General features: G+C 48.1%; 42 protein-coding genes and 2 tRNA genes (2 of these 44 only partly in view). 27 read left to right on the top strand and 17 right to left on the bottom strand.

The window, feature by feature from the left end; genetic code table 11:
- From yedF to HMPREF3190_RS06625, 4 genes are all read left to right on the top strand, one after another.
- Positions 1 to 69, top strand: the 3' portion of a protein-coding gene (gene yedF, locus HMPREF3190_RS06640; RefSeq protein WP_066781542.1) for a sulfurtransferase-like selenium metabolism protein YedF. The gene continues 363 nt to the left of window position 1, outside the view; 69 of the gene's 432 nt are visible here — the last part of the coding sequence; its start codon lies off the left edge, out of view; its stop codon occupies positions 67 to 69.
- A 131-nt stretch (positions 70 to 200) separates the two neighbouring features.
- Positions 201 to 614 (top strand): DUF3343 domain-containing protein, encoded by a 414-nt coding sequence (locus HMPREF3190_RS06635; RefSeq protein ID WP_066781540.1) that lies wholly within the window; start codon positions 201 to 203, stop codon positions 612 to 614.
- Between the two features lie 487 nt (positions 615 to 1,101).
- A complete protein-coding gene (gene gdhA / locus HMPREF3190_RS06630) occupies positions 1,102 to 2,433 on the top strand; it encodes an NADP-specific glutamate dehydrogenase (RefSeq protein WP_066781538.1) in 1,332 nt (443 codons plus the stop codon).
- 380 nt (positions 2,434 to 2,813) lie between these two features.
- Entirely contained in the window at positions 2,814 to 4,229 is a 1,416-nt protein-coding gene (locus HMPREF3190_RS06625) for a sodium-dependent transporter (protein ID WP_066781536.1), read from the top strand.
- Positions 4,230 to 4,462: 233 nt separating this feature from the next.
- On the opposite strand, the gene HMPREF3190_RS06620 is transcribed toward HMPREF3190_RS06625, so the two are convergent.
- The 3 genes from HMPREF3190_RS06620 to menB all read right to left on the bottom strand — a co-directional run bounded on the left by HMPREF3190_RS06620 (position 4,463) and on the right by menB (position 8,573).
- Positions 4,463 to 5,827 carry an MFS transporter gene (locus HMPREF3190_RS06620; protein WP_449676373.1) on the bottom strand — a complete coding sequence of 455 codons (1,365 nt, stop codon included), beginning with the start codon at positions 5,825 to 5,827 and terminating at the stop codon, positions 4,463 to 4,465.
- Positions 5,828 to 5,881: 54 nt separating this feature from the next.
- The gene (menE, locus tag HMPREF3190_RS06615; RefSeq protein WP_449676371.1) at positions 5,882 to 7,672 is read right to left on the bottom strand and encodes an o-succinylbenzoate--CoA ligase; all 1,791 of its coding nucleotides are present in this window, start codon (positions 7,670 to 7,672) and stop codon (positions 5,882 to 5,884) included.
- Between the two features lie 79 nt (positions 7,673 to 7,751).
- Complete coding sequence (menB, locus tag HMPREF3190_RS06610) at positions 7,752 to 8,573, bottom strand: 1,4-dihydroxy-2-naphthoyl-CoA synthase (protein WP_066781535.1); 822 nt, start codon at positions 8,571 to 8,573, stop codon at positions 7,752 to 7,754.
- Between the two features lie 147 nt (positions 8,574 to 8,720).
- On the opposite strand from menB, the gene HMPREF3190_RS06605 reads away from it, so the two are divergent.
- Entirely contained in the window at positions 8,721 to 9,092 is a 372-nt protein-coding gene (locus tag HMPREF3190_RS06605; RefSeq protein WP_066781534.1) for a PaaI family thioesterase, read from the top strand.
- On the opposite strand, the gene HMPREF3190_RS06600 is transcribed toward HMPREF3190_RS06605, so the two are convergent.
- Complete coding sequence (locus HMPREF3190_RS06600; RefSeq protein ID WP_066781533.1) at positions 9,064 to 9,957, bottom strand: hypothetical protein; 894 nt, start codon at positions 9,955 to 9,957, stop codon at positions 9,064 to 9,066. The two genes, HMPREF3190_RS06605 and HMPREF3190_RS06600, sit on opposite strands and share 29 nt — an antisense overlap.
- 237 nt (positions 9,958 to 10,194) lie before the next feature.
- Between HMPREF3190_RS06600 and HMPREF3190_RS07470 the strand changes: the two genes are divergently transcribed.
- The 5 genes from HMPREF3190_RS07470 to HMPREF3190_RS06575 all read left to right on the top strand — a co-directional run bounded on the left by HMPREF3190_RS07470 (position 10,195) and on the right by HMPREF3190_RS06575 (position 17,394).
- Positions 10,195 to 10,292 (top strand) — tRNA-Sec (locus HMPREF3190_RS07470).
- 225 nt (positions 10,293 to 10,517) lie between these two features.
- Positions 10,518 to 14,195, top strand: coding sequence for a transcription-repair coupling factor (mfd, locus tag HMPREF3190_RS06590; RefSeq protein WP_082715222.1), 3,678 nt, complete (start codon positions 10,518 to 10,520; stop codon positions 14,193 to 14,195).
- Between the two features lie 365 nt (positions 14,196 to 14,560).
- Entirely contained in the window at positions 14,561 to 15,508 is a 948-nt protein-coding gene (locus HMPREF3190_RS06585; protein ID WP_066781530.1) for a dihydrodipicolinate synthase family protein, read from the top strand.
- 35 nt (positions 15,509 to 15,543) lie between these two features.
- On the top strand, positions 15,544 to 16,680 hold the full coding sequence (locus tag HMPREF3190_RS06580) for an ROK family protein (RefSeq protein WP_066781528.1): 1,137 nt from the start codon (positions 15,544 to 15,546) through the stop codon (positions 16,678 to 16,680).
- Between the two features lie 30 nt (positions 16,681 to 16,710).
- On the top strand, positions 16,711 to 17,394 hold the full coding sequence (locus tag HMPREF3190_RS06575; protein ID WP_066781527.1) for an N-acetylmannosamine-6-phosphate 2-epimerase: 684 nt from the start codon (positions 16,711 to 16,713) through the stop codon (positions 17,392 to 17,394).
- Positions 17,395 to 17,727: 333 nt separating this feature from the next.
- Here HMPREF3190_RS06575 and HMPREF3190_RS06570 read toward each other — a convergent pair whose 3' ends face one another.
- The 10 genes from HMPREF3190_RS06570 to HMPREF3190_RS06525 all read right to left on the bottom strand — a co-directional run bounded on the left by HMPREF3190_RS06570 (position 17,728) and on the right by HMPREF3190_RS06525 (position 31,527).
- Positions 17,728 to 18,999 (bottom strand): ATP-binding protein, encoded by a 1,272-nt coding sequence (locus tag HMPREF3190_RS06570; protein ID WP_066781525.1) that lies wholly within the window; start codon positions 18,997 to 18,999, stop codon positions 17,728 to 17,730.
- Between the two features lie 350 nt (positions 19,000 to 19,349).
- The gene (locus tag HMPREF3190_RS06565) at positions 19,350 to 19,811 is read right to left on the bottom strand and encodes a type 1 glutamine amidotransferase (RefSeq protein WP_449676367.1); all 462 of its coding nucleotides are present in this window, start codon (positions 19,809 to 19,811) and stop codon (positions 19,350 to 19,352) included.
- Positions 19,812 to 19,828: 17 nt separating this feature from the next.
- Positions 19,829 to 21,721, bottom strand: coding sequence for an asparagine synthase (glutamine-hydrolyzing) (gene asnB / locus HMPREF3190_RS06560; protein ID WP_066781523.1), 1,893 nt, complete (start codon positions 21,719 to 21,721; stop codon positions 19,829 to 19,831).
- Positions 21,722 to 22,009: 288 nt separating this feature from the next.
- Positions 22,010 to 22,792 (bottom strand): ABC transporter ATP-binding protein, encoded by a 783-nt coding sequence (locus HMPREF3190_RS06555; RefSeq protein ID WP_449676364.1) that lies wholly within the window; start codon positions 22,790 to 22,792, stop codon positions 22,010 to 22,012.
- Positions 22,793 to 22,964: 172 nt separating this feature from the next.
- Positions 22,965 to 24,131 carry a FecCD family ABC transporter permease gene (locus HMPREF3190_RS06550; RefSeq protein ID WP_449676362.1) on the bottom strand — a complete coding sequence of 389 codons (1,167 nt, stop codon included), beginning with the start codon at positions 24,129 to 24,131 and terminating at the stop codon, positions 22,965 to 22,967.
- Entirely contained in the window at positions 24,132 to 25,394 is a 1,263-nt protein-coding gene (locus tag HMPREF3190_RS06545) for an ABC transporter substrate-binding protein (protein ID WP_082715221.1), read from the bottom strand.
- A gap of 521 nt (positions 25,395 to 25,915) precedes the next feature.
- Entirely contained in the window at positions 25,916 to 26,740 is an 825-nt protein-coding gene (locus tag HMPREF3190_RS06540) for an ABC transporter ATP-binding protein (protein WP_066781519.1), read from the bottom strand.
- Between the two features lie 5 nt (positions 26,741 to 26,745).
- A complete protein-coding gene (locus HMPREF3190_RS06535; RefSeq protein WP_449676419.1) occupies positions 26,746 to 28,686 on the bottom strand; it encodes a dipeptide/oligopeptide/nickel ABC transporter permease/ATP-binding protein in 1,941 nt (646 codons plus the stop codon).
- 77 nt (positions 28,687 to 28,763) lie between these two features.
- Positions 28,764 to 29,720: an ABC transporter permease gene (locus HMPREF3190_RS06530; protein WP_066781516.1), complete on the bottom strand. Its 957-nt coding sequence runs from the start codon at positions 29,718 to 29,720 to the stop codon at positions 28,764 to 28,766.
- Positions 29,721 to 29,931: 211 nt separating this feature from the next.
- Positions 29,932 to 31,527, bottom strand: coding sequence for an ABC transporter substrate-binding protein (locus HMPREF3190_RS06525; protein WP_066781513.1), 1,596 nt, complete (start codon positions 31,525 to 31,527; stop codon positions 29,932 to 29,934).
- Between the two features lie 476 nt (positions 31,528 to 32,003).
- Between HMPREF3190_RS06525 and nifJ the strand changes: the two genes are divergently transcribed.
- The 4 genes from nifJ (at position 32,004) to rpmE (ending at position 39,843) form a co-directional block, all read left to right on the top strand.
- Positions 32,004 to 35,735 (top strand): pyruvate:ferredoxin (flavodoxin) oxidoreductase, encoded by a 3,732-nt coding sequence (gene nifJ, locus HMPREF3190_RS06520; protein WP_066781512.1) that lies wholly within the window; start codon positions 32,004 to 32,006, stop codon positions 35,733 to 35,735.
- 139 nt (positions 35,736 to 35,874) lie between these two features.
- Positions 35,875 to 37,020, top strand: coding sequence for a L,D-transpeptidase family protein (locus HMPREF3190_RS07720; protein WP_066781510.1), 1,146 nt, complete (start codon positions 35,875 to 35,877; stop codon positions 37,018 to 37,020).
- A 200-nt stretch (positions 37,021 to 37,220) separates the two neighbouring features.
- Complete coding sequence (locus HMPREF3190_RS07715) at positions 37,221 to 39,167, top strand: SHIRT domain-containing protein (protein WP_449676359.1); 1,947 nt, start codon at positions 37,221 to 37,223, stop codon at positions 39,165 to 39,167.
- 172 nt (positions 39,168 to 39,339) lie between these two features.
- A complete protein-coding gene (gene rpmE, locus HMPREF3190_RS06505; protein WP_066781508.1) occupies positions 39,340 to 39,843 on the top strand; it encodes a 50S ribosomal protein L31 in 504 nt (167 codons plus the stop codon).
- 304 nt (positions 39,844 to 40,147) lie between these two features.
- Here the strand turns inward: rpmE and HMPREF3190_RS06495 are convergent, their stop codons facing one another.
- A complete protein-coding gene (locus HMPREF3190_RS06495; RefSeq protein WP_066781504.1) occupies positions 40,148 to 41,266 on the bottom strand; it encodes a class I SAM-dependent methyltransferase in 1,119 nt (372 codons plus the stop codon).
- Between the two features lie 271 nt (positions 41,267 to 41,537).
- Between HMPREF3190_RS06495 and thyX the strand changes: the two genes are divergently transcribed.
- From thyX to HMPREF3190_RS06435, 12 genes are all read left to right on the top strand, one after another.
- On the top strand, positions 41,538 to 42,158 hold the full coding sequence (thyX, locus tag HMPREF3190_RS06490; RefSeq protein ID WP_156425753.1) for an FAD-dependent thymidylate synthase: 621 nt from the start codon (positions 41,538 to 41,540) through the stop codon (positions 42,156 to 42,158).
- A gap of 125 nt (positions 42,159 to 42,283) precedes the next feature.
- Positions 42,284 to 44,881, top strand: a complete 2,598-nt coding sequence (locus HMPREF3190_RS06485; RefSeq protein WP_066781501.1) for a DNA topoisomerase I — start codon at positions 42,284 to 42,286, stop codon at positions 44,879 to 44,881.
- 2 nt (positions 44,882 to 44,883) lie between these two features.
- Positions 44,884 to 46,047 carry an NAD(P)-dependent malic enzyme gene (locus tag HMPREF3190_RS06480; RefSeq protein ID WP_066781499.1) on the top strand — a complete coding sequence of 388 codons (1,164 nt, stop codon included), beginning with the start codon at positions 44,884 to 44,886 and terminating at the stop codon, positions 46,045 to 46,047.
- A 47-nt stretch (positions 46,048 to 46,094) separates the two neighbouring features.
- Entirely contained in the window at positions 46,095 to 46,976 is an 882-nt protein-coding gene (locus tag HMPREF3190_RS06475) for a fumarate hydratase (protein WP_066781741.1), read from the top strand.
- Entirely contained in the window at positions 46,966 to 47,517 is a 552-nt protein-coding gene (locus HMPREF3190_RS06470) for a fumarate hydratase C-terminal domain-containing protein (protein ID WP_066781497.1), read from the top strand. Before HMPREF3190_RS06475 ends, HMPREF3190_RS06470 begins: the two co-directional genes overlap by 11 nt.
- A 51-nt stretch (positions 47,518 to 47,568) precedes the next feature.
- Positions 47,569 to 48,411 (top strand): dTMP kinase, encoded by an 843-nt coding sequence (gene tmk / locus HMPREF3190_RS06465; protein ID WP_066781495.1) that lies wholly within the window; start codon positions 47,569 to 47,571, stop codon positions 48,409 to 48,411.
- A 2-nt stretch (positions 48,412 to 48,413) separates the two neighbouring features.
- Complete coding sequence (locus tag HMPREF3190_RS06460; RefSeq protein ID WP_066781493.1) at positions 48,414 to 49,709, top strand: DNA polymerase III subunit; 1,296 nt, start codon at positions 48,414 to 48,416, stop codon at positions 49,707 to 49,709.
- A complete protein-coding gene (locus HMPREF3190_RS06455; RefSeq protein WP_066781491.1) occupies positions 49,687 to 51,105 on the top strand; it encodes a PSP1 domain-containing protein in 1,419 nt (472 codons plus the stop codon). Before HMPREF3190_RS06460 ends, HMPREF3190_RS06455 begins: the two co-directional genes overlap by 23 nt.
- Before the next feature lie 70 nt (positions 51,106 to 51,175).
- Positions 51,176 to 52,630: a nicotinate phosphoribosyltransferase gene (locus tag HMPREF3190_RS06450; RefSeq protein WP_066781490.1), complete on the top strand. Its 1,455-nt coding sequence runs from the start codon at positions 51,176 to 51,178 to the stop codon at positions 52,628 to 52,630.
- A gap of 87 nt (positions 52,631 to 52,717) precedes the next feature.
- Entirely contained in the window at positions 52,718 to 53,620 is a 903-nt protein-coding gene (locus HMPREF3190_RS06445; RefSeq protein WP_066781489.1) for a DegV family protein, read from the top strand.
- 75 nt (positions 53,621 to 53,695) lie between these two features.
- Positions 53,696 to 54,631 carry a DegV family protein gene (locus HMPREF3190_RS06440; protein WP_066781488.1) on the top strand — a complete coding sequence of 312 codons (936 nt, stop codon included), beginning with the start codon at positions 53,696 to 53,698 and terminating at the stop codon, positions 54,629 to 54,631.
- Between the two features lie 159 nt (positions 54,632 to 54,790).
- Entirely contained in the window at positions 54,791 to 55,780 is a 990-nt protein-coding gene (locus HMPREF3190_RS06435) for a radical SAM protein (RefSeq protein WP_066781486.1), read from the top strand.
- Between the two features lie 118 nt (positions 55,781 to 55,898).
- On the opposite strand, the gene HMPREF3190_RS06430 is transcribed toward HMPREF3190_RS06435, so the two are convergent.
- Positions 55,899 to 55,973, bottom strand: a tRNA-Thr gene (locus HMPREF3190_RS06430).
- A gap of 314 nt (positions 55,974 to 56,287) precedes the next feature.
- Positions 56,288 to 56,974 (bottom strand): orotate phosphoribosyltransferase, encoded by a 687-nt coding sequence (gene pyrE, locus HMPREF3190_RS06425; protein WP_066781739.1) that lies wholly within the window; start codon positions 56,972 to 56,974, stop codon positions 56,288 to 56,290.
- 251 nt (positions 56,975 to 57,225) lie between these two features.
- On the opposite strand from pyrE, the gene murI reads away from it, so the two are divergent.
- Positions 57,226 to 57,671: the 5' end (the start) of a glutamate racemase gene (gene murI, locus HMPREF3190_RS06420; protein WP_066781484.1), read on the top strand. The gene runs 694 nt beyond the window's last position; only the first 446 of its 1,140 coding nucleotides appear in the window; the start codon lies at positions 57,226 to 57,228; its stop codon lies off the right edge, out of view.

Here is a 57,671-nt window from a genome sequence, read left to right as displayed (position 1 = left end):
GGCGAAAAGTCGACGATGCCAGCTATTATGGAGCACTTGCGTCACGCAGACAAAGTAATTACGCTGTAAAAGGTGCAGGTAAGCGCGTCATAGCTGAAGCGTTTGTTATGTGCGCATGCACCTATTGATAGGTGCAGGTAAGTGCATGCAGTACCAGTACAACTCGCATTTGCAACAATACCTTTTGAATAGGATAAATAGTGTCTGAACAGGAAACATACGTGCTTGTGTTCAATTCGACCCACGCGGCGTTGGCAGTGCGCGCGTGGGTGCTTGACGTTTCGCGCCGTGAGCGCTTTGGGGATGTTGCTGTTATTGCTACTCCTGAAGCAATTCAAGCAGGATGCGGTATGTCGCTGTTGTTTTCGCAGGTAAATGGGGAACGTCGCCACGCACTTGCGCAGTTGGGAACGCAGTTTGAGCACTGCGATATGCGTCTTTTTCGGCGCACGGTTTCCTCATGTCACGACGCCGCAACGAACCATCACCCCTCATCACACGCGCATTCCGCAACAAGCTCAGATGTTGCTACAAACTCAGATGCTTCTACAGGTGCGCATGCGTCCACAAGCCCGTATACCTATCAAGCGTGTGAGTTTTCGTCCTTTGTGTAATGCGGGCTCGCATCCTTTTCCAGTAATGTCGCACCACTGCACCTTTCTCCAGTAATGCCGCCTCGCACCCACACCCGCAACCACTCGCATTCGTTCCCGCACCCGCCGCCGCCCAGTCACGTTCCCCATATTTCTTGATATAAATAGTTCATTTTCAAAACTCTAAAAATTGTCGACTTTTGACAGTGTATGCTATACTATCTGCATAAATAGGCAAAGTGTATGATATGCAATGTGTCTTATTCTCTTAAAAACAATACAAGGTAACATTGAAATAATCGCCTAATAAGCGACACTGCGCTGAATATTTTTCTGTATCAAATACGTGCATAGTTCTGTAATTGATTTTTTTTGCATTTCTTGGCGTGTGCTTTGTTTCTTTTGCATCTTTAATACATTGGTAACATTTGCGCAACGCATCCTTTGTAGACTAGCACCAATACATAAGACCAATACGTAAGTATCGTATCGATTTGAGGTGGCTTGCATGACATACATTCAGAATGTTTTAGCTTCGCTGGCACAAAAAGACCCTCAGCAAAGTGAATTTCTGCAGGCAGCGCGCGAGGTTTTGGAATCGCTCGAGCCTGTTATGAGTGCACATCCCGAATATGAACAAGCCGCCCTGCTCGAGCGCTTGGTTGAGCCAGAGCGCATTGTGCAATTCCGTGTTCCTTGGACTGACGATAACGGTACTGTGCATGTAAATCGTGGTTATCGTGTGCAGTTCAACAGTGCTATTGGTCCTTACAAGGGAGGATTGCGCTTTCACCCCAGTGTTAACTTGGGTATCATTAAGTTTTTGGGCTTCGAGCAAATTTTCAAAAACGCGCTTACTACGCTGCCGATTGGTGGTGGCAAAGGCGGTTCGGATTTTGATTCTAAAGGCAAATCGGATCGTGAAATAATGGCATTTTGCCAAAGTTTTATGACCGAGCTGTACCGTCACATTGGAGCCGATACCGACGTTCCTGCAGGGGATATTGGTGTTGGTGGGCGCGAAATTGGCTTTTTGTACGGTCAGTATAAGCGCATTCGCAATGTCTCGGAAGGCGTGCTTACTGGTAAAGGCTTGTCGTATGGCGGATCGCTTGCGCGCAGCGAAGCTACTGGTTATGGCTTAGTTTACTTCGTGAACGAATATCTGCGCACGAAAGGCGATTCGTTTGAAGGAAAACGCGTTGTTATTTCGGGCGCTGGTAATGTTGCGTTGTACGCAGCGCAAAAAGCAACCGAGCTGGGTGCAACCGTTCTTACCTTGTCCGACTCAACAGGCTGGGTATACGACGAAGCAGGTATTAACGTTGAAGCGGCGCGCGAGCTGAAAGAAGTGAAGCGCGAGCGCATTTCAGAGTACCTGCGATACCAAAGCTCTGCTCGATATACCAAGGGCAGAGGTGTGTGGGATGTAGCATGTGACATTGCCCTTCCGTGCGCAACGCAAAACGAGCTTCACGAAGATGATGCTCGCAAGCTTATTAGCCAGAACTGCAGCGTTGTTGCCGAAGGTGCCAATATGCCGACTACCTATGAAGCCACGAAGTTGCTTCAAGAAAACGGCGTTGCATTCTTCCCTGGAAAAGCAGCTAATGCCGGAGGAGTTGCCACTTCTGCCCTTGAGATGGCGCAAAATTCTGCGCGTGTGTCCTGGAGTTTCCAGCAGGTAGATGAAAAGCTCAACGATATTATGGTGAACATTTTCAATCAGTGCCACGATGCGGCTGAGCAGTATGGATTACCAGGAAATTTCGTAGCCGGAGCGAACATTGCAGGCTTTAAGAAAGTTGCCGATGCAATGATGGCTCAGGGAGTGTGTTAATCAGCAAGCGATTATTGCACAACACTCACACCCTGAAACGCTTTCCGGATGCTGGGAAGCGTTTTTTCGTGCGCCGCAGTATGTTGTTTTGAAGCTTTGCAGGTTTCGTCTGCGGTGGGAGTGTTGCGTTGAAGCTGTGCATGGTGTTCGTGCTTTCTGCTTGTACCTGCTTGTGCTTGCGCATACGTTCCGTTTGTGCCTGTGCGTTCTGCGGCTAAACGGTGTTCGTACTACGAAAATTCGGCGCGCGTATATGCTGGATATGTGCGGCATATACGTTCAATGTAAATATAATAATTCTCCAGTGCGTTTTCTCGCTTTTACGTACGTTTTATGGTAGCGTTAAGCGCACTTATACTATGAATGGATGGTGCACAATTATGAATACGAAAACACGCGAGCATTTTGGCTCACGTATGGGATTTTTGCTGGTGGCTGCTGGATGCGCTATTGGTCTGGGAAATGTGTGGCGTTTTCCTTATATTGCTGGACAATACGGCGGTGCTGCATTCATTCTTATTTACCTAATTTTTCTTGCAATTTTAGGCATTCCAACGATGATGATGGAATTTGCTGTAGGACGTGCGTCGCAAGTATCTACCGCGCGCTCGTTTCACGTGCTGCCATCGCGCGGAAATTTTCGCTGGTTTTCGTGGTGGTGCTATGTTGGATCGATGATTTTGCTGATGTTTTACACCACCGTCTGCGGTTGGATGTTTGCATACATCTTTAAGCTGGGCTCGGGTGCATTTACCAATGTTGATCCAGCAGCGTCGAAAGCTGCATTTACTGCACTTACTGCCGACCCTGTTCAAGTGGTATTTTGGATGGTCGTAACCGTGCTTATTGGCGCCATCGTGTCGTTTATCGGTTTGCGCAAAGGCGTTGAGCGTGTATCAAAATTCCTGATGGCAGGCTTATTTATTATTCTGATTGCGCTTTGCATACGTGCTGTAACGCTTCCAGGAGCTGCTGACGGATTGCGTTTTTACCTTATGCCCGACTTTTCACACTTGTTCGCAGGTGTAACGCTTTCAGAACAGTTCGGACACTTCGGTAATGCGCTGTATGCTGCTATGGGTCAAGCATTCTTTAGCTTGTCAGTTGGCATGGGCGGCATGGCAATTTTTGGTTCGCGCATTGGCAAGCAGCGCTCGCTGTACGGAGAAGCACTGAGCGCAACTGGGCTTGATACCCTTGTTGCAGTACTGGCTGGTCTTATTATTTTCCCAGCTTGTTTTGCGTTTGGTGTAAACCCTGATGCAGGTCCATCACTTGTATTTGTAACGTTACCTATTGTGTTTGGACAGATGCCCTTTGGTGCGTTGTGGGGTGCGCTGTTCTTCGTGTTCATGAGCTTTGCAGCTATCTCAACCGTTATTGCGGTTTTTGAAACGCTTGTAACGTGGATGGAAGATCGCTGGCATACTCCACGCCGCCGTGCGGTGCTTATCAATGCTGTTGCGCTGGTGATTTTGTCAATTCCGTGCGCGCTTGGATTTAATGTATGGAGTGGCGTAACACTGCCTGTATTAGGAGATATTCAAGGTATCGAAGATTTCATTGTGTCGAACAATATTTTGCCGACGGGTGCACTCATTCTGACGATTTTCTGCACCTGGAAGATAGGTTGGGGTTGGGATAACTTGATGAAAGAGTCCGACTTGGGCGATGGTATTAAGTTTCCTCGTTGGCTTAAACCATGGTGCAAATTTGGTATCCCTACACTGATGATCATTATTTTCATTATGGGATACATTCCACTGATTTCGCAGTTCATGGGCTTAGGGAAGTAGTACCGCCACCACACCTGCGCATATGTTTAGGTGCTGGTAATAGTGGGGAACGCAGTAATGCGCCTGGAACGTGGCGCTTGCGTTCGTTCCCGCAACCACACGCAACCACACGCGAGCGCTCGCGCTCCCCTGAAAAACATAGTTCCAGTAAATAAAAACGATGCAGTAAGGCACGTACTTACTGCATCGTTTTGTGTTTCACGCTTAAGAGCGCTAAAAGCTTGCTAAAAGCGCTAGATGTTTGTTTTGCTGGAACGTATGAACAGCGACACAATGCCTGCTAGCAAAGCTGCGCACACCAGCCCAAAGAATGCCGAGGTGTATGAGTTCGTAAATTGGATAATACACCCAATAAACAGCGGCCCAACAAAGCCTCCCAGCTGACCTCCAAAGTTAATGACGCCGATGTGTGACCCGTAGCTTGACCCGGGCAAACGCGACGCAACGTAGGCAAAAATTCCCGTAAACGCAAGCGATTTTACAAAGTACGTTGCAACTTGAAAGCCGATAATCCACGCCATGTCGGTTGATAAGTACAAGCCTGTCATCGTTACTACCGTTAAAAAGCTTGCAATAACAATAAGCAAGCGTTCGTGATTTTTGAACACGTGAACCATTACAAAACCCGAGATGAGTGCTGCAATTCCGCCAGCAATCACCGGCAATGGCACCAGCACGGCCAGCTTAATAAGCTCGATGTGCTTCTCGTTTAAGAAGTAAATGGGCATCCACGTTTCAAGGCCTTTCGTAATGCAGTTCAGCGCCACGCCGATAACGATAAACGTCCAAACACGCGGGTTAATGTCGCGCCAGTTAATACGTGCACGCTTGCTGGGTGCGGATGAAAGCGAGTGTTTGCTTTTGAAAAAGATGTATACAATCGCTAAGATGACGCCAAAAATACCCAGCCAGAAAAAGCCTGCTCGCCAGCCCATGAGCGCAATAATCGGTACAATGATGAACGGTGCTACGGCAGCTCCTGCATAGTTTGATGAGATAAGCGCCGATGTAAGCTGCGATCGTTTTTCTTCGGGGAACACTTTTGCAATGTGTGTCATCGCGGCAGCGGGATACGGACCTTCTGCTAAACCGAACAGAAAACGAACAACAAGCAGCGCTGCTATCGACCATACGCATCCGGTAAGACACGTAAGAATTGACCAGATAATAAGCGTAACAATAATAATGCGCCTGCTTGAGAACGTGTCGGTAAGCCATCCTCCTGGAATTTGCATAATGGTGTATCCCAGGAAAAATGCCGAGCCAGCAGCACCAAGTGCAGCAGGCGACACGGAAAATTCTTGTCCTATTGCTGCAAGCGAAATGTTAAATACGCTTCTATCAGCAAATAAAATCATGTAGCCCAAATAAAGAATCACGAACGATCCAATAAGAAATGCACGACTTTCACCAGATGCAGCTGTTGTTGCTGCACGTGCAAAACCTCCAAGCGATGGATTGTTGCACGCGCTTTCAGATGGAGCTGTTTGTGCTGTTTGCGCCTGCTGTTCCTGCTGTTCGTCGCGCGTTTGGTTCGTCGGTTGGTGTTCATCGGCAGTTTGGGCACATGCGCCAAGCGACGATGAGTTTTGTTTCATGCGGTTCTTCCTTTCTTAATAGTTTTGATTGTTGTATATACACACTCATACGTGCTAAGGCTCGAACGTTAATTCCTGTGCTCGCTTGCGCAAAACGTAGGTAAGCACTTTTCCGCTTGCATTGCTTGGCAGCGCATCGCAGATAATGCAGCGTTTGGGCGCTTTATAGTGCGCAAGATGTTTGCGTGCATACGCAATGACACTCTGTTCAATTTCGTGAAGAAAGCGGATTTCATCTGCGGCTTTCTGCTTTTCTTTCAGCGCGCTTCCCGATAATACGAAAAACGCTACAGGAACATGTCCCCAGGTAGAAGAGGGAGCTCCTACCACACTTACCGATCCAACGGCGCTATGGTGAAGCAGTACCTGCTCGATTTCTGCAGGATAAATATTCTCACCACCGCTGATAATCATGTCGTCAAGGCGGCCTTTCAGGTATAAAAATCCCTCGTCATCGAGATATCCGCTATCACCTGTGTGATACCACCCATCATAGGTGCGCTTTGCAAACACGCTTGGAACATTTCCATATCCTGGCGTAAGCGCAGGGGTTTTTATGCAGATTTCACTCGTTTGAGGGTCTATGCGAAGTTGGGTTGTGAACAGGGGTTTCCCTACCGATCCCAGTTTGCGCGCGGCATCGTGTGCCGAAAGCGCTACAATTTGCGAACAGGTTTCGGTCATGCCGTAGCACTGCACAACGGGAATGTTCCGCGCGGTGCATTCTTCAAGCGTCGCCTTATCGATAACGCCACCGCCCACCAGCATCACGCGCATGGCTGCGTTATAGGTAAGCTGGTCTTTTTTCGCCAGCGCAAGCAGTGTGCGCAGCATATACGGCACCACCGACATAATGCTTATTGCTTCGTCGCACAAAATGGCAGAAATGTGCTGCGCGTTAAAATGCGACACAAGGCGTACCGTCATGCCGTAGATAAGCGAGCGCATGATAATCGAGAAGCCTGAAATGTGGAACAGAGGCGTTGCGCACAGCCATACATCACTTGGTAAGACGCCTAAATTAAGCGCCGAAGAAACAGCGGACGCAAAGTGATTACCAAAGGTTTGCGGAACGCTTTTCGCTTTTCCTGTTGTGCCTGATGTGTACATAACAGAGGCAACAGCGCTCAGCGAAAACGGCGCGTGTGCTGACGCGGGAATGGTGCTTTCGGGTGTGTTTTGTTCCCACGTTTGATACGAATCTAAGTAGATACAGCGTTTATCGAAGGGGCGCATATTTAAGCGCTCATCAAGCAAAATGCAATCAAGCTGTGAATCGTTTGCCTGTTCGGTAAGCTCGCGCGTTGACAATCGCCAGTTCAGCCACACAATAGTTTTTCCTGCCATCAGAATGCCCAGCGCAGCTAGGTATCCATCGATGCAGTTCGAGCACAGCAATCCAATTGAGCTTTTCTTGGTGCACGTGCTGAAATATGCAGCACGTTTGCATGCTTGTTCATACACCTGTGTGAAGGTAAGTTGTGTTTGTCCGTCATCGATTGCGCAATGCTCGCTGTTAAGCTGCGCTTGTTTCAGCAGCCAGTTTGGTACGCTTTGTTGGAACAGCGTTGTCTGAACAGCTGCGTCAGTAAGCTTGTTGATGTCGCTTGGGGCGTTGTGCTGGCTGCGCGCCTCTGAGCATGTGGCAGTACGTGGCATGGTAGTGTTTTCGCAGCTTGCGGCGTTGTGCTGGGAGCGCGTACGTTCGCCGCCCGTATCGCCAGCAGTGCCACGTTGCACACCTGCGTGTTCGCTGCTCGTATCGACAGTACCGCCAGCAGCACCAGCGCCACCACGCAGCGAACGCGCATCGTGCAATCCATTCGTTGAAGAGGGTTTATTCATTTTTATCACCTTGTTGAATATCTCGCATCATAATACTATGGTTTACGCGGAGTGCGCCTTAGAGATACACCAGGTAATCTTAAGGAAATGTGGGGAACTGACCAAAGTTTGGCTCACGCTTTTCGTTAAATGCGTCGCGGCCTTCTTTTCCCTCGTCAGTGGTATAAAACAGCATCGTTGCATCGCCCGCGAACTGCTGCAAACCAGCCAGTCCATCGGTATCTGCGTTCATGGCTGCTTTAATGAAACGCAGCGCAGTAGGCGATTTCTTTAGAATTTCATGACACCATTCAAGCGTTGCCTCTTCAAGCTGTTTCAGAGGAACCACTTTGTTAATCCAGTTCATTTCATAGGCTTCTTGCGCGGTGTAAAAATGCCCCAAAAACCACACTTCTTTTGCGCGTTTGTGACCTATCACACGTGCCAAATAACCCGATCCATAGCCTGCGTCGAACGATCCAACTTTCGGCCCCGTTTGGCCAAAGCGAGCATTATCGGCCGCAATCGTTAAATCGCATACCAGCTGCAAAATGTTGCCGCCGCCAACCGACCAGCCTGCAACCATAGCAATAACGGGTTTCGGGATGATGCGAATAAGATGCTGCAGGTCAAGCACGTTTAGGCGCGGAATATTGTCGGTACCTACATAGCCACCATTGCCACGTATCGATTGATCGCCGCCTGAAGAAAATGCTTCGTCACCTGCGCCTGCAAGGATGATCACGCCAATTGACGCGTCGTCACGACAGTGCGTGAATGCGTCAATCATTTCGGCAACCGTTAAAGGCGTAAACGCGTTGCGCTTATGCGGCCGATTCATGGTTATTTTTGCAATTTTGCCTGTTCGTTCGAATAAAATTTCTTGATACGATTTTATCGAAGTCCATGTTGTTGATGTCATCTACGCTTCCTTTATACTATAACTATATTGACAATTACGTATAGGTAAGCACGATGCACAGACTGTCGAACATACCGACGCGCCCGTGATTGTGCGCTAGGCTCATTGCAAAATGTTCGCGCGTGTATCGTAAAGCGAGGTAATACTATGAATTTGCTTGAGAATTTTGGAATTTGTATAGAAGAGGTAAAGCCTTCACGCGTGGTGCTTAGCATGGAAGTTCGCGATATTCACAAACAACCGTATGGCATCATGCATGGAGGAGTAAGCGCTCTTCTAGCAGAAACAGCTGCTTCTCTTGGTGCAAATTGCTCGCTTGACGCAACGCATGTTGCGAACGGAGTTAATATTACCACGCAACACCTGCACGCAGTGCAAAATGGTAAACTAATCGTTACCGCTACTCCTCTTCATCAAGGGAAAACCTTACAGCGTTGGGATGTTGTTATTTATAACGAAGACGTTTTAGTGTCAAGCTCGCAGGTAACACTTATTGCGCGTCCCGTGTGTGCACGGTAACGCTTTTCGCGCGCGCTCGCTTTTTGTGATACAGCGCAATGCCATAAGCAATCATCAGGCACGTGTATATCCATGTTTGTGCAACGTAGCGTGCTGTATCAAGTAAAAAGGCACTGGGCGTTCCTAAAATACGCATGCCACTTGCTGCTTGTGTGAATGGCCAGCCGTAAAACGTGTGCCCAAGCCCCAAAAATATACCCTGAGCAAGCATCAAGAATATAAACGGATATGCTAATTTTTGTATCCGCTTCCATTTTTGTGGGTCCATTTGTCGGCGAACGCAGCGAAATGATGTAATCCAAGGTACAAGAAAACATACAGTAAGTATTATTCCAATAAGTACTGTTGCAATAAACATGAAGTAGACTGACGGCACGCCCCATACGTTGCGAAACATTGGGTTCAGGAAAAAGAACGGAAACGCCAGCACTTTTAGCAAGTGAGCGCAGATGATAATGCCGCCCAGTACCGAAAGCTCGCTACGCGCGCGCAGCATTGTTTTCACCCACGGCGTTTTGGGCAACACGCCTACAAACATCACGATGATGTAAATCCACACACCAACACATGCCGATGTCGTAAGCTTAAAAAGAGCTGCCAGCGCTACGTTGTTGCTAAGCCACGCGCTTGCTGTTTTCATGCTTGCCATGGTTGCGCGCGGGAAAAACGGCGCTGCAAGGTTAAGCAAGCCAGGGATGTTCGCTATCACTACCAGTACAACGCACGCTACATAAAAGGGAAGTGCGCGCTTAGCAAGTGGTCGCGCGATAAGCGAAATTATCAGGAACGTAAGTGGTGCGCATTGTGCAATATCGGGTACAAATGCTGCACATGTCAATGCAGCGCTAATAATCGAATCGATCATGAACGAATTCCTTTACGCGGTTTTGTAGGAGCTTTTCCGCTACTGTATCACGAAGACGCCGCGCCTGTGAGAAATGTTACAAAGTTGAATGCAAGCACATGTTCGCAAGCATGACGTTTGATGCTTGGAATTCATACCGAATCTGCCAAACAAATGGCGTGCTCCTATTTCGTAAACATCTTGTGTATGGCTGTATTGTTACTTATTGCGGCGTGCGAACATGGTATCATAGCACACGGAGATGGAAGGTTTCCTGGTGGAGCCCGCGGCCTTCAAAGCCGTTGTGAGGCGCGCAGAACGTCTTGGGTGTGTTCGATTCGCACGCATCTCCGCCATAAACAGCTTGCCCGCAGCGTATGCGGGCTTTTTTGCGTTGTCGTGAAACTGACAGGGACGCGCGCGTCGTCCGTGTTACACCCCACGCCGCCAGCACCTGCGTCCGTACCGCTACCACGTCACCAGCGCCTGCGTGCGTTCTGCTACCACGCCGCACTGTCGCCCGCGCGCTGCCAGCCGTTTCCGCATTGCCGCACTGTCGCACTGCCGTAAAAGGAGTAACTATGCTCATTGATGCTCTGGTTTTTTCGCTTGTGAAGTCGGGCTGCGTTCAGCATTTCTGGGAAAAGCTTGACGCACAAACCGACGCCAGTTTGGGAATTGCCTCATCAGCGCGCCCTTTTATGGTGGCAAGCCGTTTTGTGTACAAGCCTCAACCAAGCCTTGTTATTGTTGCAGGTGAAGAGAATGCGTACACGTTCACGCGCAGCTTGGCGTCGTATATAGGTACCCAGCGCGTGTTTCATTTCCCGCAGCGCCGCGATAATCCCTTCTCTGACCAGGCGGCTTCTGCATCGGTGTGCGCGCGACAACTGCAAGCTGCGCATCTGCTTGCATCGAATGCTCCCTGCATCGTGGTTGCAAGTGCACAGTCGCTGGTGCGTTTGCTTCCGTCTTGCGAATCGAAGCGCGCAACGCCTGTTGTGCTGTCGTCCAATCAGACGCTTGACAGCCTCGAGCATTTTCTAGAAATGCTTCTTGACATGGGGTATAAGCGTGCGCCTCACGCCGATGAGCCGGGTAGCTTTTCGCAAGCGGGCGGCATTATCGATGTGTTTCCAGGGCAGCTTGACTATCCTGTTCAGCTTGATTTTTTTGGCGACACGCTGGAAGAAATTCGCAAAATTGTTCCTTCAACAGGGCAAACAATCAATCAGTTGCAGTCGGTTGAAATCTACCCGGTACGTTTTCTTGCGCAGAACACCGCTTCGCGCACGCCGCTTATGCATGCGCTTAAACGCCCAGCTCGCACTAACCAGGAACTGCGCCGCGCCCTTGAAGCGCTCGAGAGTGGTATTCCTGTTCCCGGCGAAGACAAGCTGCTTTCGTTTGCCTACGATACCCCAGCTACCTTGGGCGATTACGCAACACGCTTGTGTCTTACCACGCTTATTGAGCCGCGTGCATTGTTTGACGATGCGTCGCGTGCGTTTGAGGCTGCTCAGGCATTGGTAGCAGGTAGTCAGTTGCCTGTTTCATGTTTTGCGCGCACTCCACAGCAGGTGTCGTTTGGGAAAGGTGTGCGCGCAACGTATATGTCGCTTATGCGTGCGCATGCGCATCTTGACGATGAACTGCGCATTTTGCGCCCCGATGTGGCAGGCGATCCGGAAAAGCTGTTCGCACGTTTGCACACCTTGCTTGATGCTGGCACAAAGATTGTGTTTTCAATTCCGCATTATCGAGCGCGCGCCGATATGAAATTAGCGCTTGTTGACCATGAGCTTCCCATTTATGAAGCCGATGTTCAAGACAAGCCTACAAGTGATGTGCAAAACAAGCCTGCAAGCGATGTTCAAGACAAGCCTGCCAGCAATGTTCAGGACAAGCATGCAAGTGGTGCTCAAAACGAAAACGCACCCACGCAAACAACCACCGCCCCTGCTCAAAACGAAAACGCAGCTAACGTTCAAGATGAACATGCACGTGAAGAAAGGGCGAAACGTGCGCTTCGCAGCAGTGTGGTGAACCTGGTTACCTCTCCGCTGCCACTGGGCATGATTATTCCAAAAGCCAAGCTTGCGCTTATTAGCATTACCGACACGCAGCGTTATTCTGCTAAACGCGCACGTCAAAGTATCGATATTACCAAAGTTACGTTCCCGTTTAAGCCGGGCGACTACGTAGTGCACGTCTCGCACGGCATTGCCTACTTCAAGGGTATTGTGACGCGCGAAAACGATGGTGACATGCGCGATTATCTGCAGCTTGAGTATGCCGAGGGCGATCAGCTCTTTGTGCCGGTCGAGCGCCTCGATCGCGTTACGCGCTATGTGGGCCCCGAGGGAAATGCGCCGCGCCTTACGCGCCTGAACTCGTCAGATTGGTCACGCGCGATGAATGCGGCACGTCGCGCAACGCGCAAGCTTGCCTTCGATTTGGTGGATGTGTATACGCGCCGGCAAGCGGTGCAGGGTTTTGCGTTCAGCGCCGATACGCCGTGGCAAAAAGAAATGGAAGACGCGTTCCCGTATAAAGAAACGCCCGATCAGCTGTCGGCTATTGCCGATGTGAAAGCCGATATGCAAGCAGCGCGCCCCATGGATAGGCTTATCTGCGGCGATGTTGGTTTTGGCAAAACGGAAGTTGCGCTGCGTGCAGCGTTTAAGGCTACGCAAGACAACAAGCAGGTGATGGTGCTGTGCCCCACAACAATTTTAGCGCAGCAGCATTACACGAATTTCCGCGAGCGCTTTGAACCCTTTGGCGTTCATGTGGAAGTGTTGTCGCGTTTCCGCACGCCAGCCCAGCAAAAACGTGCGCTTGAGGGCTTTGCGGATGGAAGTATTGAAGTGCTTGTTGGCACGCACCGCCTGCTCTCGCGCGATGTGAATCCGCACGATTTAGGGCTTATCATCATCGATGAAGAGCAGCGTTTTGGCGTTCAACATAAAGAACAAATGAAGAATTTACGTGCGTATATCGACGTGCTTACGCTTTCAGCAACGCCCATTCCGCGCACCTTGCAAATGTCGCTTTCAGGTGTGCGCGACATGAGCCTCATTTTAACGCCGCCCAGCCACAGGCGTGCCGTTGACGTGCACGTGGGCGAATACGATCCCGATATGGTGTCGATGGCTATTGCGCGCGAGCTGAACCGTGGCGGGCAGGTGTACTATGTGTCAAACCGCGTGCATTCTATCGATGAAGCATTGGCGCGCGTGCATGAAGCCGCAGGTGAAGCGCGTGTCGGTGTGGCGCACGGGCAAATGGATCGCGACAGCCTTGAAGCGGTTATGGAAGAGTTTTCTGCAGGTAAGCTTGATGTGTTGGTTGCAACAACCATTATTGAAAGCGGTATCGACAATCCGCACACGAACACGCTTATCATCGAAGACGCGCAACGCCTGGGCTTATCGCAGCTTTATCAGTTGAAAGGCCGTGTTGGTCGCTCAACCGAGCAGGCATATGCGCTGTTTATGTTTCCCGAACATGTTCCGCTTACTGAAGAAGCGCTTGCGCGTTTAACAGCGCTGAAAGAGTTCCAAGAATTAGGAAGCGGCATGCGCATTGCGATGCGCGATTTGGAAATTCGCGGTGCCGGCAGCATTCTTGGTGCCGAGCAGAGCGGCAACTTATCGCAGGTTGGCTTCGATTTGTTCTCGCAAATGCTGCAAGAGGCTTTGCGTGCGCAGCAAGCAGGGGAAGATGCTGGGCAGCGTGCAGATGGTGTGGGCGCTGATGGTGAGGGCATTGGCGCGACTGCTGCTGGTGCAGATGGTGTGATGGATGTAACCGTTAATATACCTGGTAGTGCGCTCTTAAGCGAGGAATATATTCCCGATATCGACGAGCGCGTAATGTGGTACAGGCGCTTGGCGTGCGCGCCTACGCTTGAGTTTATCGACAAGCTGTCGCACGAGCTTGCGTGCAAACACCCCGATATACCTGATGAAGCGCGTGCATTGTTCGCGCGTGCGCGCATAAAAGTGCTGGCGAATGACGCGAATATCAAAAGCGTTATCGTGAGCGAGGGTTTGCTTATCGTTGATCCTGTGCGCGTACCTGCGCCGCTTATGGCAGACATTCGCCGTGCACGCGGGCGTGTTGTAGGGTCGAAATTGCGCTTGCCTTTGCGGTATTTTACGCTCAACGGCGCTGCGGAAGATGATATGTCAGCTGATAAACTGGTGTTTACGGTCGAAACCTTCATGCGCGTGTTGTGCGAGCCGTCCGCGTAGGGAACGTAGCTTGTTGGATACGCGCTTTGTCGGGAACAGATCTTGTCGAGAGCGGATTTCGTGGGTGGCACGCTTTGTAGCGGTTCATATCTCGCAGGCTCATACTGCCGAAAAGAATTCACGTAGAACTATACCACTTCCGACCAGCTTATATTACGTTCCACGCAGGTATCGTAGCAGTTTACAACATCGGTGCAGTGCAGGCAGTGGATGTGTTATTTGTATACAGTCGCCAAGAAAGCACGGTATGCGTACTGCTTTGTTGTAAAAGTTGTGGTGTAATGAAACCGTATGTGTCCGCGCGCCTTCACGCGCACGGCGGCGCAAAACCTACCTAACCAATAAGGTAAACAAAGGAAGTAAAGATGTCTGAATCTAAATTTCATGGAGTAATTCCACCTGTCGTTATTCCTCTCGATGCAAATCGCCAAATCGACCTTATGGCATTCGAGCGCTCAATCAATCGTATGATCAATGCTGGCGTTGACGGCTTGTTCTTTCTAGGATCAAGCGGCGAAGTGGCATTTTTAACCGATGCGCAGCGCTATCACGTGCTGCAAGAAGCGGTTGCCATTGTCAATAAGCGTGTTCCTGTGCTGGCTGGCATTATCGATATGGAAACCTTGCGCGTAATTGACCAGGCGAAACGTGCGGAAGGCTACGGAGTTGATGGCTTGGTAGCAACAGCGCCTTTCTATGCGCTTGGTGGTCCGCGCGAAGTTGAACAGCATTTTCGTGTTATTCGCGAGAACACGTCGCTTCCTTTGTTCGCGTACGATTTGCCAGTGTGCGTTCACACGAAGCTTGATCCCGATATGCTTGTTAAGCTGGGCCAAGATGGTGTTTTGCAAGGCGTAAAAGATTCTTCGGGCGACGATGTGGCATTTCGTTGGTTGTGTCTTGAAAACGAAGACGCAGGTCACCCGCTGCAACTATTCACTGGTCACGAGGTTGTTGTTGACGGCGCGTATTTAAGCGGCGCTGATGGTTCAGTGCCGGGCCTTGCGAACTTAGATCCGGACAGTTATGTTGCGCAGTGGAAAGCCTATCAGGCGGGCGATTGGGAAACCGTGCGTCGCATTCAAGATAAGCTGGCGCGTCTTATGTTCATTACGCGTCGCGTGAACGCAACGGTTGGTTTTGGCGCGGGCGTTGGCGCGTTCAAAACAGCGCTGTGGCAAATGGGCGTGTTCAACACGAACCAGATGCGCGAGCCTGTTCAGGCGCTTGAAGGCAAAGACGTCGAGACGATTGTAGCAATTCTCAAAGAAAACGGTCTTATGGACGCAGATGCGCCGATTAAAACAAAATAGCAGGTAAATTAAGCATTGCGCGTGGAAGGTACAGCATGACGCAGGTGGATACAAGCAACCAGAGCTGCAAGCGCAACGAGAGCGGCACGAGTCATGCCTGCCATGTGTCTGCAGCTTGCAACGCAGGCAGCGCAGACAGCCCGAACAGCTCTTGGATTGTTGCGGCGCTTGACATTGGCGGCACGAAAATTGCCGGTGCGCTTGTGTGTTACGACACTGAACAGGGCTGTGATCAGGCTTCTGAACAGGGAGTTTCACCTGCGGTTCCACGCGTAAAACCACATGTAACGCCACGCGTTGTGAACTATCTGTCTATTCCAACACAAGCGCATCACGGTGGCGAACACGTGTTTACGCGCGCTTGTGGCTTAGTAAGCGAGCTTATGGCGCAAACGAAACTGCATCCGCACGCGATAGGCGTTTCTGCCGCTGGAGTGGTTAATCCAAGCGACGGGAGCATTGCGTATGCGAACAATCTTATGCCTGGTTGGACGGGTATTCAGCTTGCGCAGCGTATGCAACATACGCATGGCATTCCGTGTGTTTCACTGGGCGATGTTCATGCGCACGCGTTAGGCGAAGTGCGATTTGGTTGCGCGCAAGGTTTTTCAAGCGCGCTTATGGTTGCTATTGGCACAGGTCTTGGCGGCGCGTATATTGTGGATGGACACATCGTCACAGGTGCGCACGGAGCGGCAGGTCACCTGGGCCATTCTCTGCATCATCTAGCAGCGCAAACCGTGTGCTCGTGCGGGGGAGTAGGGCACGCCGAGTCCGTTACGTCGGGCACAGCAATTTGTGCTCGCTATCAGGGAAAACAAATTGGCGACCCCCTCGACGAAACGTGCATGGGCGCAGAAATTTCAAAGCGGGCTGCGCACGGTGAACCTCACGCGCAAGACGTGTTGCGTTTTTGCGGCAATGCGCTTGGCCAGGCGATTGGTTCGTGGTGCAACTTGTTTGATCCTGAAGCTGTTGTGATTTCAGGGTCGGTTGTGCGCGCAGGCGATTTGTGGAAACAAGCTCTTGAACAGGGGTTTACCGAACAAGTAATGCCGCCTTTGCGTTCCACAAAACTGTTGTTTGGATCGCTTGAAAACAATGCACCTCTTTTGGGTGCGGCAGAGTATGCGCGCGATAGTCTGTTGTGTTCGCTTGACCAGCACGTATAAGAAAGACTGCACGTATAAGAAAGGCTTCATATGCATTCACTGATAGAAAATCTAAAAGGCAAGCTTATTGTAAGTTGTCAGGCGTATATTGGTGAACCGCTCCGTCATCCAGAAACGATGGCGCAGATGGCGCGCGCGTGTGAGCTGGGAGGAGCAAGCGCTATTCGAGCACAAGGGCTTGCGGATATTGCTGCTATTAAAGGTCGCGTTGAGATTCCCGTTATTGGACTTTGGAAAGAAGGCCACAAGGGCGTGTATATAACGCCAAGTGTGCGCCATGCGCTTGCGTGTGCAGCAAGTGGTGCCGACATTGTTGCGCTTGATGCAACGGATGGTAAGCGTCTTGATGGCCGTACGTTTGAAGAAACTATCGATGCCATTCGTGCGCAAAGCGATGTGTTGCTTATGGCCGATTGCGCAACGATTGATGATATGCGTCGCGCCGTTCATGCAGGCTGCGACATGGTGTCTACAACGCTTTCGCACGGCTGCGCTGCCATTGAGTGCAGCGCTGGCGATGGCCCCGATTTGCCGCTGTTAAAGCAGGCAGTTGCCGAGTTTCCGCACGTTCCTGTGGTGTGCGAAGGACGCGTGCACACGCCGCGCGATGCGAATGATGCGCTTGAAGCAGGGGCGTGGAGCGTGGTTGTGGGAACTGCGATTACGCATCCAACGTCGCTTACGTCATGGTTTTGCGCCGGCATGCAAAGCTAGGGGCACAAAAGCAAACGCCCTGTTCACGTCAGTCTGGCGTTAACCTGCAAAAAACAAGCGCCTGTTCGCGTTAACATGACGTCAGTCCACAAAAAAATGAGAACCGTGTTTTTATCAGCTTATACGCATACCGTACATTAGTGTCTCGCATATTGCAATACAAATTGCACGAACGGGATTTCTCGTCTGATATAAACGCTTATAGCAAATATGGCAATGAAAAGAATTGGTATGGTATGGATTCTCTGTTGACTGCACTTATAATAAGAAAATCCACTTCATACGATTGATTCTTTTAAGATCAGTCGTCTCGTATGTGTGGACATAAAACTATTAAGGTCTTAGAGTAGTAATGGGTATTACGCAAACACCATCATTTCTTTTGTAAGCAAAAGGCGTCTTGGCACATAAAACTGCCATAAATGAAGGTTTAGGCATGTTTTCAGTATCTATTTTAGATGCTAAATCCTTTAACGTCTTTGCACCTTCCTCAATCAGCTTATCTCCACCGAGCTTAATTTCAACTAGACCATAAGACCCATTTCTTAAATGAATAACCGCATCACATTCTAAGTCATTCTTATCTCTATAGTGATAAATAGTTCCATCCAAATAGTCCGTATAAATTCTTAAGTCACGAACACATAAATTTTCGAATAAAAATCCCATAGTTTTTAAATCATCTAACAAATCTTTAGGTCCAATTCCTAAAGCAGCAGTTGCAATGGATGGGTCTGAAAAATATCTCGTATCCGTTGTGCGTATGGACGTTTTAGATCTTAAATTTGGATTCCATGCAGGCGAGTCTTCTATCACGAACATTTTTCTTAGCGCATCAAGATAAGAATAAAGAGTCACTTGGTTAAATGTATCCTCTTGATTGACCAACATATCTTGCCTTATCGTTTCGAGTGAGCTTTGCGAACCCACATGCCTTGCGTAAGATTTAAGCAGTCTTTTTGCTTTTTCTGTATCTCTTTTTATCGAATCCACTCTACTAATATCTGTAGAAACAACGGATTTGTAATAATCTATCGCTTGAAATAAAGACGGTTTTTCTTCTAAACCAATTGCTTTCGGCCATCCACCTCTACATATTAAAAATGCTATTTTTTCAAGACTGGTTTCATTAATAGCCGAAATATTTTTATCTTCAAATAAATCTCTAATAGAAACTTCACCACTTGAGTCTTTTGATTCATACAAACTCATAGGTCGCATCAAAAGCCTAGAGATTCTGCCTATGCCTGTATGCATAGAGTTATCAAATTCATTAGGCACTGCCGAACCCGTTAATATAAATTGGCCAAACTCATCTCTGTTGTCAACCTCATATCGCACAGCGTTCCATATATTAGGTGCTATTTGCCATTCATCTATCAGCCTTGGGGTTTTTCCTTCGAGTAGTGTACTAGGAGAAATCTCTGCCATTTGTTGATATTGTTTCGTCATATCAGGAAGATCCATAGATATAAAACTTTTAGCTTTTTGTTTTGCCGTTGTAGTCTTTCCGCACCATTTAGGCCCTTCAATTAAAACTGCTCCCTTTGCGTCTAATCGTTCTTCTAATAATTTATCAGCAATTCTGGGTAAATACTCCTTCATAATCTCCTCCAATGCCTATTAGTTAGGTAAACTTTATCAGCAATTCAAGTATTTGTCCAATTTTCATTCAAGTATTTGGCTAATTTTCATTAAAGTATTTGGCGGACTTTCAGTAAAGTATTTGGATATTTACTATTCTATAGTTTGCGTATTCGATACAATACCCAACAATCAACGTATTAGACTCAGGAACCTTATTTTCCAGATGTCTATGTCAATTGAAAATTAAGCCACTGTATTAATTGAAAATTGAGCCACTAGAATGTAGCACATCGGCTACTTCATAACTTGTTCCACTCGTTAACGCAATTTTTAGGGAAATCTAAAAGTACGACAGACTATGTGTCAAACTATTCGCGAATTTCGTGGTTCATAAGTCTTTGATACATAACGTTATTCGCTTGCAGTTCTATTGTGTCATCGAGCGGCTCGAGTGTTTGACAAACGCCACGTCGCGCGCAGGCAGTACGCAAAAGAAAATCGGCAACACCAGGGTTTTTTGGAAAAAGTGGCCCGTGAATATACGTACCAAGAACATGCTTATATAAGCAGCCCTCATATCCGCTTTTGCCATCGTTTCCGTGCCCGTATTCCACAACACCCAAGGGCGTAATACCGCTACCAAGATACGTTCTTCCCCCGTGATTTTCGTATCCAACTATGGGGTGCGTGCATATGGAACTTTTGATTGCAATATTACCAATAAGGCGCGGCGTGCCACGATCGGTGTATAAATCAACAAGCGACAGGCCTTTGACTTTTTCATCGCCAAGCAAATAATAATGCCCTAAAAGTTGATAACCACCACACATGTTGTTTTGCAGCTTACCTATGCGCTTTGTGCACGTCCTCGTTCGCGTTTCAGCTCGTCTTCTATCGAAACACAGCATTCACCAGGCACAAAGTATTGTTTGTACCACAAAAGAAACATGTACACTACCCAAATATGGCGCGCGTAGTCAAATTTCTCAGCTTTGTGATCATCAAGTAAGCGAACCAGCTCATCCGTATTGAAAAATTGAGCTGCAATATCGCTTTGGAACTCGCGTTTGATGCGATTGTAGTAGATGTCTTCGCGCAGCCACACGCGAATAGGCACAGGGAACCCCAGTTTCTTTTTCTGCGCTTGAAAGGCACTTAAATAGCGATGTGCAACTTCACGAAAGCACGCTTTTGTAGTGCCATTTGCGATTTTCTCGTTCAAAGGCAACGTGCGTGCAAGCTCAAACACTTCACGATCAAGAAACGGAACACGGCTTTCAAGCGAATGTGCCATGCTCATTTTGTCTGCTTTCAGCAAAATATCGCCCACCAGCCAAAAATTGAGGTCGATGTATTGCATTTTCTCGGTGTCAGCCAGATGTTTTACCTTGTCATAGTAAGGTTTTGTAAGTTGCTGTGCGCGGCGCTTCGTTCGGTATTTCAGTACGCGCGTTTTCTGCTGGTCGCTAAACACATTCGCGTTTCCAATAAAGCGCTCTTCAACAGGCAAAGCTCCGCGAATAACGAAGTTTTTCCCTTTCGGATGCCCTGGAATGCGTTTGGCAAGTGCCGCTAAACACGTGCGCAAGGTTTGCGGTAATGCCTGATAGCGCGCAAGTGAGAACGGCTCGTGATAGATGTTGTAGCCGCCAAAAAGTTCATCTGAACCTTCGCCTGAAAGAATTACTTTCACATCGCGTGCCGCTTCGCGATCGACAAAATACAGTGCTGAGGCCGATGCATCGGCAAGCGGCTCGTCCATATAGTATTGAATGCGCGAGAGCTCGCTCCAATATTCGTCTGTCGAAATCACCTTACTCGTGTTTTTAATGCCCAGTGTGTGAGCCAATTTTTGCGCATAGGGAATTTCGTTGTAGCGCTCGTAGTCAAAGCCAACCGTATACGTGCGCTTCCCGTTGAACTGCGTTGCAACATAGCTTGAGTCAACACCACTTGAAAGCAAGGACGCAACTTCCACATCGCTTACCATGTGGTAGCGGATTGAGTTTTGCAGCGTGTCATCAATGCGTTGGACCAGTTCATCATGTGCAAGTGGCTGTTTTGATGGCATAAGCATAGGGTCGAAATAGCGCGTTATCGAAAGCTTGCCCGCGTTCCACGTAAGGTAGTGACCAGGCATAAGCTTGAAAATTCCCTTAAAGAACGTTTCAGGCAGTACTGAATACTCAAAACTGAGGTACTGCTCAAGCGCTTCAAGATTAACTTCGCGCGTGTAACCAGGGTATTCGAGGATGCTTTTAATTTCAGAGGCGTATACAAGCTGCCCATTTATCTGTGCGTAGTACAGCGGTTTAATGCCAAACATGTCGCGCGCCATAAACAGTTCGTGCGTTTGTGTGTTCCATAGGGCAAACGCGAACATTCCGCGCAGTTTATCGAGCATTTTTTCTTTCCACTCGGTGTAGCCGTGCAACAACACTTCGGTGTCGCAATCGCTTGAGAAGCGGTATCCCTTTTCGATAAGCTGCGCTTTTAGTTCCTTGTAGTTATAGATTTCACCGTTAAACGTACATACGAGCGTGCCGTCGGCATTTATCATGGGTTGCTTGCCCGCGTCGCTTAAATCGATAATCGACAAGCGGCGATGTCCCATTGCAATGCCTGCGTCGAAATAGCGACCTGCGCCATCGGGGCCTCGGTGAATAATACGGTTCATCATCGCTTCAAGTATGGATTGTTCGTTGTTAATTGAGCCAGTAAAGCCACAAATTCCGCACATGATTAGCAAACTCGTTTCTCTTAAAGAGCACCATCCGCACCGTTTGTGAGCCTTGTGCGTGAACAGCAAGGGCGCAGTGTAGCGCTTGGCGCTGGTAGTGAGTGTTATGTGAACCGTTATAGTGTAGCGTAAATTTGTTGCGTACTTCGCTGAAGGTGCCAAATTACGCATTTTATGCAAGGCTGCCTGGAATGCCTTGTTGGCTACAACGATACGCGATACGGCAAATGTTATGCAACGCTGCTCGGTATATCTTGGCGGTCACAACGCCGCACAATGCGTCCCGTGTTATGCAAGGCTACCCGGAATGCAAACGAGCCTGTTATCGATGCGCCGCAGGTGAATTTCTATGCCGTACATATTACAAAGTGCCTGTTCAGTCATTACATCGTGTGCTTGCCCGAAGCTTTGGATAACACCTCCATGCAGCAGCGCGCATAATCCTCCCAAATCAAGCACCTGATTAGGATAATGTGTGGTCATAATCACGCCGCAACCATGTGCGTGTAAGCGTTCTACCAGCTGGCTAAACTTGTACTGATTTCCGAAATCGAGGTTCGCGCACGGCTCGTCAAACACAATAAGCTGCGGCTGTTGTGCAAGCGCTGCCGCAATAAGCACAAGGCGGCGCTCACCTCCTGAAATGGCAGTGTAGGGCTGTGTGCTTAAATGCTCAATGCCCAGGCACGCAAGCGCTTCATGCACGATAGTTTTATCGGTGTATTCAGGCATTTCCCACGCCTTAAGATAGGGCGTGCGACCCATGCTTACCACGTCTTCCACGCTATACGAAAACGCGGGCGTGTGATCTTGCGGAATGTAGGCAATGCGACGTGCAATTTCTTTTTGCGTGTACGTGTGAAGCGGTTTGTCATCAAGAAGGATGCTTCCCGTATGCGGCTTGAAAAAGCCCATGATGCATTGGAGCAGTGTGCTTTTTCCGGTGCCGTTAGGGCCTAGAATGCTTAAAATATCAGGCGTTTCGTAGGTAAACGATACGTCTTGAAGCACGTTTTTGCCTGCGTGTGACATTGGATACGCATACGCAAGATGTTTCAGTGTTAGTTTCACAGCATGTCCTTTATGTGCAGGTACGGTGCACGCTTTGTGCGCACGTACCGTTCGTAGCACGTGCCTGGTGGCGCGTTCAACGAGAACGCGCGCAGCGGCATTCGTCTGTCGCGCTATCCGTCCGTCGCGCCATTCGTGTGGGGTGGCATTCGTTCGTCGCGCCATCCGTCAGTTACCAGTCAACTTTCTTCTTCCTGATGAAGTACAAAAACAGCGGCACGCCAACAATTCCTGTTATAACGCCCAGCGGAATTTCAAGCGCCGTTGCGCACCGACATATATCGTCGATGATGATAAGATACGCGCCGCCCAGCACGCATGACGTGGGAATAAGCTGCTTAAAGTTCGGTCCCATAAGCATGCGCGAAAGGTGCGGAACAACAATGCCTATCCAGCCGATAATACCAGCTATACTTACTAAAAGGGCAGTTAATACCGACGCCGCGCAAATAATGATGCCACGCTCGCGCGCAACGTGAATGCCAAACGATGCAGCGGTGGTATCGCCCATCGACAGCACATTAATGCGCCAGCGTGAAAGCAGTATAAGCAGCAAACAGATGCAGTAAAACGGCAGAATAGACAGCAACGATGTGCTGGTAATGCCTGATAGCGAGCCCATTAGCCAGTATACAATTTGCGGAAGCTTTTCGGTGGGGTCGGCGCAAAATTTCAGAAGTGCCACCAATGACGCAAACAGCGAGCCTATGAGCATGCCCGACAAGATAAGCGTCACGGTGCTTTTCTTTCCTTGCGCTGCAATAAGGAACGTAAGCAGCACTGCTACCAGACCACATGCTATTGATGTGAGCTGAATGCCCAGCGCGTTTGCAGAAAGCACAATAGCAAGCGCCGCACCAAAACCTGCACCATTGCTTACGCCAAGCGTGTACGGCGATGCAAGCGGATTGCGAAACAGTCCCTGAAAAACGGCGCCTGCACAACTAAGACCAGCGCCAATAAGAGCAGCAGCGCACACGCGCGGAATGCGAACGTCCCAAATAAGACTGTGTGCCATTGCGGCGTCTTGAAGTGAATTGCTCGTGGGCAGCCCTGCAATAAGCGCTACAACGTCTAAAGGTGCAATGTGATACGTTCCCAAACCAAGCGAGCAAATAAACACCACCACAAACGCTGCGCACAATACGGCGAACACAAGCGCGTGCGCGGCGTTGCGTTCGTAAGAAGGTTTCTTCGGCGTGGCGTTACGTCTGCGAAAAATTTTCGCTGGTGCGCTAAAAGTTTTCGCTGGTGCGCCAGAAGAGCTCGGCACAGCTGCGCCGGGCTCTTCCGCGTTGGTTTTCGCACTGTTTTTCGATGTCAAGCGATTATTCGTCACTTACATTGTTCCTTTAAAGTCGGTTCCGTAGAAGGTTTTGTAGAACGCTTTTGCGCGCTCAAGCACAAGGTCTTTTGAGATTTTTTCCGGGTAGAATATGTGCGCTAGCCACAGCTCGCCCAGTGCGATAGAGTCGGCATCGGGGTTGCCCCAAGGCTTTGTCCAGTAGGGCGCCAGCACCACTTTTTTGTTTTTGACAGCTTTCAGCTGCTGGTGCGGCTTCGACACCAGGATTGCATCGTAGACGCTCTTGTAGCGGTCTTGCACGATAATCATGTCGGGATCCCATTTTGCAAGCATTTCGAACGTGTAGGGCTTGTAGCCTTGAATGTCTTTCGCTGCAACGTTGATAGCGCCTGCTCGCAGCAGCTGGCAGCCTACATATTTATCATTGCCGTAGGTTTTGTTGTCGGGGCATGCAACGAACACTTTCGTGCGTTTTGCATCATCAATTGAGCCAATGGCGCGCTCTACTTGATCGCGACTTTCCTTGCAGAATTTCCATAGCAAGTTTGCCTTGTCGCTGGTTCCTGTAAGTTTACCAAGCGTTTCAACAGCCCATTTGCAGCCGTTCGTGTACGCAGCATCGGCGTTTGATAGGCGCGGATTTTGCGCTTCTTGCTGCTTGCCTTCGGCGCGCAGCGATACAACGCACACAGGAATTCCCAAATCGCGAATTTGTTTCATCGCTTTTGGATTTGCTTGCGAGGCAGCTATTACGACATCGGGCTTAAGCGACGCAATTGTTTCCACGTTCCAATCGCTTAGCGAGCCCGGGTTAGGAAGCGATGCAATACCTGGGAAAACATCCTTAATATAGCCGCCAAGGTCTTTCTCCCAATTCTTTTCAACGGCAATTACTTTTTTCTGGGCGCCCAGTTGAGCAAGGATGTCGATGGAGTGATGCTGCAGCACAACCATGCGCTCAACAGGAATTTGCACGGATACTTTCTGATCAATTTGGTCGGTAAATTCCCAGGTTGTTTTCTTAGGATCGGCCGCTTTCTTTTCGGGTTCTTTGCTGGGTGCTGGCTTGTTACCTGCGCATCCAGCAAGAGCGCCAAGTGACACAACGCTTAATCCGGCTAAGGTGGCGCCAAGGAAGTTACGACGCGTTAGCGCGTGCGAGCGCGTGGCAGCAGATACGTTATTGCGCGAAAACAGGGCTTCGTACGCGCGCTCGGTGTTTGATGAAGTGTCTGCTTGAGCGTTTGTGGCGTCGTCTGTGTGGGGCGCGGTAGTGTGGGTGTGCGTATCGGACATGGTGGCTTCCTTTCTCTGTATTACGTTGTGGAGTGTGGTTGTGCGCGCAAAGGGTAAGGTGTATGGCTGTGATAAGGCGCGTCCGTAGCGCATTGGTGCATGCATCTTTAGTGCCTAAACGGTTAATCACACGGTGTAATTGTAAGAATAATAAACCTTGAATAAAAATAAAGACTATTTTTTCATGAGAATAATGGAGTACACTATTCTCTTGCACACTTACACTTCAGCAGATAGATAATACCGTTTCTTGATTTTGTGTTACACAAAAGGGGAATGAAGGGAACTCACACGGGTCATGGTGAGAACGCAAACGGGGAACGCATCTGAGAAACTCACATGGGGAATGCATCAGATAACTTACAAGGGGAACGCACCAGGGAATCGCATCAGCAGAATTCGCAATGGGAACGCAAGAACGCGAAAATACGAAAACGCGAAAACGCAAGAACGCGGGAACGGACGACGCATCCGCAGCGCCCTCGCATCTCCCGCGTCCTTACTGTGCCTTCTGTGTGCGTTTATTCTTGTGCATGCAACAGTGACGGCGCAGCGCCCAGCAGCAACTTGGTATAGCTGTCGCGCGGATTGTCGAACACTTCTTGTGCGGTGCCTTGTTCAACAGCGCGTCCCTTGTTCATAACGATAATGCGATCAGACAAGTAGTGCACCGTTTGAATATCGTGGCTGATAAACACCATCGACAAGCCTAAATCGCGCTTCAAATCCATCAATAAGTTTAAAATTTGCGCACGTACTGAAACATCAAGCGCGCTGGTTGGCTCATCGGCGATAATTGCATCGGGTTTCAGCGACAGTGCGCGCGCAATAGCAACGCGTTGGCGCTGACCGCCTGATAGCTGCCCTGGAAGCGCATCCAGTACCGAGCTTGGCAAGCCAACCATGCCGATAAGCTCGCGCACACGTGCATGCTGTTCTTGTTTCGTGCCCACATTATGAACACGCATCGGGTCGCACAATTGCTCGCTGATGCTCATGCGTGCATTCAGGGCTGTCGCTGGGTCTTGAAACACCACCGATATCACGCGTCCAATGTGTTTACGGATGTCAGCGCTACGTTTTGTAACATCTGTTCCCTTGAAGAACACGCGTCCGCTGGTAGGCGCTTGAAGGCCGCACATCACGTTTGCTGTTGTCGATTTGCCGCAACCCGATTCGCCTACAATACCGAGAGTTTCACCTGCATTAAGCTTCAGTGAAAGCCCGTCAAGCGCTTGCACCATCGTTGGCTTAAACAGCGTTCCCGTGCGCGATTTGTACACAACCGTAATGTTGTCAAGGAAGATAATCGGCTGCTGCTCTGAGGCGTTTTTGTTCGTATCCATGGGCTTTAAGCCTCCTTGAGATAGGGCTCAATACCAAGGCGCTTGAGCTCGGAGTCGGGTAGTTCAGCGTAGTAGTGGTCGGTTCCTTTAATGCGTTTGAGCATCGGCGGAATAGGGGATACTTTATCGGGATGGCTTGAGCGCGGTGTAAAGCGGTCGCCTTCGGGGAAGTCTTTCGGGGAAGGTACGCTGCCAGGCACTTGATGTAGGCGCTGACCTCCTGCTTCAATCGAGAGAACCGATCCAAGCAAACCGCGTGTGTATTCGTGAATTGGATTGCACAAAATTTCGTGCACGGGGCCTTGTTCAACAACTTGACCTGCATACATAACGGTAATAGAGTTTGCAACTTCCGCCACCAGCGCTAAATCGTGGCTTACGAACACCATCGCAAAACCAAGTTCCTTTTGCAGCTTGTTCAGCAAGTCGATAACTTGCTTTTGAACCGTAACGTCAAGAGCGGTTGTCGGCTCGTCAGCAATGATAACTTTCGGGTCGCGCGTGAGTGCCATTGCAATAAGAACGCGTTGGCGCTGGCCGCCGGAAAGTTCGTGTGGATACGAGTCAAGCGTGCGTTTAGGATCAAGTCCTACCAGTTCAAGCAGCTCTTCAGCGCTACGCGTTCCGCCACGTTTAGTAAGCTGCTTCATTTGTGAGCGAATAAGCATCGAGGGGTTCAGCGATGAGAGTGCATCCTGATAAATCATGGCAATTTCGCGTCCACGCAGCTGATTATAGTGCGTGTTATCAAGCCCGATAAGATTTTGGCCGTTATACATAATTTCGCCTGTTATTTCGGCGCGCGGATCAAGCAAACCCATAATCGTGAGTGACGTAATCGATTTGCCGCAGCCTGATTCACCCACAAGACCCATGGTTTGGCGCGGTCGCACTACAAAGCTTACGTGATCGACCACATTAACAGATCCATGTCGTGGGAAGCGGATGCATAAGTCTTTTACTTCCAGAACAGGCGGAACATCAGTACGTGCTGGGAAGCGGTCGTGACGAATATTTTCTGTTTCACGCAGTGCGGCTAGGCGCTTTTCAAGCATTTCTTCTTGTGCTTTATACGCAAGGCGCGGATCAGCAACAAACTTGTCGGCTTCACGCTTTGTAGAAAGATTATCTTCACGTGGTGAAATATCAGCTTTTGGCGCTGCTGCCATCGCATCGGTCATGCCTTCCGATAAGATATTTAAGCACAGCACGGTAATCATAATGGCAAGACCAGGGTACAGCGCTTGCCACCAACGGCCCGACAGCACGCCGCCGCGCGCGTCAGCCAGAATGTTTCCCCAGGTAGGGGTAGGTTCGGGAATGCCTGCGCTAATGAATGAAAGCGATGCTTCAAACACAATAGCGTCTGCTACCAGCACAATGGTAAATACTACGATAGGGGCAATGCAGTTGCGTACAACATGCTTAATGAGGATATGGGGCGCACGAGCTCCCGATACCACAACGGCACGTACATAATCTTGGTTATATTCGCTCATCACGTTCGCGCGCACAATGCGAGCAATCTGTGGGATATACAAAAACCCGATTGCAAAAATAAGCGATGGCACGCTGGTGCCGAACACAATAACGAAGGTTGCCGCAAGCGCAATGCCAGGAAACGACATAATCACATCAAGGATGCGCATGATAATTTCAGAGATCCATTTGCGTGAAACGGCAGCAAAGGCGCCAATAATCGAACCTGCTATAAAGGCAAAAATGGTTGCGCCAAGGCCGATAGTAAGCGAGTAGCGCGCACCGTACATCATACGCGAGAGCACATCGCGGCCTTTATCGTCGGTACCAAACAGATATGATGAATTCGGTGCCATGCGGGCGTCAAAAATTTGCAAGGGGTCGTAGGGTGCAAGCACCGATGCAAACACCGCAATCAGTACTACTACGAGCAGCACAATAAGAGAAATGCGCGAACCGAGCGACATAGCACGCCAGCGACGAAAGCGTACATGCCCTGCTTGCGATTCAAATTTTTGAGTAAGGTTTTCGCGAAGTGCCACGGTTACACACTCCTAATTCGTGGATCGATAAGGATATAGAGCATATCCACAATAATGTTGATGATGATAAACGTAACGGCAACAACCAGCACAACGCCTTGCACCAGCATCACGTAGTTCGATTGAATGCCCGATACGATGGCCATTCCCATACCTGGTAAATTAAAGATTACTTCGATGACAACAGCGCCACCAATCAGGTAACCAATGCGCATTCCCAAAACCGTTACTGGCGTAATAAGCGCATTGCGCAGTACATTGCGTGCAATAACAACACGTTTTGGTATGCCAGCACCCAGTGCCGTACGCACATAGTCTTTGTCGAGTTCTTCAACCATTGATGTACGGATAACACGTGTTAGCTGACCTGCAAGGGGAACTCCCAGCGCAAACGAGGGCAGCGCCATGCGCGCAAGCCACGCTGCAGGATTGTGATCGAACGGGATAAGACGCCCTGACGCCGGTAAAATTCCCAAGTTACTTGAGAACAACAAAATAAGCAGTACTGCTAACCAAAAGGACGGAGTTGCAATACATGCAATTGAGAAGATACGTATAATTTGATCGGGCCATTTGTCGCGATGAAGCGCCGAAATAACACCCAGTACAACCGCTATCACAACTGCAATAATAAGCCCTGCGAACGTAAGCTGAAGTGTCACGGGTAAGGCGCTTGCAATACGCGACGATACGGGTGCGTTATTGGCGCCATACGTTCCTAAATCGCCATGTACAAGCCCTGCCATAAATCGCCCGTATTGCACAACAACGGGGTCGTTTAACCCGTGTTCCACACGATATTGTTGCACTTGTGCTTCCGATGCGTTTTCTCCAAGAACAGAATAAGCCTGATCAATAGGGGAAAGCGACATAAGGAAGAATACGAGGATCGTGACTCCTATGATCATGATAGGCAATGCGATAAGGCGTCGCCCAATAAGACGCAATAGGGTGTTCACGTCATCCCCCCTTTCGGTTTGAGTTGTCAGTGTCACTATAAGCTGGTATAGGTGCGTGCACAGATAGTGGTGTGTGCATCGTTTGGTACATTAGACCAACCCTCGTTATTTTAGCGAAAAAATGAGGAAAGTGTTACCGCAAAACAAAAACAGAAGACAAGCACATGCTTGTCTTCTGCTAGTTACGATATCGTAGCGAGTAAGGTGCTACTTATGCTTCAAGCGGTTTTGCGCCTAAGAATACCAAGCCAGTTGTTGCAATAGGAGCAAAGTCTTTGATCATAGTAGGCTGGAAACCGGTTGCAAGCTTGCGGTGGAACAGCGGATACAGTGGTACTTCGCTTGCGATAATATCGAAGCACTGATTCCAAATTTTTTGCTGTTCGTCAGATTTTGCTTCACGCGCTTTCTGCATAAGGTCTTGCAGCTCCTTGAATTTGCTGTTTGGAGCTTTTGCCCAACAGGTACGGCCTTTTGTCCATACGTTGTCGCCATACCACCATGTCATAAGCAAATCGGGGTCGTTACCAAAGCAGGTAGGATCGCCTGGTGTAAGGCATACATCGTAGTTGAGTACCTTATCGGAAGGTGCAAGTGCGCTCCAGTCAATCTTTTGCTCGTCAATGGTGCATTTTAAGCCTACAGCATCAAGATCATTTTTAATTTGCGCTGCTAAGCCTTTTACCCAGTTGTTGTTGGTAAGCAGCTTAAAGGCAGTACCCGTGGCCCCCGCGTCTTCAAGCAATTTCTTCGCTTTAGCAGGATCATAGGTGTATTGCGTAGCTGCAGCATGATAATTTTTGTGATTCTTCGGCAAAAAGCCTGTTACTGCTGTTGCGTTACCAGTCATCTGGTTCTTGATGAGCTTGTCAACATTTACAGCATAGAAAAATGCTTGACGAACACGTGGATCATCAAATGGCTTTTTCAGCGTATTGAACATAAAGAATGCTTGGTTAAAGCCTTGAACGTATTCAACGGTTGCACCAGCAGCTTTAAGCTGTCCCGCGTTAGCATCGGGAACATTTTCCATAACTTGTACGGATGCTTCTTGCAGCGCTGTAGTACGCGACGTTTCATCGAGCAATACATTCCATTCCATTGACTTAGCGCCAGCAGGGAATTCGCCTGTGTATTTATCGTTTGGTTCAAATACCAGCGTACCGCCATCGTTGCCGTTTACAGCCTTATACTTCCAAGGGCCTGAACCGATAGGCATTTTCTTCAGCTGGTCTTCAGTAAGTGCAGCTGGGAAAATTTTTACAACACTTAAGCGTGCTTTCAGTAAGTCGCCAAAAGGATATTTCAACTTAAAGGAAATAGTTTTATCATCTTTAGCAGCAACTTTGTCGATGAATGACAAAAATGCGCCATAGGTTGCATTCTTGATATTTTTCTCGAACGCGTTTACAACATCGCTTGCTTTAACGGCATTTCCATCCGAGAATACTGCACCTTCGCGCAGTGCAACTTCGTATTCTTTATCGGAGATTTTTTTAGGCTCACCTGCAGCAAGAGCGTTGTATGTTTTGTACGTATGTAAGTCAAGATCGTATAAACCTTCAAATACATGCCATGTTGCAGCAAGCATCAGCGCCGAGCTGTTGCCAATAGGATTAACGTTTGTGCTGGTGTAGGCACAAGCGCCTGTTAATTTTCCACCAACTTTTCCGTCTTTTCCTGCGCCGTCCGCGCCTGTTGATTTAGAACCACATCCGCTTAGGCTTAAGCCTGCAACTGATAGTGCAGCAGCACTCCCGGCCATAAACGCACGACGTGAAAGTGATGCGTTTTCGTGCTTTTGCATAGAAACCTCCTGATAAACTAGGTTGTATATTAATCTTGTATCACGTTTTGCATGAGATACGCGCACCAACAAACAAATGGTGCATACCTACCACGTGCTGCAAGCGATGCAAGATAAAATCTACTGGAATAGTAGCTGTTTTTGTGTGTCTGTGATACAACTATTGTCGCTTGGGTTCAAAATGACGGTGAACGGTTTTACGCATGTCACGCGCATAACAGTGACTTCTGTATACGCGCTTCATGGCACGTGGTGTTTGTGTTTGGCGGTTTTACAGCGTAAGGCATACAATCGTCCTTGTTTTCTCTTTTATGAGTAAGCGTTTAACCTGCGGATATGTAATTGGTTAAGGAATTGTCACTATTTTGCATCCATGCTGTACAGTATACAGAAGCAAGTTTGCGTTATTCTCAGGGTGGGAGAATGTATGCGTCCTTGATAAGAATGTATGCGTCCTTGATAAGGAAGAGAGAAATATGTCAAGAACAGCACGAAAACGTATGACAATGGATGGTAACACAGCGTGTGCTCATGTAGCGTACGCATTAAGCGAGGTTGCAGCCATTTATCCTATTACGCCATCAAGTCCTATGGCTGACTGTGTCGATCAATGGTCTGCTCACGGGCGTAAAAATGTGTTTGGGAGCACGGTTCGTGTGTGTGAAATGCAATCGGAAGGTGGAGCTGCAGGTGCCTTGCATGGTTCGCTTTCAGCAGGCGCGCTAAGCACTACGTTTACCGCATCGCAGGGGTTGCTGTTGATGATTCCGAATATGTATAAAATTGCAGCTGAGCGCATGCCAAGTGTGTTTCATGTAAGTGCGCGTACTATTGCCACCCATGCATTAAATATTTTTGGTGATCACTCCGATGTTATGGCGTGTCGTCAAACAGGATTTGCGCTGCTTGCCGAAGGCAACGTGCAGGAAGTTATGGATCTGTCAGCGGTTGCTCACTTAGCAGCCATTAGTGCGCGCAGTCCGTTTCTAAACTTTTTTGACGGTTTTCGGACGTCACACGAGTTGCAAAAAATTGATGTGTGGGATTACGCCGATTTAGCTGAAATGGTTGACACAGAAGCACTCGATGAATTTCGTGCGCGTGCATTGAATCCCGAGCATCCGCTTACGAGCGGCTCGCATGAAAACGGCGACGTGTTCTTCCAGCATCGCGAAGCGTGCAATCAGCAATACAGCGCCATTCCGGGTATTGTTCAGCACTATATGAACGCCGTAAACGAGCGTCTTGGCACCGATTATGGCTTGTTCAACTACTACGGACACCCCGAAGCAACCCGCGTTATTGTTGCGATGGGTTCGTTTTGCAATGTGATTGAAGAAGTGGTTGATTACTTGAATGCGCAGGGGGAGCGCGTTGGTTTGGTGAAAGTGCGCTTGTATCGTCCCTTTTCAGTTGAGCATTTTGTGGATGTGTTACCGCCGAGCGTTGAACGCATTGCGGTTATGGATCGCACGAAAGAGCCGGGATCGGCTGGCGAGCCGCTGTATCAAGACGTTGTAACAGCACTGTTTGAATCGAAACGCTTTGTGAAACATGTTATAGGTGGGCGCTATGGTTTGGGTTCAAAAGATACACCACCTTCATCGGCGTTTGCTATTTTTGAAGAACTGAACCAAGATCATCCACGCCGCGAATTTACCGTTGGCATTGTCGATGACGTAACACATTTGTCGCTTCCCGAAAAACCGTCGCCAAATACTGCTGCCAAAAATACCTTTGAGTGCAAGTTTTGGGGTTTGGGCGGCGATGGTACGGTTGGCGCAAACAAAAACTCCATCAAGATTATTGGAGACAATACATCTAAATATGTACAAGCGTATTTTCAATATGACTCCAAGAAAACAGGCGGTATTACTATCAGTCACTTGCGCTGCAGCGATACGCCTATCAAAAGTAGTTACTATGTGAACAAAGCTGATTTTATTGCGTGTCACAATCCATCCTACATTGCAAAAGGCTTGCGCATTGTACAAGACTTGAAACCAGGCGGTATTTTCCTGATCAATGCACGCTACACACCTCAAGAGCTGAAAGAAAATCTTGACGTGTACTCAAAGCGCTACATTGTTGAGCATCATATTCATGTGTATCTTATTAACGCGATTGATATTGCAGAGCGCCTTGGCATGGGAAAGCGCACAAACACTATTTTGCAGGCGGCATTTTTTGCTTTAAGCGGCATTATGCCTCTTGACGACGCCGTGCGTTATATGAAGCAAGCAGCAGAAAAGTCGTATGCGAAAAAAGGCGCCGATGTTGTGCAGAAGAACTTTGCCGCTATTGATGCTGGATTAAGCGCTGCACGTGCGGTTGCTATTGACAGCAGTTGGTATCAAGCGTCGTGTGCACCTGAAGGGGAAGCGATGCGAAAGCTGTCCGCCACCGAACGCATGGTGCGTGACCTCACTATTCCTATTGGTCGTATGGAGGGCGATTTTTTGCCAGTATCAGCCTTTATGGATTTTGCTGATGGTAAGTTTAATGTAGGTGCTTCACAGTACGAAAAGCGCGGCGTTGCTGCGTTTGTTCCTCATTGGGATACCAGCAAGTGTATCCAATGCAATTCGTGTGCGTATGCGTGTCCTCATGCCTGCGTGCGTCCCTTTGCCTTAAACGATGCCGAAAAGGAAAATGCGCCGCTTGATCTTGAGCTTCTTCCTATAAAATCGGGAAAGGGAAAAGGCGTTTACGACTATACATTAGCTATTTCGCCGCTTGATTGCATGGGTTGCGGCGTGTGTGTTGACGTGTGTCCTACTCAAGCGCTTACTATGGTGCCAACTGAGCAGGAAATGGCAGGTCAGCATGAGTACGACTACTGCGTTCAGCACGTGTCTCAAAAAGACGAACTGGTGGGGGTAAGTGTTAAAGACAGCCAGTTCAGCAAGCCACTTTTGGAGTATTCGGGCGCGTGCGCTGGGTGTGCGCAAACGTCCTACGCGCGTCTTATCACGCAGCTTTTTGGCGATAAAATGTTCATTGCGAACTCAACGGGCTGTTCGTCGATATGGGGAAACCCCGCTGCTACCACGCCGTTTACCGTTGATGAGAACAATCGCGGGCCTGCGTGGTCGAATTCGCTGTTTGAAGATAATGCCGAGTATGGCTACGGCATGAAGCTTGGTCATGATGCCGTGCGCGCTCGTGTTATTGACGCGGTACATACATTAACCACCTGCGAAGATGCGCCTGAACACGTGAGAGAACTTGCGCAGGAGTTCTACGATGCACGCGATGATGAATCGCTTGGTACAACACGTGCACGTGCATTGATTGACGTTCTTGAGAAAAGTGTATCGAATTGCGCAGAACAGACCAATACAGAGACACAGGCAGAGCACACATCCGTGCCTGATGCGGGTGCGCAGCAGGAAGATGCGCGGCCACATCAAGATACCACGGTGCAGGCGGTCGCCCAAACGCATCCTGATCAGGCAGCACAGCAACGCGTGGAAACGCTTTCGTGCACAGCAGTGCGTTCCTTTAATGACGTGCGCCATTATATTCTTGAGAATAAATCGTTTATTACTAAAAAGTCGGTTTGGATTTTTGGCGGTGATGGCTGGGCATACGATATTGGTTTTGGTGGTCTCGATCACGTGCTTGCGCAAGGCGAAGACATCAATGTATTTGTGTTTGACACGGAAGTGTATTCCAATACGGGAGGTCAGTCATCAAAAGCGTCAAATATCGGCCAGGTTGCACAGTTTGCTGCTGCCGGTAAGGACATCAAAAAGAAAAGCCTTGCAGAAATTTTCATGAGCTATGGCTATATTTATGTTGCTCAGGTTGCCATGGGTGCAAAGCCTGCTCAAACGATAAAAGCAATTACGGAAGCCGAACAATACAAAGGTCCATCGCTTATTATTGCGTATTCACCGTGTGAAATGCATGCTATCAAGGGCGGTATGAGTATGTGCCATGCGGAAATGAAGCGCGCTGTTGAGTGCGGATATTGGAATTTGTTTAGGTTTAATCCAGCAGCACCTGCTGGCAAAAAGTTTACGCTTGATTGCAAAGCTCCTGGCGATGGCTACAAAGACTTCCTGATGAACGAAGCGCGCTACAGCAGGTTAACGCGCGAATTTCCCGATCGCGCTGAAGAGCTTTTTGACAGTAGTGAACAGGCAGCACGTGAACGTTGGGAGCATCTGGAACGCTTAAAAGTGTTGTACAGCCAGATGTAATATCATTATGGTGTGGTATGACTTACCATTTGTAGGCACATGCATCGTGATAAAACGTAATGTGGTGTGCTTAACCAGTGGTACAGCATGCGTTTTAAAACATATAATAGGAGTATGAGCGCCTGAAATAGGAGTATGAGTGCCTGATTTTCTTATCAAACTGCTTAATGGCAGTGCAGTGCTTTTGCGGCTTGTAGCGTATGCATTGCTCTATCTTGCGCATGTGATATTTTATTATGCGCGTGCCTTAGTGCAGTTTTTGTTGCGGTTTTTTGCGCGCTACAGCAAAGAAAAACAGGCTGGTCATCCAGGAGAAATGCAGTATAATTCACCGCATTCAGTGCTTGATAGTGCAATTCATTCTTTTGATCGAACCCGTTATACAGCGCACGATACACCACGAGGAATGCAAAAACAGCGTAAACGATTGCTTTTGATAGCTGTATGTGGTGCTCCTTTGCTTTGCGTGGTTGTATTGCTTGCACGATGCAGTCATACTCCAAATACAACACACGAGGATAGTGTTCAGCAGGGAGCATATACTGCGCAGCATAGTGCTGATGCTGTTTATGGCTCGCTACCAGCTGCATCAGCGCCAAGTGTTATGTATCGTGCGAATGATCCGTTGCATACGCTTCTTCACACGCGCAACAATCATACACGTGCTGATATATACACCGATCTTGCACTATTGCGCTATATGACCGTAGTTCAGCCGCTGGCTGCTAGCTTGTCGTATGGTGCAAACGTGTCATCGTTTGTTGAACCACTCAACAGCGCTTCGTTGCTGCCACAGTTTTTTTCATCGTTGCTGTTTCCTGCGTATCCGCCCGCACACGCATCACGTTTTTTTAATGCTCCGTTTTGGTATTTGCCAACAGGGGGAGCTTATCCTGTTTTGCAAAAGAATGCGCGCGTTAAGGTGCTTGTGAATCTTTCACAACAGCGTGCTGTTATTTATCAAAATAACGTCGCAATTTATACCATGGTCATCAGTAGTGGAATGGACAACACAACGCCACGGGGGGACTTTCGCATAGGCGAGCGTGATTTGCATTTTTATAATCCACGCGAACGTATGGGAGCAAATTATTGGGTTGCTTTTAAAGGTACGACGTATCTTTTTCACTCAGTTCCTACTACATCGCGTGAGGGCAGCTATATTGCTCATGAAGCAGAAAAGCTTGGTGTACCTGCTTCACATGGATGTATACGCTTAAGTGTTGCTGATGCGCAGTGGTTCTATAGGAATATTCCACGCAATACCGCGGTGCATATTTCATAAGATAGTGGCGCATATGCCGCGTGTTTTAATTTAAAAGCTTGTAAATTTTTCTTGGAAGTTCTCGAAGAGAGTCATAAAAGCATGAGAGAGCTTCTTATTGTTTGTTACACTTATAGTGTATAGAATATAAGCATTGCTTATACAATGACAGTAATACTTATAATTTAAGAATATGTGATTACATTTTTGAGAGGACATTTATGAGTCATGTTAAATCGCGCTTTAGCGTAGTGGCTGTGTCGCTGTGTGCAAGTGTGGCAATGGTATCAGGGAGCGCTTTTGCTACCCCATCACCGGTAAGTACAAGCGAGCAGCTTTTACAAACGCAAACACAATTAGATACTAAAAATACTGCGGGGGGAGGTATAACACCCGCTCAATTGCAGCATAAATCGTATGAAGATATTCGTGCAGCAACACGTGATCGCAGTAGTTCTGCCCTACAGTCTGCACAAACGCGTAGTGCTCAAGAATCGTTAGCGGGTAGGGCTGGAAATACTGGTGCTAGCACGTCTACACCTGTTTCAAATGGTGCCGCGCAAGCAAACAGCGCCAATGCTGGAACGAATGCCAATGGTGGTAACACTGGCAATGGTGGAAGCACTGCGGATACATCTGAAACGATTACGTGGACAAAAGCTGATTTCTACCTTGATGAAAACGATGACACAAAAATTGTTGATCGACGCTCAACTGACGGCACAGCTCCAGGAGGTCTGTTGGCATCTGGTATAGAAAAACTGAAAAAATCGGGTGGTAAACTTGTTATTCCCGAAGGTATCACTGAAATTGATGGACAGGCATTTTCTAATTCGAGTAAGCGATATGATGGACTCATTAAAAGCGTGACATTTCCTTCAACACTGAAAAAAATCGGGTACGCTGCATTTTGGTGGAACAGTATTGGCGGCGAAGTTACTATTCCTGAGGGAGTAACCGAAATTGATGCCGTTGCTTTTCGGGAAAATAACATTAGCTCGGTAACACTTCCCTCTACGCTTAAAATTATTGGCTCTCAAGCTTTTGGGTGGAACAATATTACAAAAATTGTTGATAACGGCGACTTGAGCAAGCTTGACTTGAAAAAGTATTGGAGCATATTACCTAAAAACATGCAAGATATTCAGCATGCCACTCCTTTTGTTGCGCAACACTTGCCTGATGTAGTGCTTGTTCCCCATAAAGATAATCCCCAGAAGGCAACCTCGCGTCCTGTGCAATATCACTTTACCAATGTTATTGCAAAGAACAACGAGGGCACTTCTAAGCCGATATATTTTGATATTTATAACGATAACGATGGTAATGGCGCGTATCTTGCCAATGTTGGCACGGTTGATACTGCAAAGAACACCTTTACCTTTGTAAATACGAAAGATGGCAAAGCTTGGTCGGTATTGTATTATAAAAACCAGAATGGTGATAACCAAATGTGGGGCGATAAAGGTTTCGTGCTTGGAGATACATCATTTCTTATTCGTGGTGCAAAAAAATTTAATGTTACCTATTCATTTGTTAACGGCACTGATGCTCACCAGGCGCTTCCCCAAAATGTGTTAGCGCTTTTGCCGCAAGCAACAACAGCGTACGAAACAACTGACATTACAGCACAAAGCCTTACAACAACATCAATTAAAGATGCACAAGCTAAAGGAACGTGGAAATTTAGCGGGTGGGATAAGGCGCGTATGGAAAATATCGCTAACGATGTTACGTTTGTAGGAACATGGACGTTTGTTAAAGATCCTGAACCACAACCGCAGCCTCCAACACCTGCGCCACCTGCTCCTAAGCCGCCTGTACCAACGCCTCCTGCACCGACACCGGTGCCCACACCGACACCACACCCTGAACCTAATCCTGTACCAGCGCCTACACCTGCACCTGAAATGCCTCACAGCGAAGACGTTCCTGATGTAAACAAGCGCGATACGCTGCGTCCGCTCGATAAACCTGATTCGAACTCCGATACAGCACGTGGCGCTCATGAGGTGGCGCCGCATGATCGACACGGCGCACATAACGAGCAGAAACGTTTACCGAAAACAGCAGATACGACGCCATTTGGTTTTGCTCTTGCAGCACTTGGTGCTGGAATGGCAAGTATACATATGCGTAAACGTGCAAAAAAAGAGCAGAATAACTAGCGTGCGAATAGTATGCCGCGTGCTTTAGTATGCTGCGTGCAAATATTGTGTACATGTGTTCATAATAAGACCACGTGTGGTGCATGCGCTTGATTGGCGTGTACAAGTATGGTAAACTGCTCGAGCAATTCTTCGGCTTGGTCGGAAACCAAGCCTCGATAAAGGAGACTATATGAAACCCGGAATTCATCCCGAATATGTGGAATGCACGGTAACGTGTAGCTGTGGAAATACATTTAAAACGCATGCTACCAAGCCTGAAATTCGCGTTGAAATTTGCAATGCGTGCCATCCGTTCTATACTGGTCAGCAAAAATTTGTTGATACGGGCGGACGCGTACAGCGCTTTGCGAATAAATTTGGTTCTGCAAGTGCATCGGTTGCTGAGCGTGAAGAAAAACGTAAAGCAGAGCGTGCACAAGCTGCTCTTGCTGCAGAAGAAAAGCGCAAGGCCGAGCGTGCTGCAAAAGCTGCTGAAAAAGAAAAGCGTGCTCAGGAATATGCTGCTCGCGCTGAAAAAGAAGCAAAGGAAGCTGCAGAAGCTGCTGCGAAAGAAGCTGCTGAAAAAGAAGCTGCTGAAAAAGAAGCTGCTGGCGCTGAAGTTGCCAGCGAGAATACTGCTGAAGAAAATGACGAGAAAAGCGCTGATGCAAGCGCATCTGAAAAGGCTGAATAGCGCATTATCTTCTTTGACACTTTCTTGATGTAAGCGTCATAACAGTGTTGGAACGGTAAGTCGGTGTAATGAGTGTACATGCTCGTTACACCGATTTTTTTGTAGGTGGATTTTCATGCACGGCATCCCTTAAGGTGCTAAGTGCCGTTGTCGCTGGTGACAAGCCGAATCAGGCGGGGAGCGGTGCAATGCGCAGGGAGTGTGCTGCTTCGTGCAAATGGCGCAGGCAAGCCGAAACGCGCACATAACAAGCCGAAACGTGCACATGATAAGCTGCATCGTGCGCGTAACGTGCCTCGCCGTGTTATGACTGCGCAGGAAAAGACGATGTATCCCAACTTATGTGCGCCCATTGCACATCGCGTTTTTCACGCGTCCGCAGTGCCTGCGGCGTGTCTTCGCATTGGTGTGGGTTCGCAACAATTTCGCTATCCACCCATACGTGCAAGCGCTGTATCGCACGTGCAAGCGCCTGCGCATCAACGAAGTTTTTCAAGCTGCCAACGACCAAGCGTTCATAGAATTCGTGCGCTTCATCAAGCGTGTCGAAATAGTCGTGTCTACCTGCGGGAATATAGCGTACTTCAGGAGTAAATCCGTAGCCTGCTAGAATCATGAACGCATAGTAGAAATCGCGTCCAACAACCATAGGAAGCTGCAGCATTTCCATTAAGCGCCTGTCAATGCGCGGCGACACTTCACGCGCAAGCGTTATACACGCGCGGCGCCGTGCCACCATACTCAAACGCAGGATGCTTTTGCCTAAATCGCTTGTTGCAATTGAGCGCGACGCAACAGCAACGTCTACCATGTTTGGCTGAAAACCCGCATCACTCCACACATCTTCCCAGCTTAGTTGCATAATATGTACCGATCCTGTATGGGTGGTATGCGCTTTGTTTGCTTCCTGTGTTATTAACGCACATGTCGTTTGTGCATGCGAATCGATAAACGTTCGGGCTGATTGTGCATGCGAAAAGGCAATATGGTGCATATGCAATGATTGCTCCATGACAGAAAGCATACCGCGTGAAAAATCTGCCGCCAATACATCAACACCCATTTGTGCCAGCGGCAACGCAAGAACGCCTGTTCCGCAACCCATATCAAACACCGTGTCGCTCGCTTGAATGTCGGAGTATGCAATAAACGTGCTTGCGTAGGCGCTATGCGTGCCATGCGCTGTAGGAAAACTGGCTGCACGTGCATCCCATGCACTGCTATCATCAGGTGAATTACGCGTTTTTTGGATGCGTTTCCATTCATCATTCCAGTTGATATTTAACAACAGAGGTATGCATGCGTCGTCGAGTATGTTACAGTATTTTACCAGTTGATCGTAGGTAATATGGTGTGCTTGTTGGTTGGTATCAGCATGGCGCGCGCTTGAACAAACAGACTTTGGCGCTTCAGATGTGTTCATGAGTATGGCCCCTTGTTCTTTTTCGTGTTCTTCCCCTCAAGGTATAATATGACACATTTATAGTGTATCATGAGTGCGTATACACACCCTGTTTTTTTGGATGTAGCCCACTATAATCCCAGTTTGTAAAGCAATTATGATTATGAGTGTATCGTTTATGAAAACGCATTTATGTTCATGTTTATATACTCAAATATACAAGAAGGGTGCTAGAATACATCAGTAATGCACATCAGTACTGCATGACAGTTATCGACAGCAAAGGAGCATCATGAACGTCGAATTACTCTATCATACGCCTAATCCCGAACGCGCAATTGCGTGTGCAGCACATTTATGTTACGCATCGGTAGGGGCTGCCGATTTACTTGAAACCATGGAAGAAGAAAAAATACATCGCGTTTTGAGTGTTATTTTGAAGCGCAAACATTATTCAACGCTCGAGCATGTGTGCTATACGTTTGCTATTGAGGGCATTTCGCGTGCATGCTCGCATGAGTTAGTGCGTCATCGTATTGCAAGCTATTCACAACAATCTCAGCGTTACGTGAAATTTAAAGATGCAGTTCCAACTGTTAAGCCAGAATCGATTGCGAACAATCCAGTGTTTTCTGAGCGTTATGATCATCTCCTTCAGCAAGTAAGCGATTTGTATAAAGAAATGATTGAAGCTGATATTCCCTGTGAAGATGCTCGTTTTGTACTTACTAACGCCACCGAAACAAAAATTGTTGTAACAATGAATATTCGTTCGCTGTTTAATTTCTTCTCGCTGCGCTGCGATAAATGCGCACAATGGGAAATTCGACAGCTTGCTAATACGATGTTCGATTTAGTAGAACCAACTGCACCTTTTATTTTTTCGCATGCAAAGAGAAGCTATGAAGACTAAGCATGGTGTATGTGTTGTAGTCAACGCCGCATTTTATGCGCATAATGGTATTACTAACGGGTTGTGCGAGGCTTGATGCGTTGTATGACGCCTGATAGCATGGCACCAAGGAGAGGATTTCCCACATGAAGCTTGTGGTAACCGAGAAAAATGATGCTGCTGAAAAAATTGCTCGCCTATTAAGTTCCAGTGCGCCAAAAAAAGACAAAGTATTTTCTACTCCTGTGTATCGTTTTGAGCATCAAGGTGAAGAGTGGGTTACTATTGGCTTGCGCGGTCATATTTTAGAGCCGAACTTTACCGAGCAGCTTACGTATACAAAAAAAGCAGGTTGGTCAGGTGTTGATGCTTCGGGAAACCATCTCAGCGTAACGCTTCCTAAAACGCTTCCAGTACCTCCTTTTAATACGCGCCGCAAACCTTTTATGCCTGATGGTATTGATCTTAAAACGTGGAAAATGGATGCTCTACCGTATTTGGTATATGCACCTATCGAAAAGCTTCCCAAAGAAAAAGATATTATTCGCTCGCTTAAAAACCTTGCAAAAAAGTGTTCATCAGTTATTATCGCAACCGACTTTGATCGCGAAGGCGAGCTTATTGGAGCCGATGCGCTTTCTTGCATTTACGATGTTGCTCCTAACGTTCCTGTTCAAAGGGCGCGTTATTCGTCATTTACGAAAGCAGAAATTGAAGAGTCGTTTTCTCATTTGGTAGAGCTTGATAATAATTTGGCAGCGGCAGGCGCATCGCGCCAAGACATCGATCTTATTTGGGGCGCCGTGTTAACGCGTTACTTGACGCTTGTAAAATTTGCTGGTTATGGCAACGTGCGCTCATCAGGACGCGTGCAAACGCCCACGCTTGCGCTTATTGTTGCAAAAGAGCGTGAGCGCATGGCATTTGTTCCTGAAGATTATTGGGTTATTCAGGGTGAATTTGGAGAAGAGAACAGCACTGATGCATTTAGCTCCACTCATGCGACTGCTCGATTTAAGCAGCTAGAGGCGGCACAGGCTGCGATGCAGGCACTTGAAGGCGCTACGCACGGTCGGGTTGCTTGCGTCACGCGCAAGAAGCGTACGGTTGCGCCACCTGCGCCGTTTAATACAACAAGCTTGATGGCAGCAGCATCCGCAGAGGGTATTTCTCCTGCTCGATGCATGCGTCTTGCTGAAAGTTTATACATGGATGGCTATATCTCGTATCCGCGTGTTGACAATACGGTATACCCCTCAACGCTTAATTTAAAAGATACGGTGCGTGCTATAGCTAAAAACCCAGCTTACACGCCATTTTGTGAACAGTTGTTGAAGCAGCCGAAGCTGAGTGCTACGCGCGGCAAGCAGCAAACAACCGATCATCCGCCTATTTATCCAACAGCGTTAGCAACACCCGAGATGATTGATGCGCCGCGTTATAAATTGTATAACTTAATTGCGCGTCGCTTTTTAGCAACACTTAGTTCACCAGCGGTTATTGAAGGTACTAAGGTAGACTTAACAGTAAACGATCAGTCTTTTGTTGCAAAAGGTGACGTGTTACGTGTGCCAGGATTTCGCGAAATTTATCCCTTTGGGCTTAAGCGTGATGAGCAATTGCCTGCGCTTCACGAAGGCGATACAGTTGTGTTTCGAGGAGCAACCTGCACACACAAGCAAACGGAACCTCCTGCGCGCTATTCGCAAGGTCGCTTAATTCAGGAAATGGAAAAGCTTGGCTTGGGAACAAAGTCAACGCGTCATTCCATTATCGAGCGTTTATATAACGTGAAATATATTGTGAACGACCCGATTGAGCCTTGTTCGTTGGGGATAGCGGTATGTGATGCTCTCGATAAATATGCGCCTCATATCACGCATCCTGAAATGACATCGCAGCTTGAAGAAGAGATGAATTCGATTGCAACCGGTGCAAGTACAAAACAAAATGTGGTGAGCGATTCGCGCAGCTTGCTTGCCGATCAGCTTGAAGCGTTGTTGCCACACGTAGAAGAAGTAAAAGAAGCACTTGCTGATGCTGTTGCTGCTTATGCGTATGTTGGAAAATGTCCAAAATGTGGTAAAGATTTGCAAATTCGCGCATCGCAAAAAACGCGTTCTATGTTTATTGGATGTGCGGGCTGGCCTGATTGCGATGTAACATATCCGCTACCCAGTGGCAAAATTGAAGCGGTTGACGAACTGTGTCCGGCATGCGGCATGCCGCAAGTAAAAGTTACGGCATTTCGCACTAAGCCACGCATTATGTGTATTGACCCCGCGTGTGCATCAAATAAAGAGCCCGATGTGGTAGTAGGCGAATGTCCTGTGTGTAAAGAGCAGGGAAAACACGCTAAGCTTATTGCTCAGCGCAATCCACGTACCTTGAAGCGTTTTATTCGCTGTGAAAATTATGATGATTGCCAAACGGGATATCCGCTTCCGCAATATGGTGCTATTACTGCTACTGATGAAGTGTGTGAGCATTGCGGCGCACCGCTGGTGATTGTTACAACAACACGCGGGCCGTGGAAATTGTGCCCGAATTTTTCATGTCCGAGTAAAGAAACAGAGGAAGCAAGCATCAAAAAACGCACGTCAAGCTCGCGTAAGTCAGCGCGCTCGCAAGCAAGTAAAACTGGAAAAGCAGGAAAAGTAACAGCAACCAAAGCGAGCAAGACTGCAAAAACAACAACAGCTAAGGCGGGTAAAGTAGCAAAAACAACAAGCAGAAAGAAGTAAGCATGAACCTTGAAGAGCGTAACAAAAAAGCACTTGAACTGCACAAACAATGGCAGGGAAAAATTTCAACCGAACCGAAAATGACGCTTCAATCGCGTGACGACTTAGCGAATGCATACACGCCTGGCGTTGCAGCTGCGTGTATGGAAATCGCGCATGACACCGCGCGCGTTTACGACTACACGCTCAAAGCAAACACTATTGCGGTTGTAAGTGATGGAAGTGCGGTATTGGGCTTGGGCAACATTGGACCTGAAGCCGCAATGCCTGTTATGGAGGGAAAAGCTGCACTCTTTAAGGCATTTGGTGGCGTAAATGCATTCCCTATCTGCCTTGATACGCAAGATGTTGACGAAATTGTCCATACAGTTGAGTTGTTAGCGCCAACCTTTGGTGGTGTTAACTTGGAAGATATTTCAGCACCGCGCTGCTTTGAAATTGAGCAAAAACTTAAAGAGCGCTTGAATATTCCTGTGTTTCATGATGACCAGCATGGAACGGCTGTTGTAGTGCTGTGTGGCATTATCAACGCGCTGCGCATTACTAAAAAGCAAGCTGCAGCGTGCCGTGTTGTGATTAATGGCGCAGGTGCTGCGGGTGTTGCTATTGCAAAACTACTGGTGCAGTTCGGCATTTCGGATGTTATCGTATGCGATTCACGCGGCATTGTTTCCTCGAAAAGCGCGCGTTTAACACCTATTAAGCAGCAGCTTCTTACGTATACGAATAAGGAAGACAAGCAAGGATCGCTCAGTGATGCGCTTGTGGGAGCCGATATTTTCATTGGTGTGTCTGTTGCAGGTGCGCTGAGTGCCGACATGGTAAAAAGCATGAACAGCGATGCCATTATTTTTGCAATTGCTAATCCTGTTCCTGAAATTTATCCTGATGAAGCTCTTGCTGCTGGCGCACGTATTGCAGCAACAGGTCGTTCCGATTTCCCGAATCAAATTAACAACGTTATCGCGTTCCCGGGAATTTTTAAGGGCGCGCTTGAAGCGCATGTTGCGCGCATCACCGACGAGATGCTTTTAAAGGCGGCGCATGCACTTGCAAACTTAGTGTCTGATCAGGAATTATGCGAAACGTTTATCATGCCTGACCCCTTCGATAAGCGCTGTGCAGAAGCGGTTGCGCAGGCAGTTAAGGAATGCGCGATAGCGTAAGTGCAGCGCGTGTAAGAAATGAGCAGTCGGTGGCACATAAGCAGCCTATGAGTGGAGCGAATCCGTACACTAAACATCTTGTCATTACCAAGGAGCGAATAGCGCATGTTGTTGCGGACGCTATTCCTGCGTTAGCGTGCTCGCTTCCGCATGATATTGTGTGCGCTCTTGAGAGTGCTTATCAGCGTGAACAGCAAGAAAACGCATCGTCACGCGCCGCATTTGCGCTTGATGTGCTGATGAAAAACGCTCACGTTGCCGCTGATGAAGCACGTCCTTTGTGTCAAGATACTGGTTCTGTGTGGGTGTGCTTGGAAGTCGGTCCCAATGTGTGCGTGCAGGGGGATGTGTTTAGCCTGGTAAACGAAGAAGTTGCCCGTGCGTACATCACGCATAAGCTACGCTGTTCTCTCGTGCGCAATGCCTTGTTTGATCGCACGAATACCGGCAATAACACGCCCGCATTTTGCGAGATGCATGCTTGCGATGCGCCTGGCGCACGCGTTCACATCATGCTGAAAGGCGGCGGCTCTGATAACGCCAGTCGCATTGTAATGTTGCCTCCCAGCGCAGGTAAACAGGGCATTATCGATGAAATTTTACGCTGCGTGCACGAAAAAGCCGCCAACGCATGTCCGCCCTTGCTGGTGGGTATTGGCGTTGGAGCTACGTTTGACAAAGTGGCGCATCTTGCAAAAATGGCGCTTATGCGTCCGCTGGATGTTCCTGCGCGCGATTCCGAAACGCAGGCTTTTGAGCAAGAACTTTTGGATGCTATCAACGCTACGGGTATAGGTGCTGCGGCGCTTGGTGGCAAAACAACTGCGCTTGGTGTTCGTGTGGAAACGGCGCCGTGTCATATTGCTGCGCTTCCTCTAGCGATTAACATGGGCTGTTGTGCTATGAGGCGGGCAAGCTATGAGCTCTAAGTGTCTTTCGCTTCCTTTATCGCGTGCCGATGCGTGTTCGCTCGTAGCAGGTGAGGCGTGTTTGCTTACCGGCGTGATGTACGTGTTGCGCGATGCAGGTCATGCGCTGTTGCTAAAGGAAATTGACGCGCACGAAGGACGCTTGCCGTATAATCTTTCAGGTGAAGCGATCTTTTATGCAGGCCCAACACCCGAGCGCGATGATAGTCCTTTTGGCGCTATTGGTCCTACGACAGCTTCCCGCATGGATTTTGCCGCCCCACGCTTATACGATTGCGGCATTCGCGCTACCATTGGCAAGGGACTTCGCAGCGAAGCTGTTTGCGATGCGTGCGTGCGCAACAAGGCAGTTTATTTTGTAACGGTCGGAGGCGCTGCCGCCTATCTGGCGCAATGCATCACCTCTGCGCAGGTAGTAGCTTATGACCACTTAGGATGTGAAGCGCTGCGCCGCATTCACGTGCAAAATTTTCCTGTATTTGTGGGTATTGACACCTGTGGACGTGACATTTATTCCTACAATGGAAAGGACGCCGAATAGAGCACCGAATAGGACGCTATGTTGCGTTACTAGTGCACCAAAGGAGCATGCGTGAACACGTTTGATACGAAACCGAATACGAAATTGAATATGAAACCGAATATGAAACCGAATGCCAGTGAGCTCGCTAATCAGCTGCGTACCCAGTCCGCTCAGCCGACTGCTTGTCAGTCATGTGCCAGTGTTTTGAGCACCAGTGATTCGCACACCAGTGCTTCGAGTGCATGTGCTTCAAACCAAGGTATTAAGCAGGGAGTTTTCATAAGTTTTGAGGGTTGTGATAAAGCAGGTAAATCAACCCATATTAAGCACATATCAGCAGCACTTGAGCAGCATGGCTATAAGGTAGTATACGTGCAAGAACCGGGCTCTACGCAGTTAGGAGCACACATTCGCGAAATTGTGAAAACGTGCAGCGAGCCTTTAAGTGCCAAAGCAGAGTTAATGTTGTTTTTAGCGGCGCGCGCACAGCTGGTGGATACTGTTATTCGTCCTGCTCTTACACAGGGTTGTGTTGTATTAGCCGATAGGTTTATGGATTCAAGCGTTGCGTATCAAGGCTATGGTAGAGGGCTTGATCCTGCGTTTATCGAGCGCTGTAATGCGTTTGTGTGCGATGAGTGTGTTCCTGACAAAACAATTTTGCTTATTCCTGAGGGAAATCCTCATGAGAAGTTTGCCAACGAGCTGGTAAATAACGAACACGATCGCATGGAGCGGGAAGGGGTGGAGTTTCAGCAGGCAACACTTGCAGGCTATCATCATATTGCACAGCAGTATCCGCAGCGAATAGCGATTGTGCATACTGCCTCCAGCAAAGAGTGCACGTTCAAGCGCGTTTGTGAAGCGCTTTCAGGGCTATTTCCTTGTTTGCATCATGAGGAGCTCTGTTAGGAATGACAGCGGATATTCCACGGGTATTTCAGGAACTTCCTGCAAACGATGTCCCTGTTCAAACCTTGGTTTCTATGCTTGCAAGTACGCGCGTTGCGCATGCTGTGTTATGTGTTGGACCGCCCAGTTCACAAAGTGACCTTGTAGCGCAAGCACTTGCATGTGCGCTTGTGTGTCAGCACAACGGTTGCACAACGTGTGATAGCTGCTTGCAAGCGCGGCGACATATGCATCCTGATATTCATGAATACTGGCCTGGTGGTACGAATGGGTATCTTATCGATCAAGCACAGGAAATTATCCGTGATGCGGCGGTTATGCCGTTGTGCGCGCCGTATAAAGTTTATGTGCTTCACGATGCCGATAAACTTACCGCTTCAAGTGCGAATGCCCTGCTTAAAACATTGGAAGAAGCGCCATCGCGCGTTGTGTTCATTCTTACGACATCAAAACGCTTCAATGTGCTTGAAACTATTGTGTCACGTTGCGTTGTGTGCAATTTTGCAGCTTTGCCATCTGCTGATGTGTGTACGTATCTTGAACATTATGCTAAAACGTCGAACGCAACTTCCCGCGCATCATCTGCAAACACCCAAAATGATGGTACTGCAACGCACATGCAACGTGTTACTATGATGAACAGTCCCAATGCTGTTGCATCGAGCACCCAACGTGCCATAGTCGAAAACACACATCACGTTGATCTGACGAACACGCAGCTTATTCAGTCATATCTTGCATCGTGTGGTGGTAGCATTGTTCAATGTAAGCAACTCATGGCGTCTGCGTTGTTGCAACAGTTGCGCTTAGCGTGTTTTGAAGCGTGTTTAACGCTTTTACAAGCTGACGAGTGGCAAGCGCTTTGTTGTGCGCAGTCGCTGTGCGACATAATTGAGCAGTGTGTTCAAGAAGAACAACAGCATGCCTTGCATCATTTAGAGGAAACTCGTGAATTTTTAAGCAATAAAGCAGTGCAGAAGCTTGAATTAACACTCAAAAGGGAAAACGTCATATATAATTTAAGTAGGTATTTGTTTTGTATCGATGTGCTAGAAGCGCTTATTACCAATGTGCTTGAATGTATGTTTGCTACATCACATGCCGTAACATTACATGATCAACGTGCGCTTATTGAGAGGCTTGCTTCTTGTATATCCGAGAAGCAAGGGGTGCATATGTTGGAGTGTTTGCAAACGTATCGTTATCGCCTTACGCGCAACTGCATTCCATCGGTTTGTTTAAAAGCGCTGTTTATAGAGTTAAGAGAGGACCTTTATGGTTCGTGTAGCCCCTGTTAGGTTGGCATATAACCCAAAAACCTTATGGTTTGATGCGGGTGATTTATCGCTTGAAGTTGGCGATTCTGTTATCGTTAAAACAGTGCGCGGCGAAGAGTTTGGAGCTGTTCACATGCCTGTTTTCGAACCAAGCGAGGAACAGTTACGTGCTCTTAAAAGCCCGCTTAAACCTGTCGTGCGTGTAGCGAGCGATGAAGATGTGTTGCGCTCGGCTGAGTTGGACGATAAGGCTCGCAAAGCGCTTCCTGAATTCAAAAAACTTGCAGCAGAAACGATTAAAGAGATGAAGCCTGTTGCTGTTGAGTTTTTATTCGATGGCGATCGAGCAATTTTTTACTTTGAGTCGGAAGAACGCCTCGATTTTCGCGAGCTTATTCCAAAATTGTACGGGCGCTTTCATGTGCGTGTCGATTTAGTGCAAATTGGCGTACGTGATCAGGCACGTATTGTAGGCGGACTTGCCCATTGCGGGCAAGAGCTATGCTGTAAGCGTTTGGGTGGCGAGTTTAACCCTGTTTCTATTCGTATGGCAAAAGATCAAGGCTTATCGCTCAATCAGCCAAAAATTACGGGCGCCTGTGGGCGTTTAATGTGTTGTTTACGCTATGAAGTTGAAGCGTATAAGGAAGTGTACGCTCGTGCTCCAAAGATGAATGCACCTATTGAAACGCCTGATGGAACAGCATATATTAATGACATAAACGTACTGCGTGAGATGGTGTCGCTTAAAATTGAAGAAGGACGCTTAGTGCAAGTGCCTTTGAGTGATTTACGCACACAAAACGGCGAGAAGCGACCAAGCTATATTAAACGCGCCCAGTGGAATGAGGCTATTCGTCGTGCTGAAGAAGGCGATGAGTGGCATGTATCAACGGTAAGTTCAGTAAAAATTACCGATAATGAAACACAAGCTTTGCATTCTCGTGAAATGCGCCAGAAGTTTAATGACACCTATGATGCGCGTGCAAGCCAGCGTGCGAGCGCTGTGGCATCTAACGAAACGCGTGAAGGAAGCGCTCGGGAGGCATCGTCGCATGGGCGTAAAGCGCGTGGTGAACAGGATGAACGCGCAGCACGTCGCGCGCGGGGTACGCAGGAGGAACGCCGTTCGCGCCGCAGCCGTGACATGGGCAGCAGCCGCGATGGACAGCAAGCGTCTTCTTCGCGCACGCCGCGCACCGAAAGCGCGCGTTTTCATGCGCGTTCACGTGAGGATGCGCAAACAAACACGTTTGACGCTTCGCAGGAAGAACAGCAGCTTTCCGCGACGCATCGTAAGCGCCGTATACGCAGCGCTCGCGTGAGAACCGATGCGCCCGCACCCAGCGCCGATGTCACGACGCAGCAAGCAGCACCGGTTCATCGCCGTTCGCGCCGCCGTTCGCACGAGCTGTAGAGCACCCCGTTTTCGCACGTGGAAAGTCAGTAACGAACAAACATGTGTTCACGCAACAAGGGAGACATCAATGGAATTCAGTGAAACATTGTCGACCGATTTGTACCAGCTTACGATGGCGCAAGGTTATTTTGAACATCGTATTCACGAAACACAAGCGTGCTTCCATATGTATTTTCGCGATTATCCGTTTAAAGGCGGCTACGCAATTGCGTGTGGTATGGAGCAACTTGCCCAGCTTATCGAGCATTTTCACTGGAGTGCACGTGATATTGATTATTTGAAGAGCATACCATCGCACAGTGGTGGAGCACTCTTTCATGATGATTTCTTGCACTTCTTACAAACACATGAATTGACGCTTGATATTGATGCAGTTGCAGAGGGCAGCGTTGTTTTTCCTGATGAGCCTTTGGTTCGTGTAACTGGATCGCTTGTCGATTGTCAGCTTGTAGAAACGGCGCTTTTGAACTGTGTGAACTTTAATACGCTTATTGCAACAAAGGCAGCACGTGTGTGTTTAGCAGCGCAAACGCCCGTTGCTGAGTTTGGTTTGCGACGCGCTCAGGGCCCTGTTGGCGGGCTGTGGGCTTCGCGAGCCGCCATTGTAGGCGGTTGCACTTCAACATCAAATGTCTTCGCAGGAAGCATGTATGGTGTTCCTGTTTCGGGAACGCACGCTCATTCATGGGTGATGTCGTTTCCAACAGAGCTCGATGCATTTCGGGCATATGCACAAAGTTATCCTCATGATTGCGTGTTGCTTGTTGATACATATGAGGTTGAACAGGGAATACGAAACGCTATCATCGTTGGTTTAGAGATGAAACAGCGCGGAGAACATTTAATAGGCATTCGTATTGATTCTGGCGATTTAGCGTGGCTTGCAAAACGCGCACGAACCCTGCTTGACCAGGCGGGCTTACACGATACAGGCGTGTTTCTTTCAAACGATTTAGATGAATACTCAATAAGTTCTATTCGCGCTGAAGGAGCATGTGTAGCTGGTTGGGGTGTTGGTACCCGTTTAGCGTGTGCGTTTGATCAGCCTACTTTGGGTGGCGTGTACAAATTAAGCGCAACGCGCGCATCTAACCAGCAAGCGTGGCACGATCACGTAAAAATTACCGGAAGTGCGCAAAAGCTTACTATTCCGGGCGTGCTTGATGTGCGTCGTTATATTGATGCTGATGGACGCCTTGCAGGGGACATGATTTTTGACATTTATAAAGCTGTTAATGAAGACGAAATTATCATTGATCCGCACGATCATTTGCGCAGAAAGCGCTTGCATGGCATGCGCTATACTACCTTGCTTAAGCCTCTTGCGCGTAAAGGATCGATTGTTTTAGCAGACGAGCTTCGTGATGTGCATGCTGCTCAGCAGCGCACGAAGGCTTCACTTGAACAGCTTGATGAAACACAGAAGCGTATGTTAAATCCGCATACCTACCCTGTTGGGTTAGAAAAGGGTATTTTTGAAAGTCGTAGCGCATTGGTAGCTCATTTGTTAGGTTACGAATAGGTGCACGTTACGTGTGCAAATCGCTCTTTAGTGGAATGAAAGCGTGATGTTTGGTATAGTAGATGAACTTTAACCAAAGGAGATTGTATGATTCGCATCGTCACCGATTCAGTTGCAGGTTTGCCTGCTCAATTTGCGCGCGAACACGATATTCAAGTGGTTTCTTTATTTGTTAATTATCATGGCCAGGAATTTGTCGAAAATGAAATGAACATCGATGAATTTTATGGCAATATAAGCCAGATGATTCATGATATTCCCACATCGTCGCAGCCATCACAAGAACAATTCATGCGCATTTTTACCGATATTGCGCAAGCTGGCGACGAGTTGTTGGGTGTGTTTGTCAGTTCTGGCTTGTCAGGAACGTATGAAGGCGCGCTGCGTGCTGCGCGTGAAGTAAACGCTTCCCATGCAAACTTTAAATATGCGCTGGTTGATTCTACGTCGTGTTCATACGATGAATCGTGGCCGCTCTTGCGCGGTGTTGCAGCGCGTGATGCTGGTGCAAGTTTGGAGATCTGTGCTCAGGAAGTGGTATCAGGTATTCAGTCGACACGCTTTTTGTTTGTTCCCGATTCACTTACGTTTCTGCATAAAGGTGGGCGCATTGGGAACGCAGCAGCGTTCTTTGGCGGGCTGGTGAAAATTACACCTGTTCTTACTGTAAAAGATGGACTTGCGCATGTATGTGCCAAAGTGCGTACGCGCAACAAAGCAATGACAACTATGTTTTCACATTTCAAAAACGATGTTGATGCGTATGGTATTCGCAACGTCATGGTGCACTATATTGGCGATAAAAATCCTGCAATACAGTGGGCACATGATGTTGTTGAACCATTTTTAAATAAGACAGTGCAAGTGACTCCTGTAAGCCCTGTTGTGGGAGTACATGTAGGCCCTGCGGTTGGTATTGCATACGAATGCATTGAAAAACTGCACGATAAAGTAACAAAACCAAGTTCGTCACTTATTTGCAGCGCGTAAGCGTTTGTACACAAGCTACAAGTAAGCGTGCACGCCTCAGCACAGTTTTATTTACCTGGTGGTATGGGAGTTATCATGAAATCACATAGTGCTTGCAATTTAATTATCGACTCATGTTGCGATTTACCAGCAGAAGTTGTAGCTGGTGAAGGTATTGACGTTATTGAGTTTCCCTACATTAGTAGCAAAGGTGAAAGCAAAGACGATTTTTTCCAGAGTATTTCTGCACATGATTTTTATGAAGCGATGCGTAAAGGCGAGCAGCCATCAACGGCGCAAGTGCCCGTACCGGTGTTTAAGGAAGTGTTTACACGCGCGCTTGAGAGCGGTATTCCAACGGTGTATCTTAGCTTCACAAGCGGATTATCAGGCAGTTTTGATACCGCTTGCTTAGTGGCTGACGCCTTGCGTAAACAGTATCCTCATGGTGAATTATATCTGGTAGATACAACACTTGCCTCTATTGCGCAAGGTTTGCTTACCTACGAGGCAATTCGGCAACGTGCGCGCGGTTTGAGCGCTGTTGAACTGGTCGAGTGGGTAAACGAGGCAAAATATTTTATTAACGAAATGTTTATGGTTGACGATTTAGACGCTCTTAAACGCGGTGGACGCATTCCTGCGTCTGTTGCTTTTGCAGGAAGCAAGCTTGACGTAAAACCAATGCTTGATATTGCACTTGATGGAACACTTTCGCTGGTTGGTGTTGCACGCGGACGCAAAAAAGGCATTCGACAGATGGCCGATTTTTATAAGAAGCGCATTGAACAAGTTCACAATGAACGTCATCGCGTGCTTATTGGACATTCTGATTGTCCGAAAGATGTTGAACGCTTAAAAGATGAGTTGCGCAAAATAGATGACGAACTTGCATTTCTGGAATGCAATATCGGGCCTGTCATTGGCTCGCATGTAGGTCCTGGTATGCTTGCTCTTGTGTTTTGGGGCGTTGACAGCCGTGAAAATCTTTCCATCTCTGAACGTATTGCTCATAAAATAAAGCGCCAGTAAGATGGATAGAGACGCGTCTATAACGAGTGTTGAGTGGCTACGTCACGTGGTTTGTGCAGCTCTTGTAGTGCGTACTAGGCATTTGTTTGGTGCCGTTCGAGCGCTGTTGGTAGCATGTGCTCCTTGTACTGCCTGTATGTCCGATGAAGTGTAGTTACTATGTTTCATGCGCCAGAATTAAACTCTTGTACCTTATGTCCTCGTGCGTGTGGTGCTGCGCGTAATAAAGGCACCATTGGCTTTTGTGGTGCAGGAGAATCGTTGCGCCTTGCTCGTGCAGAGTTGCATTTTTGGGAAGAGCCGCCCTTGTCAGGCGCCAGTGGGAGCGGTTGCATTTTTTTCTCGGGATGCCCCTTGCGCTGTTGCTATTGTCAAAACGCCTCTATTGCACTTGCGCAATCAGGTATTGAAGTTTCAACCGATCGTTTAAGTGCTATTTTTCATGAACTTGAACAAAAAGGTGCTCTGAATATTAATTGCGTCACGGGAACGCCTTATATTCCTCATGTGGTATATGCCCTCAACTGCGCTCGTGAAAAGGGATTTTCACTGCCTGTTGTGTGGAATACTTCAAGCTATGAAACTATTGATTCGCTTGATATGCTTGCTGGTAGTGTTGATGTTTTTCTTGCCGATTTCAAGTATGCTCAGGAAGAACTTGCACGCAATTACTCGCGCGCTGCTGAGTATCCGCGCATTGCACTGCGTGCAATTAAGCGCATGGCAGCGCAGGTAGGAGAAATGACTTACGATACGTACCATCAGCAAACACGAATGACAAAAGGTGTTATCGTGCGTCACTTATTGCTGCCTGGACATCTTGATGATTCGTGTAAGGCTGTGCGCTTGTTGTGGGATACGTTTGGAAACTCGATTGCGTATTCATTTATGAATCAATATACGTCGGTGCTTAAAAGCAGTGCTGAACATCACAACGCGCGTGCATGCGCCGTTTTGCAGAAATATCCCGAGTTAGCGCAGCGTGTTCCTGCAGCTGATTATGAGCGTCTATTGAATTTTGCTGATGATTTAGGCATTGAAGATTATTTTTGGCAAGAAGGCGATCCTGTCAGCGAAAGTTTTATTCCTGCGTTTGACGGAACTGGTGTTTTGAGCGCAGAGCAAGCACGTGACAGCGAACGCGCATGACAGTGAACGTGCGCGAAAGTGAAAGCGCATGAAAGTGAACGCGCATGAAGCGTCTTAATGGTGGCGATGAGCAATTGTATAAACGATACTAAGAAATGCGTGTGATTAAAAAAGAAAGTGGTGCCAGCAGCAGGAATCGAACCCGCAACCTACTGATTACAAATCAGTTGCTCTACCGTTGAGCCATGCTGGCGCACACAACTTTGATATTGTACGATAAATTTCTGCATTTTGAAGCCACAATTTACGATTTTTTTGTGGTGGCGTGCAAATAGGTATGAAATTTTTCATGTAGCAAGAGGTGCGCATGCGCTAGTTCTGTTTACATGCAGTGCACAGGTGCTGTTTACATGCACCGTTCGTGCGCTCCTTGTAAGCGTCGTTGTGCGCTGGTCTCACACATGTGAGCATGTGTTTTATCAGACGCTGCAGCAGTGGGAGCGTGGCGTTGCGCTTCATTACGTATCGCGTTGCTATGATGTGTTTGCGCTTCGTGTACGCTGCGGTTTAGTTTTTAGCTTGCGCACCATAGCGTTCGTAATACGTATCAATACGCTGTTTCAGTTCATCATCGATAACAACACGCCCTTGACATGGCTTATTGTGCAGCGTTTCAATTACTTCGCTCATTGTTACAATGCTTGCGGTGGGGAAGTGATAGCGTTGCGCTACTTCATCCAGGGCGCACAAGGTGCCACTTTTTCCTACTTCCATACGATTAAGCGACACCATAAGTCCCACAACAGTAACGTTTGCAGCTTCGGTAAGCAGGGGATATGTTTCATCTATCGATTTACCTGACGTTGTTACATCCTCAACCATTACAATTTTTTCGCCATCGCGCAAGGGAGCGCCTAAAAACATACCACTATCGCCATGATCTTTTAACTCTTTGCGATTTGAGCAGTAGCGCACTTCTTTACCGTAGAGCTCATGCAAGCCCATAGCTGTTACTACTGATAAGGGAATGCCTTTATATGCGGGGCCAAATACGACGTCAAAATCAAGCCCAAATGCATCATGAATAGCTTGTGCATAAAAGAGCCCCAATTTGTGGAGCTGTTCGCCGGTATTATATGCTCCAGCGTTCATAAAAATAGGCGATTTGCGTCCGCTTTTCAGCGTAAAATCGCCAAATTTTAGTACGTCGCTTTTAACCATAAATTCTATAAAGTGTTGTTTGTATTCTTGCATCATATTGCTCCTTAGGCTTACACAAACGTACGTGTTCTGCACAGCTGGTTTTACACTGACGAGTGTTATAAACGAGCGCTTTGCTGTTTGCATTATACGGCATTATACGCGTAGAGCACATGTATCACCATGCAAACATAAACGCGTAAACGCGCTCTTTGTGTGAGGAAGCGTAAAAGTGTTGTTGTGTGCGCTTGTGTCGTGCTGTGAGAGCGTCATAATAACATGCAGCATGAAAAGGAGAGTACGGCATGGAATATCAGCCTGGTAGCGACGTTGAATTTTCGCTTGCAGCACAGCATAAAGAATTTTTCTGCGAATGTATAAACGCTCAATGCGTGCATGTACATCCACGCAAGGCAGCATGTGTTGCTGAAAACGCTACGCTCCAGCAATCTGCGCAGCGTTGTCGTATTGGCGTATTTGATTCTGGTTTGGGTGGAATAAGTGTGTTGCGTAAAGCTATAACGCGTATTCCATCCGCTGATTTCTTATTTTTTGGCGACTCTGCGTTTGCGCCCTATGGCTCAAAACCGTGTGCGTGGGTAAAAAAACGATCGTGCGAAATTATTGAAGCATTTATTGAAGCTCAGGTAGATGCCGTTATTATTGCATGCAATACTGCCACATCAGTTGCCATAAATTATGCGCGTGCAACGTATCCATCACTTCCTTTGTTTGGTATAGAGCCAGCTCT

Origin of the sequence: Umbribacter vaginalis (genome assembly GCA_001552935.1) — a bacterium.
Classification (GTDB): Bacteria; Actinomycetota; Coriobacteriia; order Coriobacteriales; family Eggerthellaceae; genus Berryella; species Berryella vaginalis.
Note: the sequence above shows the minus strand (reverse complement) of the source record. Positions and strands in the feature narration are given on the sequence as shown.

Excerpts from the sequence above, each read along its gene's own strand:
- HMPREF3190_RS07715 (WP_449676359.1), top strand. The coding sequence starts at position 37,221 with ATGAGTCATGTTAAATCGCGCTTTAGCGTAGTGGCTGTGTCGCTGTGT.
- HMPREF3190_RS06445 (WP_066781489.1), top strand. The coding sequence starts at position 52,718 with ATGATTCGCATCGTCACCGATTCAGTTGCAGGTTTGCCTGCTCAATTT.
- gdhA (WP_066781538.1), top strand. The coding sequence starts at position 1,102 with ATGACATACATTCAGAATGTTTTAGCTTCGCTGGCACAAAAAGACCCT.
- rpmE (WP_066781508.1), top strand. The coding sequence starts at position 39,340 with ATGAAACCCGGAATTCATCCCGAATATGTGGAATGCACGGTAACGTGT.
- HMPREF3190_RS06460 (WP_066781493.1), top strand. The coding sequence starts at position 48,414 with ATGACAGCGGATATTCCACGGGTATTTCAGGAACTTCCTGCAAACGAT.
- HMPREF3190_RS06535 (WP_449676419.1), bottom strand. The coding sequence starts at position 28,686 with ATGTCGCTCGGTTCGCGCATTTCTCTTATTGTGCTGCTCGTAGTAGTA.
- HMPREF3190_RS06605 (WP_066781534.1), top strand. The coding sequence starts at position 8,721 with ATGAATTTGCTTGAGAATTTTGGAATTTGTATAGAAGAGGTAAAGCCT.
- HMPREF3190_RS06525 (WP_066781513.1), bottom strand. The coding sequence starts at position 31,527 with ATGCAAAAGCACGAAAACGCATCACTTTCACGTCGTGCGTTTATGGCC.
- asnB (WP_066781523.1), bottom strand. The coding sequence starts at position 21,721 with ATGTGCGGAATTTGTGGCTTTACTGGCTCAATTAACAACGAACAATCC.
- HMPREF3190_RS06495 (WP_066781504.1), bottom strand. The coding sequence starts at position 41,266 with ATGAACACATCTGAAGCGCCAAAGTCTGTTTGTTCAAGCGCGCGCCAT.
- HMPREF3190_RS06545 (WP_082715221.1), bottom strand. The coding sequence starts at position 25,394 with ATGTCCGATACGCACACCCACACTACCGCGCCCCACACAGACGACGCC.
- HMPREF3190_RS06480 (WP_066781499.1), top strand. The coding sequence starts at position 44,884 with ATGAACCTTGAAGAGCGTAACAAAAAAGCACTTGAACTGCACAAACAA.
- HMPREF3190_RS06570 (WP_066781525.1), bottom strand. The coding sequence starts at position 18,999 with ATGAAGGAGTATTTACCCAGAATTGCTGATAAATTATTAGAAGAACGA.
- menE (WP_449676371.1), bottom strand. The coding sequence starts at position 7,672 with ATGAATAAACCCTCTTCAACGAATGGATTGCACGATGCGCGTTCGCTG.
- HMPREF3190_RS06440 (WP_066781488.1), top strand. The coding sequence starts at position 53,696 with ATGAAATCACATAGTGCTTGCAATTTAATTATCGACTCATGTTGCGAT.
- HMPREF3190_RS06450 (WP_066781490.1), top strand. The coding sequence starts at position 51,176 with ATGGAATTCAGTGAAACATTGTCGACCGATTTGTACCAGCTTACGATG.
- HMPREF3190_RS06575 (WP_066781527.1), top strand. The coding sequence starts at position 16,711 with ATGCATTCACTGATAGAAAATCTAAAAGGCAAGCTTATTGTAAGTTGT.
- nifJ (WP_066781512.1), top strand. The coding sequence starts at position 32,004 with ATGTCAAGAACAGCACGAAAACGTATGACAATGGATGGTAACACAGCG.
- pyrE (WP_066781739.1), bottom strand. The coding sequence starts at position 56,974 with ATGCAAGAATACAAACAACACTTTATAGAATTTATGGTTAAAAGCGAC.
- HMPREF3190_RS06620 (WP_449676373.1), bottom strand. The coding sequence starts at position 5,827 with ATGAAACAAAACTCATCGTCGCTTGGCGCATGTGCCCAAACTGCCGAT.
- thyX (WP_156425753.1), top strand. The coding sequence starts at position 41,538 with ATGAACGTCGAATTACTCTATCATACGCCTAATCCCGAACGCGCAATT.
- HMPREF3190_RS06585 (WP_066781530.1), top strand. The coding sequence starts at position 14,561 with ATGTCTGAATCTAAATTTCATGGAGTAATTCCACCTGTCGTTATTCCT.
- HMPREF3190_RS06455 (WP_066781491.1), top strand. The coding sequence starts at position 49,687 with ATGGTTCGTGTAGCCCCTGTTAGGTTGGCATATAACCCAAAAACCTTA.
- HMPREF3190_RS06580 (WP_066781528.1), top strand. The coding sequence starts at position 15,544 with ATGACGCAGGTGGATACAAGCAACCAGAGCTGCAAGCGCAACGAGAGC.
- menB (WP_066781535.1), bottom strand. The coding sequence starts at position 8,573 with ATGACATCAACAACATGGACTTCGATAAAATCGTATCAAGAAATTTTA.
- HMPREF3190_RS06485 (WP_066781501.1), top strand. The coding sequence starts at position 42,284 with ATGAAGCTTGTGGTAACCGAGAAAAATGATGCTGCTGAAAAAATTGCT.
- HMPREF3190_RS06600 (WP_066781533.1), bottom strand. The coding sequence starts at position 9,957 with ATGATCGATTCGATTATTAGCGCTGCATTGACATGTGCAGCATTTGTA.
- HMPREF3190_RS06470 (WP_066781497.1), top strand. The coding sequence starts at position 46,966 with ATGAGCTCTAAGTGTCTTTCGCTTCCTTTATCGCGTGCCGATGCGTGT.
- HMPREF3190_RS06435 (WP_066781486.1), top strand. The coding sequence starts at position 54,791 with ATGTTTCATGCGCCAGAATTAAACTCTTGTACCTTATGTCCTCGTGCG.
- mfd (WP_082715222.1), top strand. The coding sequence starts at position 10,518 with ATGCTCATTGATGCTCTGGTTTTTTCGCTTGTGAAGTCGGGCTGCGTT.
- HMPREF3190_RS06475 (WP_066781741.1), top strand. The coding sequence starts at position 46,095 with ATGAGTGGAGCGAATCCGTACACTAAACATCTTGTCATTACCAAGGAG.
- HMPREF3190_RS06540 (WP_066781519.1), bottom strand. The coding sequence starts at position 26,740 with ATGGATACGAACAAAAACGCCTCAGAGCAGCAGCCGATTATCTTCCTT.
- HMPREF3190_RS06565 (WP_449676367.1), bottom strand. The coding sequence starts at position 19,811 with ATGTGTGGTGGTTATCAACTTTTAGGGCATTATTATTTGCTTGGCGAT.
- HMPREF3190_RS06625 (WP_066781536.1), top strand. The coding sequence starts at position 2,814 with ATGAATACGAAAACACGCGAGCATTTTGGCTCACGTATGGGATTTTTG.